At 67.4% G+C, this 56,211-nt stretch carries 52 protein-coding genes (1 of these 52 only partly in view); 24 read left to right on the top strand and 28 right to left on the bottom strand.

All coding sequences use genetic code 11. The features are described from left to right. Positions 1-784 carry the 3' portion of an iron exporter MbfA gene (gene mbfA, locus V5F78_RS21905; RefSeq protein WP_394072261.1) on the top strand. It extends 194 nt beyond the left edge of the window, so only the last 784 of its 978 coding nucleotides appear in the window; its start codon lies beyond the left edge, outside the window; its stop codon occupies positions 782-784. A 36-nt stretch (positions 785-820) separates the two neighbouring features. On the opposite strand, the gene V5F78_RS21910 is transcribed toward mbfA, so the two are convergent. Together V5F78_RS21910 and V5F78_RS21915 are read right to left on the bottom strand one after the other, a co-directional pair. Beyond that, positions 821-2,014 carry an acetyl-CoA C-acyltransferase gene (locus V5F78_RS21910; RefSeq protein WP_394072263.1) on the bottom strand — a complete coding sequence of 398 codons (1,194 nt, stop codon included), beginning with the start codon at positions 2,012-2,014 and terminating at the stop codon, positions 821-823. Positions 2,015-2,042: 28 nt separating this feature from the next. Then, positions 2,043-3,338 carry an MFS transporter gene (locus V5F78_RS21915; RefSeq protein WP_394072265.1) on the bottom strand — a complete coding sequence of 432 codons (1,296 nt, stop codon included), beginning with the start codon at positions 3,336-3,338 and terminating at the stop codon, positions 2,043-2,045. Positions 3,339-3,500: 162 nt separating this feature from the next. On the opposite strand from V5F78_RS21915, the gene V5F78_RS21920 reads away from it, so the two are divergent. Beyond that, positions 3,501-4,103, top strand: a complete 603-nt coding sequence (locus V5F78_RS21920) for a TetR/AcrR family transcriptional regulator (protein ID WP_394072267.1) — start codon at positions 3,501-3,503, stop codon at positions 4,101-4,103. Between the two features lie 34 nt (positions 4,104-4,137). Here V5F78_RS21920 and V5F78_RS21925 read toward each other — a convergent pair whose 3' ends face one another. Further along, the gene (locus V5F78_RS21925; RefSeq protein ID WP_394072269.1) at positions 4,138-5,406 is read right to left on the bottom strand and encodes a dicarboxylate/amino acid:cation symporter; all 1,269 of its coding nucleotides are present in this window, start codon (positions 5,404-5,406) and stop codon (positions 4,138-4,140) included. A 481-nt stretch (positions 5,407-5,887) separates the two neighbouring features. On the opposite strand from V5F78_RS21925, the gene V5F78_RS21930 reads away from it, so the two are divergent. After that, the gene (locus tag V5F78_RS21930; RefSeq protein ID WP_394072271.1) at positions 5,888-7,723 is read left to right on the top strand and encodes an autotransporter assembly complex protein TamA; all 1,836 of its coding nucleotides are present in this window, start codon (positions 5,888-5,890) and stop codon (positions 7,721-7,723) included. Continuing rightward, entirely contained in the window at positions 7,723-12,027 is a 4,305-nt protein-coding gene (locus V5F78_RS21935; protein WP_394072273.1) for a translocation/assembly module TamB domain-containing protein, read from the top strand. The genes V5F78_RS21930 and V5F78_RS21935 overlap by 1 nt, the downstream gene beginning before the upstream one ends. Before the next feature lie 216 nt (positions 12,028-12,243). Here the strand turns inward: V5F78_RS21935 and V5F78_RS21940 are convergent, their stop codons facing one another. Then, on the bottom strand, positions 12,244-14,193 hold the full coding sequence (locus tag V5F78_RS21940) for a sigma 54-interacting transcriptional regulator (RefSeq protein WP_394072275.1): 1,950 nt from the start codon (positions 14,191-14,193) through the stop codon (positions 12,244-12,246). Positions 14,194-14,371: 178 nt separating this feature from the next. Here V5F78_RS21940 and V5F78_RS21945 point away from each other — a divergent pair, with 178 nt between their 5' ends. The 6 genes from V5F78_RS21945 (at position 14,372) to V5F78_RS21970 (ending at position 19,454) form a co-directional block, all read left to right on the top strand. Then, a complete protein-coding gene (locus tag V5F78_RS21945) occupies positions 14,372-15,727 on the top strand; it encodes a CmpA/NrtA family ABC transporter substrate-binding protein (RefSeq protein WP_394072277.1) in 1,356 nt (451 codons plus the stop codon). Positions 15,728-15,731: 4 nt separating this feature from the next. Further along, on the top strand, positions 15,732-16,586 hold the full coding sequence (ntrB, locus tag V5F78_RS21950; RefSeq protein WP_394072279.1) for a nitrate ABC transporter permease: 855 nt from the start codon (positions 15,732-15,734) through the stop codon (positions 16,584-16,586). Positions 16,587-16,591: 5 nt separating this feature from the next. Next, a complete protein-coding gene (locus V5F78_RS21955; RefSeq protein WP_394072281.1) occupies positions 16,592-17,482 on the top strand; it encodes an ABC transporter ATP-binding protein in 891 nt (296 codons plus the stop codon). A 99-nt stretch (positions 17,483-17,581) separates the two neighbouring features. Further along, complete coding sequence (cynS, locus tag V5F78_RS21960) at positions 17,582-18,064, top strand: cyanase (RefSeq protein WP_394046361.1); 483 nt, start codon at positions 17,582-17,584, stop codon at positions 18,062-18,064. Between the two features lie 121 nt (positions 18,065-18,185). Then, positions 18,186-19,070 (top strand): alpha/beta fold hydrolase, encoded by an 885-nt coding sequence (locus V5F78_RS21965; RefSeq protein WP_394072283.1) that lies wholly within the window; start codon positions 18,186-18,188, stop codon positions 19,068-19,070. A gap of 123 nt (positions 19,071-19,193) precedes the next feature. Further along, positions 19,194-19,454, top strand: a complete 261-nt coding sequence (locus V5F78_RS21970; RefSeq protein ID WP_394072285.1) for a hypothetical protein — start codon at positions 19,194-19,196, stop codon at positions 19,452-19,454. 217 nt (positions 19,455-19,671) lie between these two features. Here V5F78_RS21970 and V5F78_RS21975 read toward each other — a convergent pair whose 3' ends face one another. From V5F78_RS21975 to V5F78_RS21990, 4 genes are read right to left on the bottom strand one after another with little or no spacing between them, the layout of a single operon-like run. Next, on the bottom strand, positions 19,672-21,069 hold the full coding sequence (locus tag V5F78_RS21975; RefSeq protein WP_394072287.1) for an NAD(P)(+) transhydrogenase (Re/Si-specific) subunit beta: 1,398 nt from the start codon (positions 21,067-21,069) through the stop codon (positions 19,672-19,674). Between the two features lie 10 nt (positions 21,070-21,079). Then, positions 21,080-21,535, bottom strand: a complete 456-nt coding sequence (locus V5F78_RS21980; protein ID WP_348845524.1) for a proton-translocating transhydrogenase family protein — start codon at positions 21,533-21,535, stop codon at positions 21,080-21,082. Next, a complete protein-coding gene (locus V5F78_RS21985; protein ID WP_394072289.1) occupies positions 21,532-22,683 on the bottom strand; it encodes a Re/Si-specific NAD(P)(+) transhydrogenase subunit alpha in 1,152 nt (383 codons plus the stop codon). Before V5F78_RS21985 ends, V5F78_RS21980 begins: the two co-directional genes overlap by 4 nt. Before the next feature lie 30 nt (positions 22,684-22,713). Continuing rightward, a complete protein-coding gene (locus V5F78_RS21990) occupies positions 22,714-22,866 on the bottom strand; it encodes an aa3-type cytochrome c oxidase subunit IV (protein WP_394072291.1) in 153 nt (50 codons plus the stop codon). A gap of 460 nt (positions 22,867-23,326) precedes the next feature. Here V5F78_RS21990 and V5F78_RS21995 point away from each other — a divergent pair, with 460 nt between their 5' ends. The 4 genes from V5F78_RS21995 (at position 23,327) to V5F78_RS22010 (ending at position 26,012) form a co-directional block, all read left to right on the top strand. Further along, positions 23,327-24,430 (top strand): PA0069 family radical SAM protein, encoded by a 1,104-nt coding sequence (locus tag V5F78_RS21995; protein ID WP_394072339.1) that lies wholly within the window; start codon positions 23,327-23,329, stop codon positions 24,428-24,430. 10 nt (positions 24,431-24,440) lie between these two features. Further along, positions 24,441-24,920, top strand: coding sequence for a VOC family protein (locus V5F78_RS22000; protein ID WP_394072293.1), 480 nt, complete (start codon positions 24,441-24,443; stop codon positions 24,918-24,920). Between the two features lie 224 nt (positions 24,921-25,144). Next, positions 25,145-25,609 (top strand): GNAT family N-acetyltransferase, encoded by a 465-nt coding sequence (locus tag V5F78_RS22005; RefSeq protein ID WP_394072295.1) that lies wholly within the window; start codon positions 25,145-25,147, stop codon positions 25,607-25,609. Between the two features lie 124 nt (positions 25,610-25,733). Continuing rightward, entirely contained in the window at positions 25,734-26,012 is a 279-nt protein-coding gene (locus tag V5F78_RS22010; RefSeq protein WP_394072297.1) for a GNAT family N-acetyltransferase, read from the top strand. 7 nt (positions 26,013-26,019) lie between these two features. On the opposite strand, the gene V5F78_RS22015 is transcribed toward V5F78_RS22010, so the two are convergent. Beyond that, on the bottom strand, positions 26,020-27,852 hold the full coding sequence (locus V5F78_RS22015) for an ABC transporter transmembrane domain-containing protein (RefSeq protein ID WP_394072299.1): 1,833 nt from the start codon (positions 27,850-27,852) through the stop codon (positions 26,020-26,022). 67 nt (positions 27,853-27,919) lie between these two features. On the opposite strand from V5F78_RS22015, the gene rpmE reads away from it, so the two are divergent. Continuing rightward, positions 27,920-28,144 (top strand): 50S ribosomal protein L31, encoded by a 225-nt coding sequence (rpmE, locus tag V5F78_RS22020; RefSeq protein WP_348845517.1) that lies wholly within the window; start codon positions 27,920-27,922, stop codon positions 28,142-28,144. A 161-nt stretch (positions 28,145-28,305) separates the two neighbouring features. Here rpmE and V5F78_RS22025 read toward each other — a convergent pair whose 3' ends face one another. Then, entirely contained in the window at positions 28,306-28,494 is a 189-nt protein-coding gene (locus V5F78_RS22025; RefSeq protein WP_394072301.1) for a DUF1192 domain-containing protein, read from the bottom strand. A gap of 253 nt (positions 28,495-28,747) precedes the next feature. Here V5F78_RS22025 and V5F78_RS22030 point away from each other — a divergent pair, with 253 nt between their 5' ends. Together V5F78_RS22030 and V5F78_RS22035 are read left to right on the top strand one after the other, a co-directional pair. Further along, on the top strand, positions 28,748-29,758 hold the full coding sequence (locus tag V5F78_RS22030; RefSeq protein WP_394072303.1) for an NAD(P)H-quinone oxidoreductase: 1,011 nt from the start codon (positions 28,748-28,750) through the stop codon (positions 29,756-29,758). Positions 29,759-29,778: 20 nt separating this feature from the next. After that, on the top strand, positions 29,779-32,790 hold the full coding sequence (locus V5F78_RS22035) for an EAL domain-containing protein (protein ID WP_394072341.1): 3,012 nt from the start codon (positions 29,779-29,781) through the stop codon (positions 32,788-32,790). Between the two features lie 95 nt (positions 32,791-32,885). Here V5F78_RS22035 and V5F78_RS22040 read toward each other — a convergent pair whose 3' ends face one another. Next, positions 32,886-33,503: a YqgE/AlgH family protein gene (locus tag V5F78_RS22040; RefSeq protein WP_394072305.1), complete on the bottom strand. Its 618-nt coding sequence runs from the start codon at positions 33,501-33,503 to the stop codon at positions 32,886-32,888. A 155-nt stretch (positions 33,504-33,658) separates the two neighbouring features. On the opposite strand from V5F78_RS22040, the gene V5F78_RS22045 reads away from it, so the two are divergent. Together V5F78_RS22045 and V5F78_RS22050 are read left to right on the top strand one after the other, a co-directional pair. Continuing rightward, positions 33,659-34,546 carry a protein-disulfide reductase DsbD domain-containing protein gene (locus V5F78_RS22045; RefSeq protein ID WP_394072307.1) on the top strand — a complete coding sequence of 296 codons (888 nt, stop codon included), beginning with the start codon at positions 33,659-33,661 and terminating at the stop codon, positions 34,544-34,546. Positions 34,547-34,645: 99 nt separating this feature from the next. Further along, entirely contained in the window at positions 34,646-35,131 is a 486-nt protein-coding gene (locus V5F78_RS22050; RefSeq protein WP_394072309.1) for a peroxiredoxin, read from the top strand. 96 nt (positions 35,132-35,227) lie between these two features. Here the strand turns inward: V5F78_RS22050 and V5F78_RS22055 are convergent, their stop codons facing one another. Further along, on the bottom strand, positions 35,228-35,434 hold the full coding sequence (locus tag V5F78_RS22055) for a YdcH family protein (RefSeq protein ID WP_394046331.1): 207 nt from the start codon (positions 35,432-35,434) through the stop codon (positions 35,228-35,230). Between the two features lie 166 nt (positions 35,435-35,600). On the opposite strand from V5F78_RS22055, the gene V5F78_RS22060 reads away from it, so the two are divergent. Together V5F78_RS22060 and V5F78_RS22065 are read left to right on the top strand one after the other, a co-directional pair. Next, positions 35,601-35,780: a YdcH family protein gene (locus tag V5F78_RS22060; protein WP_394072311.1), complete on the top strand. Its 180-nt coding sequence runs from the start codon at positions 35,601-35,603 to the stop codon at positions 35,778-35,780. A gap of 136 nt (positions 35,781-35,916) precedes the next feature. Then, positions 35,917-37,737, top strand: a complete 1,821-nt coding sequence (locus V5F78_RS22065) for an ABC-F family ATP-binding cassette domain-containing protein (protein WP_394072313.1) — start codon at positions 35,917-35,919, stop codon at positions 37,735-37,737. 22 nt (positions 37,738-37,759) lie between these two features. Here the strand turns inward: V5F78_RS22065 and V5F78_RS22070 are convergent, their stop codons facing one another. Further along, entirely contained in the window at positions 37,760-38,167 is a 408-nt protein-coding gene (locus V5F78_RS22070; RefSeq protein ID WP_394072315.1) for a tautomerase family protein, read from the bottom strand. A gap of 98 nt (positions 38,168-38,265) precedes the next feature. Here V5F78_RS22070 and V5F78_RS22075 point away from each other — a divergent pair, with 98 nt between their 5' ends. Beyond that, entirely contained in the window at positions 38,266-39,141 is an 876-nt protein-coding gene (locus V5F78_RS22075; RefSeq protein ID WP_394072317.1) for a LysR substrate-binding domain-containing protein, read from the top strand. 19 nt (positions 39,142-39,160) lie between these two features. Here the strand turns inward: V5F78_RS22075 and V5F78_RS22080 are convergent, their stop codons facing one another. Next, entirely contained in the window at positions 39,161-40,156 is a 996-nt protein-coding gene (locus V5F78_RS22080; protein ID WP_394072319.1) for a DUF1775 domain-containing protein, read from the bottom strand. Between the two features lie 40 nt (positions 40,157-40,196). Then, positions 40,197-40,544 carry a DUF2946 family protein gene (locus tag V5F78_RS22085; RefSeq protein ID WP_394072321.1) on the bottom strand — a complete coding sequence of 116 codons (348 nt, stop codon included), beginning with the start codon at positions 40,542-40,544 and terminating at the stop codon, positions 40,197-40,199. A gap of 155 nt (positions 40,545-40,699) precedes the next feature. Between V5F78_RS22085 and V5F78_RS22090 the strand changes: the two genes are divergently transcribed. Next, positions 40,700-41,188, top strand: coding sequence for a DUF6790 family protein (locus tag V5F78_RS22090; RefSeq protein ID WP_394072323.1), 489 nt, complete (start codon positions 40,700-40,702; stop codon positions 41,186-41,188). A gap of 30 nt (positions 41,189-41,218) precedes the next feature. Continuing rightward, positions 41,219-42,577 carry an ABC1 kinase family protein gene (locus V5F78_RS22095; protein WP_394072325.1) on the top strand — a complete coding sequence of 453 codons (1,359 nt, stop codon included), beginning with the start codon at positions 41,219-41,221 and terminating at the stop codon, positions 42,575-42,577. Between the two features lie 22 nt (positions 42,578-42,599). On the opposite strand, the gene V5F78_RS22100 is transcribed toward V5F78_RS22095, so the two are convergent. The 13 genes from V5F78_RS22100 to V5F78_RS22160 all read right to left on the bottom strand — a co-directional run bounded on the left by V5F78_RS22100 (position 42,600) and on the right by V5F78_RS22160 (position 55,927). After that, positions 42,600-43,517, bottom strand: coding sequence for a hypothetical protein (locus V5F78_RS22100; RefSeq protein WP_394072327.1), 918 nt, complete (start codon positions 43,515-43,517; stop codon positions 42,600-42,602). Positions 43,518-43,667: 150 nt separating this feature from the next. Then, a complete protein-coding gene (radC, locus tag V5F78_RS22105; protein ID WP_394072329.1) occupies positions 43,668-44,375 on the bottom strand; it encodes a RadC family protein in 708 nt (235 codons plus the stop codon). Positions 44,376-44,377: 2 nt separating this feature from the next. After that, positions 44,378-45,205, bottom strand: a complete 828-nt coding sequence (map, locus tag V5F78_RS22110; RefSeq protein WP_394072331.1) for a type I methionyl aminopeptidase — start codon at positions 45,203-45,205, stop codon at positions 44,378-44,380. Between the two features lie 125 nt (positions 45,206-45,330). After that, positions 45,331-46,044, bottom strand: a complete 714-nt coding sequence (gene sfsA / locus V5F78_RS22115; protein WP_394072333.1) for a DNA/RNA nuclease SfsA — start codon at positions 46,042-46,044, stop codon at positions 45,331-45,333. Next, positions 46,044-46,514, bottom strand: coding sequence for a PaaI family thioesterase (locus V5F78_RS22120; RefSeq protein WP_394072335.1), 471 nt, complete (start codon positions 46,512-46,514; stop codon positions 46,044-46,046). The genes sfsA and V5F78_RS22120 overlap by 1 nt, the downstream gene beginning before the upstream one ends. 74 nt (positions 46,515-46,588) lie before the next feature. Then, positions 46,589-47,362, bottom strand: a complete 774-nt coding sequence (locus V5F78_RS22125; protein WP_394072337.1) for a fumarylacetoacetate hydrolase family protein — start codon at positions 47,360-47,362, stop codon at positions 46,589-46,591. Between the two features lie 110 nt (positions 47,363-47,472). Then, positions 47,473-48,357, bottom strand: coding sequence for a succinate--CoA ligase subunit alpha (gene sucD, locus V5F78_RS22130; protein WP_509276402.1), 885 nt, complete (start codon positions 48,355-48,357; stop codon positions 47,473-47,475). Beyond that, positions 48,357-49,574: an ADP-forming succinate--CoA ligase subunit beta gene (gene sucC, locus V5F78_RS22135; protein WP_509276403.1), complete on the bottom strand. Its 1,218-nt coding sequence runs from the start codon at positions 49,572-49,574 to the stop codon at positions 48,357-48,359. Before sucC ends, sucD begins: the two co-directional genes overlap by 1 nt. Before the next feature lie 519 nt (positions 49,575-50,093). Beyond that, on the bottom strand, positions 50,094-51,344 hold the full coding sequence (gene frc / locus V5F78_RS22140) for a formyl-CoA transferase (RefSeq protein WP_394069977.1): 1,251 nt from the start codon (positions 51,342-51,344) through the stop codon (positions 50,094-50,096). 558 nt (positions 51,345-51,902) lie between these two features. Continuing rightward, complete coding sequence (gene frc, locus V5F78_RS22145) at positions 51,903-53,180, bottom strand: formyl-CoA transferase (protein WP_394069975.1); 1,278 nt, start codon at positions 53,178-53,180, stop codon at positions 51,903-51,905. A 124-nt stretch (positions 53,181-53,304) separates the two neighbouring features. Then, positions 53,305-55,047, bottom strand: coding sequence for an oxalyl-CoA decarboxylase (oxc, locus tag V5F78_RS22150; RefSeq protein WP_394069973.1), 1,743 nt, complete (start codon positions 55,045-55,047; stop codon positions 53,305-53,307). A gap of 50 nt (positions 55,048-55,097) precedes the next feature. Beyond that, on the bottom strand, positions 55,098-55,244 hold the full coding sequence (locus tag V5F78_RS22155; RefSeq protein ID WP_394069971.1) for a hypothetical protein: 147 nt from the start codon (positions 55,242-55,244) through the stop codon (positions 55,098-55,100). Positions 55,245-55,291: 47 nt separating this feature from the next. After that, positions 55,292-55,927, bottom strand: a complete 636-nt coding sequence (locus tag V5F78_RS22160) for a GntR family transcriptional regulator (RefSeq protein ID WP_394069984.1) — start codon at positions 55,925-55,927, stop codon at positions 55,292-55,294. Positions 55,928-56,211: the final 284 nt, after the last annotated feature.

Raw genomic sequence — 56,211 nt, forward strand, 5'->3', positions numbered from 1 at the left:
TCTGATTGAAGAATTCGAGCGCCGCTTCGGCGTCCACATTCCGCTCATCCGGCGCGAGCACGTGGCCGGGTTTTATGCCCGTAGGCCGGTCTGGCTGATCAAGAATCTCGGAATCGAGCGCATCCGCGCCGAGATCGGCAAGATGGAGGAGGATTCCGCCCGCTTCTATCTCGAAGCCGCAAAACGCGCGAGCGATACCGGCACGCGCCGCCTGCTCGGAGACCTCGCTACCCAGGAACAAAATCATCAGGCCATTGCGGAAGAACTCGAGGCCGCCAACCGGCCCGACGACGTGAAGGCCGAGGAAGAGGGCCGCGCCCGGCGTCAGTTCGTGCTGACCTGGGTGCAGCCGGGCCTGGCCGGATTGATGGACGGCTCGGTCTCCACCCTTGCTCCAATCTTTGCCACCGCCTTCGCCACGCAGAATTCGCAGACCACCTTGCTGGTGGGTCTTGCAGCCGCGGTCGGGGCGGGCATTTCCATGGGCTTTACCGAAGCCGCCCACGACGATGGCGTGATTTCAGGCCGCGGCTCGCCCATCAAGCGGGGCATCGCATCCGGGGTGATGACGGCGGTCGGTGGGCTTGGGCACGCCTTGCCCTATCTGATCCCGGAGTTCTGGACCGCCACTTCCCTCGCGGTCATCGTGGTGTTCATCGAATTGTGGGCCATCGCCTGGATTCAGAACCGATATATGGAGACGCCGTTCGTGCGGGCGGTGTTCCAGGTCGTGCTCGGCGGCGCACTGGTGCTCGCCGCCGGCATCCTCATTGGCAGTGGCTGAGGCGGTCCACCCGGTTGGATCCGCTGCGCGCGGTCGTCATTGCACCCGTTCGACCGCAATTGCCGTCGCCTCGCCGCCGCCGATGCACAAAGCGGCGACGCCTTTCGTCATGCTACGCCGCTCCAGCGCATGCAGCAGGGTGACGATCAACCGCGCACCGGTGGCCCCGATAGGGTGGCCGAGCGCGCAGGCGCCGCCGTTGACATTGAGCTTCTCGCGCGGGATCGAGAGATCGTGCTGCGCCGCCATGGCGACGGCGGCGAACGCTTCGTTGATCTCGAACAGGTCCACATCTTCCACGCTCCAGCCGGTCTTGGCGAGCAGCTTTCGGATCGCCGGTATCGGGGCGGTCGTGAACCAGGCCGGATCCTGGGAATGGGTGGCGTGGGCCTTGATTTCCGCCAGGATCGGCAGGCCCTCGCGCGCGGCGATCGAGCGGCGCGTGAGGATCAAGGCGGCAGCCCCGTCCGCATTTGCCGAGGAACTTGCGGCGGTGATGGTGCCGTCCGGGCGGAAGGCTGGCTTGAGCCCAGGGATCTTCTCGGGCGAGACCTTAAGGGGATTTTCGTCGTCCTCGATCAGCAGGTCGCCGCCCTTGGCTTTCAACGCATACGGGGCGATCTCCGCCTTGAAATCGCCGTCGGCAATGGCGCGACGGGCGCGGGTCAAGGTCTCGATCGCGTAGGCGTCCTGGTCGGCGCGGGTGAATTGATAGGCCTGCGCCGTTGCCTCGCCGAAATCGCCCATGGGCCGCCCGCCTTCATAGGCATCCTCGAGCCCGTCCAGCATCATATGGTCGAGCACCTGGGCATGGCCGGCACGATATCCGGCGCGCGCCTTCGGCAGCAGGTAGGGCGCGTTCGACATGGATTCCATGCCGCCCGAAACGACGATCTCGGCCGATCCGGCGGCAATCAGGTCATGCGCAAGCATGGTCGCCTTCATGCCCGAGCCGCACACCTTGTTGATGGTGGTTGCGCCGGTTGCATCGGGCAGGCCGCTGCCGCGCGCCGCCTGGCGCGCCGGCGCTTGCCCCTGCCCAGCGGGCAGCACACAGCCCATGAGCACTTCGTCGATGCGGTCGGCTGAAAGGCCAGATCGCTCAAGCGCGGCACTTATGACATGCGCGCCGAGCTGGGGCGCCTGGGCGTGGGCGAGCGCGCCGAGAAAGCGGCCGAGCGGCGTGCGAACCGCGGAAACAATCACGATGGGATCGGAATGGGCGGGCATGATGCGGCCTCCGTTGCAAGCCGAAGTCCTATTCGGCGGGAACCGGGGCGGGGATCACGTCCGCGCCCCTGCGTTTGAGGGTCACCAGCAGCGCCGCCGCGATCAGGCACAGCGCGCCAGCGATGAAGAAGGCTGGCAGATAGCTTGAAAGCACGGTGCGCGAGACGCCGGCGCCGAATGCGGCAGTCGCCGCGCCGATCTGGTGGCCGGCGAAGATCCAGCCGAACACGAGGTTCGCCTTTTCCCGTCCAAAGCGCTCGGCGGTCAGCTTCACCGTTGGTGGCACGGTGGCCACCCAGTCGAGCCCGTAGAACACGGCGAAAATGGAGAGGCCGTAGAAGGTGAAATCGGAAAACGGCAGATACAGCAGGGAGAGGCCCCGCAGGCCGTAATACCAGGCGAGCAGCCAGCGGTTGTCATAGCGATCCGATAGCCAGCCCGACCCCACCGTGCCGATGAAATCGAACACGCCTATCACCGCCAGCATGCTGGCCGCGCTGACTTCCGGAACGCCGAAATCCGCGCACAGGGGAATGAGATGGGTCTGGATCAGGCCGTTGGTGCTGGCGCCGCAGATGAAGAATGTCGCGAACAACACCCAGAATACGCGGGATTTCGCGGCAAGACGCAGCGCCTCCAGCGCCGCCATGGCCACTGAGCGGGGCGGGCCGAGGGGCGCGGGCGCCGGGCCGGTGTCCCCATAGGCGAAGAGCCCAAGGTCGGAGGGGCGATCGCGCATCAAAGCAAGCACAGCAAGCCCGGCGAGGGCCAGCATGAAGCACAGCAGCGCCAGCGCGACGCGCCAGCCATAATGCTCGGAGAGCATGGCGAGCGCGGGCATGAACACCAATTGCCCGGTGGCCGAGCTTGCCGTCAGCAGGCCAATCACCAGTCCGCGCCGGTGGGAGAACCAGCGGGTGGCGACGGTCGCGCCCAGCACCAGGGCGGTCATGCCGGTGCCGAAGCCGACCACGACGCCCCACAGGAGAATCAATTGCCACACCTGCGTCATCGCCAGCGAAAGCAGCAATCCGGCTCCGACGAGGCCGAGCGAGCACAGAACGATGCGGCGCAGGCCGAAGCGGTTGAGCAGCGCGGCGGCGAACGGACCCATGAGCCCGAACAGAAGCAGCCGCACCGCCATCGCGGCGGATATCTCGGAGGTGGACCAGCCGAATTCGCGCTGCAGCGGCAGCAGCAGAACCCCCGGAGCCCCAACCGCGCCGGCGGCGCTCAGCATGGTGAGGAAGGTGACGCCGGCGACCACCCAGCCATAATGAATGTTACGGGCCGCAAGATAGGCGGCGAGGCGGTTTGACAGCATCAGGACGGCTCCGCGACGGCGAGACGGCTCGCACGGGAATAATGATGACAAGCATCATGTTTGAGTATAAATTATGAATATAATGATTAAAGTCAAGCCGAGCGTTCCCCGCAGAACGCGGCCCTGGCTGCGGAGGCAGGTGGCGCAGGGGAGGGTGTCCCTATGAAGGTTTCAAAGGAGAGGGCGGCCGAACATCGCGCCGCAATCATCGCCGCGGCCGCGCGCCTGTTCCGCGAACGCGGATTCGACGGCGTGGGCGTGGCGGAAATCACCCGCGCCGCCGGCCTTACCCATGGCGGCTTCTACGGTCATTTCGCGTCCAAGGATGCGCTCGCAGTCGAGGCGTTCGATGCCGCCTTCGCGCGCAGTGTGAAGCGAGTTACCGCGCGCGCCGCTCCCGGAGGCGGGGGCTTGCCGCGCTACCTGGAGTCCTATCTCTCCCTGGCCCATCGCGACGCCCCGCAGGAGGGGTGCCCCATGGCCGCGGTCGCAACCCAGGTGGACCAGCAGGACGCCAAGGTGCAGCAGGGCTTCACCACGGGCATTGAGGCTTATATCGCCGCGTTCGAAAGCCTTTTGCCGCAGAACGGCGCGAAAAATCACACCAGCCGCCGGGCGCGCGCGATGCTCATGGTTTCCGCCCTCGTGGGCGGCATGGCGCTCGCCCGCGCGGTCGCCAGGAGCGATGCGTCCTTATCCCAGGAGATATTGGAGGGCGTGCACGCGCAATTGCTCGCTCTTGCGGAGGCGGAGACGTCCGCCTGACCGCTGCCATGGCGGGCGCCGAAGGCCCACGCCCTCAGGCCGCCGCGGCCAGTTCCTCGTCCTCGTCGGTGGTGCCGGCGTCCACATTCTCGCCTTCCCATTTGGCGACCACGGTGGTGGCGATGCCATTGCCGAGCACGTTGGTCGCCGAGCGCCCCATGTCGAGAAACTGATCCACGCCGAGCACCAGCAGCAGGCCCGCCGCCGGCAGGTGGAACATCTCCAGCGTCGCCGCCACCACCACCAGCGAGCCGCGCGGAACCGCGGCCATGCCCTTGGAGGTGATCATCAGCGTCAGCAGCATGACGATCTGCTGGGTGGTGGAAATCTCCATGCCATAGGCCTGGGCGATGAACATCACCGCGAAGGTCGAATACATCATCGACCCGTCGAGATTGAACGAATAGCCGAGCGGCAGCACGAAGCTGACGATCTTTTCGCTCACCGGCACCTTCTCCAGCTGGCGCATCATGCTGGGATAGGCGGCTTCGCTCGACGCGGTGGTGAAGGCCACCACGAACGGCGCGCGCACCAGGCTCACCACCCGCAGCGCGGTCTTGCCGAGAATCGCATAGCCCACGGCCACCATCACCAGCCACAGGATGAACAGGCTGAAATAGAACGAGGCCATGTATCGGCCGTAGCTCAACAAAATGCCCGGTCCATGCTCGGTGACGGTCGCCGCCATGGCCGCGAACACCGCGATCGGCGCGAGCGCCATCACATAGCCGGTGATCTTCAGCACTACGTGGGAGGCTTCCTCGATCAAGCCCACAAGCACCTTCGCCTTGTGCCCGGCGGATGCGGCGGCAAGGCCGAACAGGATCGCGAACACGACGATCTGCAGCACCTCGTTATTGGCGAGCGCGCCCACCGCGCTATCGGGCACCGCGTGCTTGATGAAATCGCGCAGCGAGAAGTTTGCCTCCTGCACGCCGGTCGCGGTGTTCACGGCCGGCAGCGGAATATTCAGCGCATGGCCCGGCTGCAGCAGGTTGACCATGATGAGGCCGATGAACAGCGACACCAGCGAGGCGGTGATGAACCAGACCATCGCCTTGCCGCCCACGCGGCCGATGGTCTTCATGTCGCCCATATGGGCGACGCCGGCCACCAGCGAGGTGAACACCAGCGGGCCGATGATCATCTTGATCAGCCGCAGGAAGATTTCGGTCAGCAGGGAGATGTGATCGGCGATCTGGCGGGCCGTGTCAGGGTCGGGCCAGAGCATGTGATTGGTGTAGCCGACGACGATGCCGAGCACCATCGCGATGCCGATATAGACCGTGAGTTTGTGCTTCACGCCGTCCCCCAATCCCCGGCCGGCGTCCAAGCGCCGGCTGCCCCCCACAGGCCCTGCGAAATTTGCATTCCCGTTGAATTGTGTCGAGCCGTTTGCGCGGCCAATTGGGCGGTGCGCGACACTGTCCGCGCCAGGGTGGCCAAAATGGCACGCCAGCATTTCCAGAGCTTTAGCTTCATGAAACGTTAAGCGCGATTGCCCCCGTGGATGGACGCGCGGCGCCCGCGCCGGTACAATGCCCGCGAAAAGGGAGGCTGACGGGCAGCACATTTTGCGGAATGCTCCATGGCGGCCAATGTCGCGAAACATTGCCCCTTGCGCGGCGGCGCTCCGCGGGTCCTGCCTTTCCGGCCTCCTGTTGCTGGGATGCTTCTTTACGTCCGCCGCCCTGGCCCAGGCCCCCTCCGCGCCATCCGCCCCGCCGTCTCAAGCCGCCCCGCCCGCGCCGGCCGATAACGCCGCCACCTTCTTCGACCGCGCCATGGCCTGGTTTGATCCCGACCGCGCCAAGGACGAGGCACCGGCGGCGGATGCGGTGCCCTATACCGTGACCTTCGACGTCACCGGCGATGCCGACCTGAAATCCAACGTGTCGGCCGCATCCAATCTCGAATCCCTCAAGCGCAACGCACCCTCCGGCGCCGCTGGCCTGGTACGGCGGGCGCTGGCGGATCGCGACCGCATCATCGCTGCATTGTACGCGCAGGGCTATTATGCCGGCACGATAACCATTCTCGTGGCCGGCCGCCCACCTGACGCGCTGGACGTGTTTCCCGCCGTCGATGCGGCGCGGGCGGCAGGCCCGGTGCCGGTGGTGGTGCGGGTGGCAACCGGCCCGCGCTTCACCTTCGGCACCATCCAGGTTCTGGATGCGGCGACCAAGCGCCCGCTCGCCGAGGCGCCGCCGCCGCGCCGCCTGCGCCTGATCGCGGGGGAGCCCGCGCGCTCCACGGCCGTGCTGGGCGCCGAGGGCGCCATCGTCTCCGCCCTGCGCGATGCCGCCCATCCGTTCGCAAAGGTGGTGGGCAAGGACGTGGTGGCCGACCATGCCGGGCACACGCTGAACGTGATCTTTCTGGTCGCCCCCGGCCCGGTGGCGACCTTCGGGCCCTTCACCGTCTCCGGCACCAAGACGCTGAAGCCGGAATTCGTTTCCGAGCGCATTGAGATCCGTCCCGGCGAGCCGTTCTCGCCCGCGCGCCTCGCGGCGCTGCGCAAGCGGCTGTTGACCTTCGAGATCATTGCCGGCGTGCGCTTCAAGGAGGCGGACCGGCTGAACGCGCAGGGCCAATTGCCCATCGAGGTGGAGATCAGCGAGCGCGACCCGCGCTATGTGGGCTTCAGCGCCAAATATTCGAACACCGACGGCTCTGCGGCCAATGTCTTCTGGGGCCACCGCAATCTGTTCGGCGGCGGCGAGACGCTGCGACTCGACGGGCAGGTGTCCTGGTTCGGCAAGGAGCCGGATTCGGTGCCGAACGCCGACCCGTTCGGCTATCGCTTCGCCGCGACCTTCATGAAGCCCGGCATCATCACGCCGAATGACGATCTCGTTGCCCAGGCGGCCATCCTGCGGGAAGTGACCAACGCCTATGTGCGCCAGGGCGAGACCTTCGTCGGCGGCATTCGCCATCGCTTCGACGATACGCTGAACATGCAGGTGGGCGTGGACCTGGAGCAGTCGCAGGTGGAGAACGCGGTCAGCCTGCGCGATTACACCATCGTCGGCGTGCCCGTCGAAGCCAATTACGACACCACGGATTCGCCGCTCGACGCCTCCCGCGGCATCCGCGCCAGCGCCACCATCGAGCCGTTCGCCATGTTCGGCCAATCCGGCGCCGGCCCGGTTCTGATGAAGGGCTCGATCGCCGCCTACCACGCCTTCGACGAGGACAAGCGCTATATTCTCGCCGGCCGGGTGCAGGCCGGCTCGATCGTCGGCGCGGACTTCTATGACGCGCCCCCGCAGCGCCTGTTCTATGTCGGCGGCGGCGGCACGCTGCGCGGCTATGATTACCAGTCTGCGAGCCCGCGCGATGCCTTCGGCGATATCGTCGGCGGCCTGAGCTTCTTCGCCGCCTCGGTGGAGGCGCGTATCCGCGTCACCGATACGATCGGCATCGTGCCGTTCCTCGACATGGGTGCGGCCTTCGCCTCGGAGACGCCGGACTTCGGGGAGCTGCAATATGGCTATGGCATCGGCCTTCGTTATTATACCGCCATCGGCCCGATCCGCCTCGATCTGGCCTTCCCCGTGAATCCGCAGGTGGCCGGCACCCATTACGGCCTCTACGTCAGCTTGGGGCAGTCCTTCTGATGGCGCTCTTCTCCCGCATCCTGAAAGGCATCGCGCAGGTGGTGGCGGTCGCGCTGATCGCGGTGGTGGCGTTCGCCCTGCTCGCCTTCGGCATCGTGCAGACCCCGCCGGGCAAGGCGTTTCTCGCCCGCTTCGCCTCCGAGCTCGCCTCCACGAACGGGCTGCGCGTGACGCTCACGGGCCTCACCGGCTTCGTGCCCGGTGACATCGCGCTCGCACGGGTCGAACTGGCCGATCCGAAGGGCAATTTCCTGGAATTGGAAGACCTGCGGCTGCGCTGGTCGCCGCTCGCGCTGCTGTCGGGAACGGTGGATGTCGCCCTGGTCCAGGCGGCGCGGGTGAATGTGCTGCGCGCGCCCGATCTTCCGGCGCCCGCTTCGCCTTCGGGCAAGGGGGGCGGCGTGGCCTTGCGCGTGATCGTGGACCGCCTCGCGCTCGACCGCATCGACCTGGCCGAGCCGGTTCTGGGCCGCAAGGCGCAATTGCAGTTCGAAGGCGGCCTGCGCCTGATGGAGCCCGCCAAGGGCATTTCGCTCAAGTTCGACCTGGAGCGGCGCGACGAGCCGGGCTCGGTCGGCGGTTCCATTCGCTATGTGCCCGAGGCGCGCACGCTCGACCTCGACCTCACCGCCCGCGAGCCGGCCGGCGGCCTCGTCGCCCGCATGGCGGCGCTGGAAGGGCTGCCGCCGCTCGATGCCCAGGTGAAAGGCTCCGGCCCGCTGGAAAAATGGAGCGGCACGCTGAACGCCACCGCCGGCTCGGTGCTGCGGTTGGAGGGGACCGCCGATATCGTGGCGCAGGGCACTTCCCATCTCGCCACGCTCGCGCTCACCGGCGATCTGCAAAAAGCGCTCCCCGCCAATGTCGCGTCCCTGTTTGCGGGCCGCACGGAGCTTGCCGCCGCGGTCCTGGTCGATCCCGCGCTGACCGTTTCGATCCGCCGGTTCACGCTGGCTTCCGCTGGGCTTTCGGCCACCCTGGGCGGCACTTTCCAGACCGCCGAGGGGACGGCGGATGTGAAATTTTCCGCGACCGCCGGCGATTCTGCGGCCTTTTCCGTCTTGCTTCCCGGCATCGGCTGGCGCGCGCTGACGGCCGACGGGATGGTGAGCGGACCGCTCGCGGCGCCCCGCGCCAGGGTCACCGCCTCCGCCCAGGGCATCACGGGCGCGGGCTATGGCGCGCAAATCCTGACCCTGACGGCCCGCACCACCGATGACGGTGCGGGCGGCCTGACCTTCCGCGCCGATGCCGCCGCCGACGGCTTGTCCGCCGCCGATCCCGCCGTGGCCAAGGCGCTCGGGCCGCGTGGCACGCTGGCGCTGTCCGGCGTGCTGCCGCAGGTCGGCGCGCCCGAAGTGCGCGATCTCGCGGTGGCGCTGAACGGGCTCGACCTGAAATTCACCGGCCGCGCGGGCGCCGACATGATCGATGGCACGGTGCGCATGCCGCGCCTCGATCTCGCCGCGCTGGCTCCGCTCGCCCATCAGCCGCTGCGCGGCGTGATCGCCCTCGATGCCGAGGTGAAGCGCGTCGGGTCGGACGGCGCCATCGCCCTGAAGCTGAACGGCTCCTCCCGCGATGTGGAAACCGGCATCGCGGCTGCCGACGGCCTCGTGGGCGGTGCGGCGCAGGTGGCAGGCGGCCTCTCCTATGCGGGCGACGGGGCGCTCACGGTTCAAGACCTCAAGCTCGATGCCGCCGGCGTCACGTTGGCGGTGAACGGCAAGGTCGATCGCCGCGCCGCCGATCTCATCGGCGAAGTGGCGCTGCGCAATCTTTCCCGGCTGGATTCCCGGCTCGAAGGCGCAGCCAACGGGCGCGCGGCCTTCTCCGGCACGCTCGATGCGCTCAATGTGACGGCGCGCCTGTCGGTGGACCAGGGCAAGGCCATGGGACAGCCGATCTCCGGCCTCACATTGGATGCGGACCTGAAGGATCTCACCGGCCGGATCGGCGGCAATGCCCGGCTCGCCGGCCAGGTGGGCGGCAAGCCGGCGCGCGGTTCGGCGACCCTCGCCACCGGCGCCGATGGCAGCCGCGCCTTGAGTGGCCTTGATTTCGCGGTCGGCTCCGTGAGCGCCCAAGGCGCGCTGATCGCCGCCGCGAGCGGCCTTCTGACCGGGCAGGTTTCGTTCTCCGCCGGCAATCTCGCGGATGTGTCCGCCTTCGCCCTCACCGAACTTGCCGGCCGCGCGGAGGGCAATATCGTGCTCGACGAGATGGCCGGCACCCAGCGCATCGCCTTGCGGGCGGACCTCGACAATGTGCTGGTGGCCGGCCAGCGGGTGCAGGGCGCCCGCATCGACCTGTCCATCGCCGACCCGCGCGCCGGCACCGGGGCGCTGCGTGGAACGGTGGATGCCACCGGCATTTCCTCAGGTTCGCTCCAGGTGTCGCGGGCGCGCATCGTCGCCAGCGAGGCCGGCGGCGGCACCGCATTGACGCTGAATGCCGATGCCCAGGGCGCCACCATCGCGGCCGCCGGGCGGCTCACCGCCTCCGGGCAGGAACAGGCCTTCCGCCTCGATACGCTGCGGATCGCCCGCACCGGCACCAATGTCACGCTCTCCGCACCCGCCACGGTGACGGTGCGCGATGGCACGGTGGCGGTGGACCGCTTCGCGCTCGCCACCGGCGGCGGAACCGTGACGGTGCAAGGCAGCGCGGGCGATGCGCTCGATCTCACGGTGGATATTCGCGCCCTGCCGCTGGCGCTCGCGGCGCTGGCCGATCCGGCGCTGAACCTCTCCGGCACGGTGAACGCCAGCGCGCGCATCACCGGCCCCGCGACAGCCCCCACGGGCCGCTATGATCTCACCGTGCTCCGCGCCACCAGCCCCGATATCGCGCGCGCGGGCGCCGGACCGTTCGATTTGCGCGCCAACGGCACGCTCGACGGCGGCAGCGTGCGCATCGCATCCACCATTTCCGGGCCCGCGCTGTCCGGCGTCGCCATCAACGGTACCGTGCCGTTCCAGGGCAATGGGCTGGATCTCTCGATGCGCGGGAACATCTCGCTCGCCATCGCCAATGCGCTGCTCGCGACCTCGGGCGCGCGGGCAACCGGCACGGCAGCGGTGGACGCGACCGTGCGCGGCTCCCTCGCCGATCCGCGCGCCGGCGGCACCGTGCGCATTAGCGGTGGGCGTTATGAGGACGCGGTGAACGGGGTGACGCTGGATCGCATCCAGGCCGTGGTCACCGGCACCGACCGTTCGGTCACGCTCTCCTCCTTCCAGGCCGCGACGCTCAACGGCGGGTCGATCCAGGGCAACGGGTCGGTCACGCTTGATCCCGCCGCCGGCTTCCCCGGCCGGCTCGACCTGACGCTGAACAATGCGGGCCTCGTGAACAGCGAGATCGTGCGCTTCGTGGCCGACGGGCAGATCGCCATCGGCGGCGCCTTCGCCACCCGGCCCACCATCGGCGGGCAGATCAATGTGCGGGCGCTGGACATCAATATTCCCGACCGTCTGCCGGGCGGGGCGCGGGCGCTGAATGTGCGCCATGTGAACGTGCCGCCGGGCAAGACCTTCACGGTGCCGCCCGTGCCCGCGCGGCGGCCGGGCGGGCGGGGGCAGGACACCCGCGCCGCTGCGTTCCTGGCGAGCCTGGATCTGAGCGTGAACGCGCCCAACCGCGTGTTCGTGCGCGGCATGGGGGTGGATGCGGAGCTTTCCGGCACGCTCAATGTGCGCGGCACCAGCGCGGCGCCGGTGACGGTGGGCGGGTTCGAGCTGCTGCGCGGGCGCTTCGACATCATCGGCCGGCGGCTGGATTTCACCCGCGGCCGCGTGACCTTCAACGGCACCACGGACCCGGATCTCGACTTCATCGCCGAGAGCACCGCCAATGACGTGACCGCCCGCGTCACCATTTCCGGCCGGGCCTCGCAGCCGGAAATCACTTTTTCCTCCACCCCGACCCTGCCGCAGGATGAGGTGGTGGCGCGCCTGCTGTTCGGCCGCTCGGCCGGCCAGCTCAGCGCCGGGCAGGCCTTGCAGGTGGCGCAGACGGTGGCGACCCTTTCGGGAAGCGGCAATGCCGCGCTCTCCTCGCTGCGCCGCTCGCTCGGCGTGGATAGCCTGGACGTGGGCACCAACGCGGATGGCACCGGGGGCCAATTGGGCATCGGCAAGCGCTTGAACGACCGCATCTATCTGGGCGTGCGGCAGGGCACCACCTCGGGTTCCAGCGCCGCCACGGTCGATATCGACATCACCCGCAACATCCGCCTGCAAGGGGCGACGGGGGCCGATGGTGGCACCGAAGTGGGCATCGGCGCCCAATGGGATTATTAAGGTTTTCCCCGCGCCGACCCGCCGGTCCCGCCAAAATGTTTCACGTGAAACAATGGCTTAGCGTAGACGAACGTCGGTTTTGTGGGAGATCTCAGCGCTCGTCCGCGCGTGTTCGGGCGATGAATCCGGCATTTCGGGCGCACCTTCGCCGTCCATGAATCCGGGACGCGCGCCAGGGCGTCGCCCTCTCCCTCCGGCCGGCCCCGCGCCCCTCGTCTAACGCGCCCGGTCGCGTGCCCCCGGCTCGCGTGCCCCCGCTTTGAGCGGCCCGGCTTTGGGTGCGGCGATGCCGAGGCTCTTCATGCGCGAGGCGAGGGTGGTGGACTTGAGGCCGAGCCGCTCGGCCGCGCCCCCCGGCCCCGACACCTTGCCACCGGCCGCCTCCAGCGCGGCGAGGATGCTGGCGCGATGGCGGGCGCGGCGCTCGCCCTCGGTCTCCAGCCCCTCCAGGGCGCCCGGCGCGGGGGGCGGGGCGGCATCTTCGTGCGGCTCCGGCAGGTCGATGATGAGGCGGCCGTTGCGCGCGAGGATGATGCCGCGCTCGATCACATTCTGCAGCTCGCGCACATTGCCCGGCCAGTCGTAGGCGACGAGCTTGCGCATGTCGCCCTCGCTCAATTGCAGCGCGCCGGAAAGCGGCTTGCGCGAGGCGCCGCCGAGGAAATGCAAGGCGAGGGCGGGAATATCCTCCCGCCGCTCGCGCAAGGGCGCGGATTCGATGGGCATGACATTGAGGCGGTAGAACAGGTCCTCGCGGAACCGGCCGGCGCGCACCTCGGCCCGCAGGTCCCGATTGGTGGCGGCGATGATGCGCACGTCCACGGAGCGGGTGCGCTCCTCGCCGATCCGCTCGAACTGGCCTTCCTGAAGCACCCGCAGCAGCTTGCTTTGCAGCTCGATGGGGATTTCGCCCACCTCGTCGAGGAACAGCGTGCCATGATCGGCGAGTTCGAACCGGCCGATGCGGTCGCGCAGCGCGCCGGTGAAGGCGCCGCGCGCATGGCCGAAGAATTCGCTCTCGAACAATTCGCGCGGGATGGCCGCGCAATTCACCCGGATCAGCGGGCGCTCGCGCCGGTCGCTGGCCTCATGGATGGCGCGGGCGATCAATTCCTTGCCGGTGCCGGATTCCCCGGTGATGAGCACGCTCGCTTCCGTGGGCGCCACCAATTCCACCTGGCGCAGCACTTTCTTGATGGCTTCGCTGCGGCCGATGACGCCGCGATGGCTGCCCTCGGCGCGGATTTCCTCCTGGAGATAGGCATTCTCCAGCTCCAGCCGCTCGCGCAGGCTGTCCACCTCGGCGAGCGCGGCGCGCAGCTTCTCGTCCGCCTCGCGGCGCTGGGTGACATCGCGGAACGCCACCACGGCGCCGATCAGCACGCCCCGGTCGCGGATCGGGGTGGAGGTATATTCCACCCAGACCGGCGTGCCGGAACGATGCCAGAACACCTCATTCTCCACCCGGTGCACCGCGCCGTCGCGGAACGCGGCATAGATGGGGCAGGTCTTGTGGGGGTAGGGGCTGCCGTCATGATGGTGGTGATGCACCATGGTGTGCATGTCGCGGCCGATCAGCTCCTCCGCCGTCCAGCCCAGCATCTGCTCGGCGGCGGGATTAACGAAGGTGGTCTTGCCCTCTGAATTCACCCCATAGATGCCTTCGCCGACCGCATGGAGGATCAGGCGGTTCTCGCGCTCGATGTCGCGGAAGAAGCGGTCCACCCGCTGCCATTCGGCGATGCCTTCGCGCATGAAGGAATCCGCATCCGCATCAATGTCGCGGCGATGGCGTGCCTCAAGATCGTGCAGGGTGATCAGCAGCGTGCGCCCGCGCGGGCTGGTGACCTGGATGCCGGCATATTCCAGCCGCAGGGGCCGCCCGTCGGCATGCTGGGGGGAGAGCGAGCGCGTCCAATGGGCGCCGCGATCCATGACGGCTTGGGTGAACACCACCAGAGCGGACGCCTGACCGGGATGCAGATCGAAGATCTGCATGGCTTTCAATGCCTCGCGGGTATGGCCCAGCAGCCGGCAGGCGGCGGGGTTTGCATCGAGGATGCGGGCGGTTTCGGTGTCGACCGCCAATTCCGCCTCGATCCCCGCGTCGAAGGCGGGACCGAACGGGCCGAAGCGCGGCAGCTGGGGCAGGTCGAGGGCGTCCATTTACGATTTTTCGCAAGTTGAATTACGAAAAATCATAAATCACGAAAACTCGTGAATCCAGCGATTTTCGCAGGCCATTGATAAGTCAGGAAAAATTCCGGTGTCCGGTGGTGGCATGCGCTTTGCTTAACGTCAGGGGGAGAGCTTCCCCTCCCGGTCTTCCAGCATGAGGCGGTCCATGACGAGCAAAGACACCTTCCGGCGCTTTTCCCGTTTGTTTTCCGGCTGCGCGTGCGGCCGGCACCGCTCGGCCGCGGAGCACGAGGCCGCGGCCCGCGCCTCTGAGGAAGCGCGCTATGGCAGCCTGGTGGAAAAGACGGTGCTGCACGCCCTGTTTCCGCAGGATGCCCATCGCCGCGCCTTCCTCAAAGCCATCGGCGGCACCACGGTGGCGGCAGCGCTTGCCCAATTCCTGCCCATGGGCATGGTCACGGAAGCCTTCGCGCAGGGCACCGGGCCGATCGAGAAGAAGGACCTGAAGGTCGGCTTCATCCCGATCACCTGCGCGACCCCCATCATCATGGCGCACCCGCTCGGCTTCTACACCAAGCATGGCCTGAACGTGGACGTGGTGAAGACCGCCGGCTGGGCGGTGGTGCGCGACAAGACCATCAACAAGGAATACGACGCCGCCCACATGCTCTCGCCCATGCCCATCGCCATCTCGATGGGCCTTGGCTCCAATCCCATCCCCTTCTCCGTGCCGGCGATCGAGAACATCAACGGCCAGTGCATCACCCTCGCGATGAAGCACAAGGACAAGCGCGATCCGAAGGATTGGAAGGGCTTCAAGCTCGCGATCCCGTTCGACTATTCCATGCACAATTACCTGCTGCGTTATTATCTGGCGGAGCACGGCATCGACCCCGACGCGGACGTGCAGCTGCGCTCGGTGCCGCCGCCGGAAATGGTCGCCAACCTGCGCGCCGACAATATCGACGGCTTCCTGGCGCCGGATAATGTCTGCCAGCGCGCGGTCTATGACGGGGTGGGCTTCATCCACATCCTCTCCAAGGAGATCTGGGACGGGCATCCCTGCTGCTCGTTCTCCGCCAGCAAGGAATTCGTCACCACCAATCCCAACACCTACGCCGCTTTGCTGCGCGCCATCATCGACGCCAGCGCCTATGCCCAGAAGCCGGAAAACCGCAAGCAGATCGCCGAGGCCATCGCCCCCGCGAACTATCTCAACGCGCCCCCGGTGGTGCTGGAACAGGTGCTCACCGGCACCTATGCGGACGGCCTCGGCAACATCAAGAAGGACCCGAACCGGGTTACCTTCGAGCCCTTCCCGTACGATTCCTTCGCCATCTGGATCCTCACCCAGATGAAGCGCTGGGGCCAGGTGAAGGGCGACGTGGATTATGCCGGCATCGCCAAGCAGGTGTTCCTCGCCACCGAATGCGCCGCCGTGATGAAGGACATGGGCCTGACCCCGCCGGCGCCCACCAAGACCATCGTCGTCATGGGCAAGCCGTTCGATCCCGCCAAGCCCGACGCCTATGTCGAGAGCTTCGCCATCAAGCGGACCTGAGCGGATGTCGTCGACTTTGACTTTGCGCGCCGCGCTCGTTTCGGTGCTGCTCCTGGTCGCTCTCCTGCTGGTTTGGCAGGGGAGCACCGCAGGCTTCGGCGGGGCCGGGGCGGGTGCCGCCTCCGGCATGGATCCGGAATATGCCAAGCTGATGGGCCTCACCGCCTCCACCGGCAAATCGGCGGTGCCGAGCCCGGTGGACGTGGGCAAGGGCCTCTGGAACGTCCTCACAGACCCGTTCTACGACCGGGGGCCGAACGACAAGGGCGTCGGCATCCAGCTCGCCTATTCCCTCGGCCGGGTGCTGCTGGGCTATGGCATCGCGGTGCTGGTGGCGATTCCGCTCGGCTTCGTCATCGGCATGTCGCCGCTGATGAGCAAGGCGCTCGATCCCTTCATCCAGGTGCTCAAGCCCATATCGCCCTTGGCCTGGATGCCGCTGGCGCTCTACACCATCAAGGATTCCGACACCTCGGCGGTGTTCGTCATCTTCATCTGCTCGGTCTGGCCGATGCTGCTGAACACCGCCTTCGGTGTCGCCAGCGTGCGCAAGGAATGGCTGAACGTGGCGCGCACGCTGGAGGTGGGGCCGCTCAAGCGCGCCTTCACCGTGATCCTGCCCGCCGCCGCGCCGACCATCCTCACCGGCATGCGGATTTCCATCGGCATCGCCTGGCTCGTGATCGTCGCGGCCGAGATGCTCGTGGGCGGCACCGGCATCGGCTATTTCGTCTGGAACGAGTGGAACAACCTTTCCCTGACCAATGTGATCATCGCCATCCTGGTGATCGGGGTCATGGGGATGCTGCTCGACCAGATCCTGGCCTTCGTCGCCCGCCTCGTCACGTTTCCGGAGTGAGGCGCATGAACGAGCCCCGCTATGTTTCCATCGAAGGCATCTCCCGCCGCTTCCAGGCGGCCGGCGGCCGCACCACCACCGTGTTCGAGGACCTGTGGTTCTCCATGAGCAAGGGCGAGTTCGCCTGCATCATCGGCCATTCCGGCTGCGGCAAGACCACGGTGCTGAACATCCTCTCCGGCCTCGACCGCCCGGACGACGGCGCGGTGGTGGTGGATGGCACCGCCATCGAGGGGCCGGCGCTCGACCGCGCCGTGATCTTCCAGAGCCACGCCTTGATGCCCTGGCTGACCGTGCTCGGCAATGTCGCCTATGCGGTCTCCTCCCGCCACAAGGGCTGGAGCCGCGCGCAGGTGCGCGCGCACGCCATGCGCTTCATCGAGGTGGTCGGGCTCAAGGGCTCGGAGAGCAAGCGCCCGTCGGAACTCTCCGGCGGCATGAAGCAGCGCGTCGGCATCGCCCGCGCGCTCTCCATCGAGCCCAAGATGCTGCTGATGGACGAGCCCTTCTCCGCCCTCGACGCACTCACCCGCGGCACGTTGCAGGACGAGGTGCGCCGCATCTGCCTGGAGACCGGGCAGACCGTTTTCATGATCACCCATGACGTGGACGAGGCGATCTATCTCGCCGACCGCATCGTGCTGATGACCAACGGCCCGAACGCCACCATCGCCGAGATCGTGCAGAACCCCCTGCCGCGCGAGCGCCGCCGCCTCGACATCCACAAGCAGGCGGATTTCTACGCGGTGCGCAACCATCTCATCGACTTCCTGGTGGAGCGCTCGAAGACCTTCAAGGACCAGCGCCCCGCCGGATACGACCACCGCCATCCCCCGGTGGTGCGCCCCACCGCCGCGCCCCAGCCCTCGCCCGACGGCGACAAGCGCGCGGCGTGACGCCTCGTTTTCAAACGCCCGGGACACAAGCGCCCGGGACACAAGCGCCCGAGACACACACGCTCAAGACACACACGCTCAAGACTCAAGGAGAAGAACATGAAGCGCGAACAACTCACCGAGAAGATCCTCGACATCAAGCGCGAGAAGGGCTGGACCTGGAAGTACATCACCGATGAGATCGGCGGCATGTCGCCGATGCTGGTGGTGGGCGCGCTGCTCGGCCAGATGAAGCTGGTGAAGCCGCTGGCCAAGGCCGCCGCCGAGCTGTTCGGCCTCTCCGAGGTCGAGGAGCGCATGCTGAACGAGGTGCCCTATCGCGGCACGCCCATGCCCCCCACCGACCCGCTGATCTATCGCTTCTACGAAATGGTGATGGTGAACGGCCCGGCGTTCAAGGCGCTGATCGAGGAGGAATTCGGCGACGGCATCATGTCCGCCATCGATTTCGACATCGACATGGAGCGCCTCGCCAATCCCAAGGGCGACCGGGTGAAGCTGACCATGACCGGCAAGTTCCTGCCGTACAAATATTACGGCGCCGAGCAGGGCACGCCGGAATACGGCTTCAAGGAAGGCTGAGCGGCGCGACGCCCGCGCGAAGAAAGCGCGGGAGGGCGCGCGCGGGACGTGCATCGCCCGGTTCGGGGCGCATGTTTCCTGCTATCATTTCTCCTCCTGCACGCGGGGGGAGGACGCCGAGATGACTGCGGACCAAGGGACATCGGGAACGCCGGGAGAAGACGACCTGGGCTTGGACATCGCGAGCCGCTTCGTCGAGCTTGGCCCGCTGCGCCTGCACTATCTGGAGGCAGGTGAGGGCGATCCCGTGCTGCTGCTGCACGGCTATGCGCAGACCAGCCATATGTGGCGGCCGCTGATCGCCGAACTCGCCAGGACCCACCGCGTGATCGCGCCCGACCTGCGCGGCTTCGGCGAGTCTTCGAAGCCGGAGACGGGATACCACAAGGCCACGATGGCGCAGGATGTGCGCGCTCTCGCAACGGGGCTCGGCATCGACCGCGCGGGCGTGGTCGGGCACGATATCGGGCTCATGGTCGCCTATGCCTATGCCGCCCAATATCCCGAGGCGGTGACGCGCATCGCGCTGATGGATGCTTTCCTCCCCGGTGTCGGCGACTGGACGCACGTCTGGCTGATGCGCGACCTGTGGCATTTCCATTTCTACGGCAAGACGCCGCTGGCGCTCGTCGAGGGCCGCGAGCGCATCTATTTCGAGCATTTCTGGAACGATTTCGCCGCCGATCCCGCCCATTCGGTGTCGGAGGCGGATCGCCAGTTTTATGCGGCGGCCTATGCGCAGCCCGGCGGCATGGCGGCGGGGTTCGAGGTGTTCCGCGCGTTCGAGCGCGACGCGGCGGATTTCGCCCGCTTCGCCGAAGCCAAGCTCACCATGCCCATGCTGGTGCTCACGGGAGAGAAGGCCTCCGGCGAATTCCTGATCGCCCAGGGCCGGCTGGTGGCTGAAAACGTGGAGGGCGTCGTGGTCGAGGGCTCGGGCCATTGGCTGATGGACGAGGCGCCGGAGAAGGTCATTCCCCGTCTCGTCGCCTTCTTCGCGGACTGAGCGGCGGTCCGCCCGCCGTCGCTGACCCGGCGCGGTGTCGCGGACGAGCAATTCCTTCTATCTTTTCTTCTCCCGCACGCGGGGGAGGACACCCACATGGATGGGGACCAGGAGATGCCGAGAATGCCGACGCCCGAGCCGCAATCGCAGCCGCAACGGTCCAACAGCTGGGCGGTGACCGGAGGCGTGAGCGTCATCCTGCTGACCGGCATGGCCGCCATCGCCAAGCTTCATGAGGACGGCGGGGACATAGGCTTCCTGGCGCTGATCCTGGCGGTGACGGTGGTGGGCGCCTTCGCCCTCGCGCGCTTCATTTCCCGCCACGGACATGAGATCGGCGAAGCCCGGTTCGACACCACGCCGAAGGAGCCCCCGGCCGCCTGAGCGCTACGGTCAAGACCGCTACGGGCAAGACCGCGCCGCGATGGCCGCCTGCCCGGGGATCGCGCCATTGGCGCGCGCACTGTCGCCGCACATGAAGTCACCGTACGTAAAGTCACCGCACATGAAAAGGCCGCCGGGCTTGCGTCCGGCGGCCTTTCTTTTGATCCCGTCTCGCAGCAGCGGGAGGGTGAGACGCTTCAAGAGATCAGAGGTTAGATCAGAGGTTCTTGACGATTTCCTCGGTCACCTTCTTGGCGTCGCCGAACAACATCATCGTGTTGTCGCGGAAGAACAGCTCGTTCTCCACGCCCGCATAGCCGGAGCCCATGCCGCGCTTGATGAACAGCACCGTCTTGGCCTTTTCGACGTCCAGGATCGGCATGCCGTAGATGGCGGAAGAGGGGTCGGTCTTCGCGGCCGGGTTGGTCACGTCGTTGGCGCCGATGACGAAGGCCACGTCGGCCTGGGCGAACTCGGAGTTGATGTCTTCCAGCTCGAAGACCTCGTCGTAAGGCACCTGGGCTTCCGCCAGCAGCACGTTCATATGCCCGGGCATGCGGCCCGCCACCGGATGGATGGCGTACTTCACCTCGACGCCCTCTTCCTTCAGCTTGTCGGCCATTTCACGCAGCGCGTGCTGGGCCTGGGCCACCGCCATGCCGTAGCCCGGCACGATGATAACCTTCTGGGCGTTCTTCATGATGTAAGCGGCATCATCAGCCGAGCCCTGCTTCACCGGGCGGCTTTCCACCGCGCCACCGGCACCCGCCGCCACTTCGCCACCGAAGCCGCCGAGGATGACCGAGATGAAGGACCGGTTCATGCCCTTACACATGATGTAGGACAGGATCGCGCCCGAGGAGCCCACCAGCGCGCCCGTGATGATGAGCGCGGTGTTGCCCAGCGTGAAGCCGATGCCGGCCGCCGCCCAACCCGAATAGGAATTGAGCATGGACACGACCACCGGCATGTCGGCGCCGCCGATCGGGATGATCAGCAGGCCGCCCAGCACCAGCGAGAGCAGGGTGATGATCCAGAACAGCGGGATCGAGCCGGTCATCACGAAGGCGATGATCAGCACCACCAGCAGCAGCGCCAGGCCGCCGTTGATGAAGTGGCGCATGGGCAGCATGATCGGCTTGCCGGACATGTTGCCGTTGAGCTTCGCGAAGGCGATGATCGAGCCCGTAAAGGTGATCGCGCCGATGGCGACGCCCAGCGTCATCTCGATCAGGCTGGCGCCGTGGATGTTGCCCGGTTCGCCGATGCCGAACGCCGCCGGGGCATAGAGCGCCGCCGCCGCCACCAGCACCGCCGCAAGGCCCACCAGCGAGTGGAAGGCCGCGACCAGCTGGGGCATGGCGGTCATGGCGATGCGGCGGGCGACAACCGCGCCGATGCCGCCGCCGATGCCGATGCCTGCGATCACCAGCACCCAGCCGAGAATGTCGGCGGGCGGCGAGAGCGCGAGCGTGGTGAGCACGGCAATCGCCATGCCGACCATGCCGAACATATTGCCCTGACGCGACGTGGTGGGATGCGAGAGCCCCCGCAGCGCGAGCACGAAGAGGATGCCCGCAACCAGGTAAAGAAGCGCGGCCAGATTGGCGTTCATGGGTCCGCCCTCACTTCTTCTTTTGGTACATGGCGAGCATGCGGCTGGTCACGAGGAACCCGCCGAAAATGTTCACCGACGCAAAGATGAGAGCGATGAAGCCGAAGCCGCGCGCCCACAGAGAATGGCCGGCATCGCCGACCGTGGAAACACCAACCGCCAGCAGCGCGCCCACCACGATCACCGAGGAGATCGCGTTGGTGACGGACATCAGCGGGGTGTGGAGCGCCGGCGTCACCGACCACACGACGTAATAGCCAACGAACACGGCCAGCACGAAGATGGAGAGGCGGAACACGAACGGGTCGATGGCGCCGCCGGTGGCGGCATGGGCGACCGCGCCGAGGGCGGTGGCCGCCTGATCGGCATAGATCTGGGCGGCTTCGGCGGCCTGGCGGGCCACCTCGGCGGCAGCGCGCGCCTGGGCGGCGGCGTCAGCGGCGGTCTGGGCAGTGATGGGGTTCATTGGGCGGCTCCCTCAACCTTGGGGGCGAAGTTCGGGTGAACCACGGCGCCGTCGCGGGTGAGGAGCGTCGCCTTCACGAGCTCGTCGTCCCACTTCACGGCGAGGGCCTTGGCCGACTTGTCCACCAGGGTCTCGACGAAGGCATAGAGGTTCTTGGCGTACAGCAGCGAAGCCGAGGCGGCGATGCGGCCGGCGACGTTGAGATAGCCGACGATCTTCACGCCGTTCACGTCCACCACCTGGCCGGGCTCGGCGCCTTCCACATTGCCGCCGCGCTCGACCGCGAGGTCGATGAGCACGGAGCCGGGCTTCATGGAGGCCACCATGGCCGCCGTCACCAGGCGCGGCGCGGCGCGGCCGGGGATCAGGGCGGTCGTGATGACGATGTCCTGCTTCTTGATGTGCTCGGCGACGAGAGCCGCCTGCTTGGCCTGGTATTCGGCCGACATGGGCTTGGCGTAGCCGGCGGCGGTCTCGGCCTGCTTGAACTCGTCGTCTTCCACGGCGACGAACTTCGCGCCGAGGGATTCGACCTGTTCCTTGGAGGCAGGGCGCACGTCGGTCGCGGTCACCACGGCGCCGAGGCGGCGGGCGGTGGCGATGGCCTGGAGGCCGGCGACGCCGGCGCCCATGACGAACACGCGGGCAGCGGGAACGGTGCCGGCGGCGGTCATCATCATCGGCAGCGCGCGGCCGAATTGTTCGGCGGCGTCGATGACGGCGCGATAGCCGGCGAGATTGGCCTGGGAGGACAGCACGTCCATCACCTGCGCGCGGGTGATGCGGGGCATCAGCTCCATGGCGAAGGCGGCAACCCCGGCATCGGCCATGGCCTTCAGCGCGGCCTCGTTGCCGTAGGGATCCATGATGGCGAACACCAGGGCGCCGCGCTTATAGGACGAAAGTTCAGCTTCCGTCGGACGGCGCACCTTGAGTACCACATCGGCACCGCTCACCGCGTCGCTGGCGGTCTGGGCAATGGTGGCACCGGCGGCTTCATAATCGGCGTCGAGGATACCGGATTTCACGCCGGCGCCGCTTTCGACCACGACGTTGGCGCCAAGCGCGGTCAGGCGCTTCACCGTATCGGGGCTCGCAGCGACCCGCGGCTCGCCGAGATCAATCTCGACGGGGACAGCGATTTTCATTGAAACGTCTCCGAAGTCCGAGTGCGTGACTCAGAGCAGGAAAATCCACATGAGGACGAGAATGACGGCGACCGTGATCGCGCCGTATTTCGTGAGCTGCGTAAAGAGCGCAAACGTCCGGGCATGCTCGGCGTAATCGTTGCCCTCGGCTGTCACATATTCAATCGAGCCGTGCTCGGCCATTGGCGTTCCCCCTCAGCTGACGGTGGCCTTGGCCCTTTAGCGGAGAAGGGCTTCTGTGGCAACTCGCGCTGGTGGACAATATACCAGATACGCCAAGGTTCAAGGCCAAAAACGCAACGGCCGAACCCGCATTTGTTCTTGTTTTGTTCGTAGGCTGATGTAGCATGAAATCATGGATTTTCAGCGCGATTCTGCCCTACCGGTAGCTTCTGCCGGCGCCACGACCGCCGAGTCCGCATCGCGGCCGGCGCGGGCCCAGGCGAAGCGTTCCGTCGCTTCCGCGACAAAAAAAAGCAACAAAAGCGACCAGATTGTTGGCCGCTTGACCAGCGATCGCGGCCAGCGCGCCGCCGCCCGGGCGCGGGCCGTGGCCGAGGCGCATGCCGAAGCGGAAGTCGCGCCGGCGCCGGATGCTCCTCTCGCGGCCTCTGCCGCAGCGGCATCGGCGCGGCCCGACCACATGCTGACGGCGGTGGATGTGGACCCGCTGGCGCAGGTGGACGAAGCCCGCCGCCGGGGGCGCGGCGCGGTCTCGAACGCCGCCGGGCGCTTCGAGCCCGCCGCCCGCATCCTGTTCGACGACGGCTGGGCGAGCCTGGAGGACCTGCCGGCATTCCGCACCGAGGTGGTGGAGGAGCGCGCGCGCACCGTCATCACCCGCAACACCTCACCCGATATTGCCTTCGACCGCTCCATCAATGCCTATCGCGGCTGCGAGCACGGCTGCATCTATTGTTTCGCCCGGCCCACCCATGCCTATCACGGGCTCTCGGCGGGGCTCGATTTCGAGAGCAAGCTGTTCGTCAAGCCGGACGCGCCGGAACTGCTGGCGCGCGAGCTGATGCACCGCACCTACACGCCGCGCACCATCGCCATGGGCACCAATACCGATCCCTACCAGCCCATCGAGCGGCAATATGAGGTCACGCGCCGGCTTTTGGAGGTGCTGCGGGATTTCGGCCATCCCGTGGGCATCGTCACCAAGTCCGGCCTCGTGGCGCGGGATATCGACATTCTCGCCCCCATGGCCGCGCGCGGGCTGGTGAAGGTGGCGATCTCGATTACCACCCTCGATCCCAAGCTCGCCCGCCTGATGGAGCCGCGCGCGGCGAGCCCGGCGCGGCGGCTTGAGACCATCCGGCGGCTCAGCGAGGCGGGCATTCCCACCGCCGTGCTCGCCGCCCCGCTCATTCCCGCGCTCAACGACATGGAGATCGAGCGCATTCTCGACAGCGCCAAGGCGGCCGGCGCCATCGAGGCCGGCTATGTGACGCTGCGCCTGCCGCTGGAGATCGCCGACATGTTCCGCGAATGGCTGGCCGCCCATTTCCCCGAGAAGGCGCGCCACATCATGTCGCTGGTGCGCGAGATGCACGGCGGGAAGGATTATGATTCCGGCTTCGGCAAGCGCGGCCGGGGGGAGGGGCCCTATGCCTGGACCATCGGCCGGCGGTTCGAGATCGCCGCCCGCCGGCTCGGCCTCGTGGGGCGCGGGCTGAAGCTGACCACCGAGCATTTCAAGCGCGCCACCCAGGTGGGTGAGCAATTGTCCCTGTTCGCTTGAGGCCGCCCCCATGACGTTCCCCACGCCCCTTTCCGCCCCCGACGCAGGCGGCTCCGGCGCGCCGCTGCTTCGCCTGCATCTGGTGACGCTGGGGGTGGCCGATCTTCCCCGCGCCATCGCCTTCTATGAAACCCTCGGCCTGGCGCGGCGGGATCGGAGCACGGAAGGCGTTGCCTTCTTCGATGCCGGCGGGGCCGTGCTGTCCCTGTTCCCGCGCCCGGCGCTCGCGGCCGATGCGACACTTGCGGACACCAGCGCGGGCGGATTTTCCGGCATCGCGCTCGCCTTCAACGTCGCCAGCCCGGGCGAGGTGGATGCCACCCTTGCGGCCGCACAGGCAGCGGGCGGGGCGGTGGTGAAGGGCGGGCAATGCGTGTTCTGGGGTGGCTATAGCGGCTATTTCACCGATCCCGACGGGCATCTGTGGGAAGTGGCGCACAATTCCTTCTTCCCGTTCGACGCCGCCGGCCGCCTCGTGCTGCCGGACTGAGCGCGACAAAAATTCCCCTGCGCGCAGACGATGCGCGCCCGGGGAGGGGCCGGCTGCCTCCGCCGGACAGGTCTCGTCCGCCTGGACCTTACCCCTCCCCGCCCTTTTCCCAAAGCGGGCGCCGGGCCCGCCATAAGATCGCGGCAGGTGGTCCCGCAACGCGCCATGACGCGCCGGCCCGAGACGGGCTAGAGTGGCCTAACCCTCCCTCAGCAAGGCGCATCATGGCCTCGTCCTTCATTGTCGTGCCCTTCGCGCCCGCCCATCTGCCCGCGCTTGCCGATCTCTGGGTCGCGACCTGGGCCAGGACCATGCCCGAGATCGACTTCGAAGCGCGGCGGCCCTGGCTCCTGGAGCACATCGCCAAGCTGCACGGGCAGGGCGCGGAAACCCATGTGGCGCTGGATGCGCCCGCTGGGGCGCCCGCCGGGTTCGTGATCATTGATCCGAACACCGGCTATCTCGACCAATTGGCGGTGGCGCCGGCCCATTGGGGGCAAGGGGCGGCAGAGGCGCTGATGGCCGCCGCCCAGCATCGCGCGCCCGCCGGCATCGCGTTGGATGTGAACCAGGATAACCCCCGCGCCGTCGCCTTCTATCAGAAGCTCGGGTTCACGATCGCCTCCGCCGGGCAAAATCCCATGTCCGGCCGGGCGATCTGGCGCATGGAATGGCGGCCCGCCGCCTGAGCCTTACCTATGCCCGCCCGAACGCCGCCGTGCACAACGGGAAAGTGATGGCGCCCCGCCGCTGCGATCCGCCGTTCTTCGGGCTTATGCTTCATCAACGCATCGCACATAGAACGGAGTCCCCATGCCGACAGACGTCATCCACAATCCCGCCCAGAACCGCTTCGAGCTGAAGGTGGGCGAGGAACTGGCGCTTGCCTATTACAAGCTGGACGGCGACCGGGTGATCCTCACCCATACCGAAGTGCCGCAGGCGCTGTCGGGACAAGGCATCGGCTCGCGCCTCGCCGCCGGCGTGTTCGCGCATATCCGCGAGGACGGGCACAAAGCCGTGACCCAATGCTCCTTCATGGCCGCATGGGCCGCCCGCCACCCGGAGGTGGCCGACCTGGTCGTGGGCTGAAGCGCCCTCAGGCTGCCGTGTTGAACTGGAGCGCGGCGAGGCGGGCATAAAGGCCGCCCTTGCCCACCAGTTCGGAATGGGTGCCTTCGTCCACGATCCGCCCATCCTCCATCACCAGGATGCGGTCGGCGGAGAGCACGGTCGCGAGGCGATGGGCGATGACGAGCGTGGTGCGCCCCTCCATGGAGCGCTCCAGCGCGGTCTGCACCAGCGTCTCGCTCTCGGCGTCCAGCGCGCTGGTGGCCTCGTCCAGCAACAGGATGGGCGCCGCGCGCAGGATCGCGCGGGCGATCACGATGCGCTGGCGCTGGCCGCCGGAAAGCGTCACCCCGCGCTCGCCCACCATGGTGTCCCAGCCGCCGGGCATGCGGGTGACGAACTCGTCCACCAATGCCGCGCGGCCGGCGGCCTCCACCTCGGCATCGCTCGCCTCAGGGCGGGCCAGACGGATGTTCTCGCGCACCGTGTCGGCGAAAATCGCCACATCCTGCGGCACCAAGGCGAGATTGAGCCGCACCGCGACAGGATCGCAACGCGTCACGTCGATCTCGTCCAGCAGGATGGCGCCGGCCTGCGGGTCGTAAAAGCGCTCCAGCAATTGGAACACGGTGCTCTTGCCGGCGCCGGACGGCCCCACCAGCGCGACCCGCTCGCCGGGGCGGACGGTGAAGGAAACATCGCGCAGCGCGGGCGCATGGGGGCGGGTGGGATAGGTGAAGCCCACATGGTCGAATCTAATGGCGCCGGACACGCGGCCGAGCGCCACCGGCGCGGCGGGGGCCTTCACCTTCGGCTCTTCCTTCAGCAATTCGCCGATGCGCTCGGCGGCGCCGGAGGCGGCGGACACCTCGCCCCACACTTGCGACAATTCCCCGAGCCCGCTCGCCGCCAGCACCGCGAACAGCAGGAACTGGCTGAGCTGGCCCGATGACATGGACCCGTTGAGCACCGACTGGGCGCCCACCCAGAGCACGCCGACAACGCTGGAGAACACCAGGAAGATGATCACGCCGGTGAGCCAGGACCGTGCCGCCGTGGCGCCGCGCGCCGCCTCGAACGACTTTTCCACCGCGCGATCGAACTGGGCGCGCGCCGAGCCCTCGGCGGTGGAAGCCTGGACCGCGCGCATGGCGCCGATCACTTCCGAGGCATAGGCGGAGGCCTCCGCCAGGGTGTCCTGTGCCGCCCGCGAACGGGCGCGCACCTTGCGGCCGGAGGCGACCAGGGGCAGCACGATCAAGGGAATGACGATGAGCACCAGGCCCGACAGCCGCGGGCTCGTGACCACCATCATGATCACGGCGCCGATGCACATGACGAGGTTGCGCAGCGCCACCGAGGCGGAGGAACCGACGGCGGCCTTGATCTGCGTGGTGTCGCCCACCAGCCGCGAGGTGAGTTCACCGGCGCGCGCGGTATCGAAAAATGGGCCATCGAGCGTGGTGAGGCGCGCGAACACGGCGGCCCGCAGATCCGCGACCACCCGTTCGCCCAGCGTCGTCACAAGGTAATAGCGGGACGCCGAGGCGAGGGCGAGCACGCCCACGACCACGATCAGCACCGCGAAATAGCGGTCGATCAAGCCGGCATGGTCGGCGGCGAAGCCGTAATCAATCATCCGCCGCACGGCGACCGGCATCGCGAGGGTGGCGAGCGCGGCCACCGTCAATGCGATCAGCGCGCCGCACACCCGCGCCCGATAGCGCAGAATATAGGGCCCGAGCGCCAGCAGCGGACCGATGCTGCGGCGGCTTCTGGCCGATTTGGAGGGATCGACGGCGGGTTCGCGTGCTGTGTCGGCTTGTGTCAACGGATGCTCTCGGTTATAGACCCGCCTCATTCCCTCAGGAAACGAATTCATACCGCTGCGGGCTTGAATGCTCGGCGCGGCGAGAAGGACGCAACCCATGAAGAGCGACGTTCACCCCGATTACCATTTCATCAAGGTGGTGATGACTGACGGCACCGAGTACACGACGCGATCGACCTTCGGCAAGGAGGGCGACAGCCTTCAGCTCGATATCGACCCGCGCACGCACCCGGCGTGGACCGGCGGCACCCAGCAGCTGCTCGACCGCGGCGGCCGTGTTTCCCGCTTCAAGAACAAGTTCGGCGGCCTGCTCAAGGGCTGATCGCGAAGGGGTGCGGCCCCGCGTCCTGCGGGGCTCGGTCGCACCGCTTCCCCGACTTGTGATCTGTGCGCGCGGCATCTTCCGCCGCGCCCTCGCGCCGGCTCATCCGAGCCGGCTTTGCCGTGTCTGGTGTTCCTCGCCCCGAAGGCGTTGCGCCCGGTTCAGAACTTGAACACCGAATGGGCGGCATCGCGCGAGGCGATCTTGGCCGCCTTCGCCCGTTCCAGCCGCGCGATCTCTTCCCTCAGCAGCCCGATGCGGGCTTCGATCTCATCCACCGACAGCCGGTCGAGATCGGCCGGCGCGAGCACCGGGGAGGGTTTCGGGGCGATGGGGCGGTCGTCGTCCATGGCGCGCTCTCCTGGCCGGCGTAAGGCGAGCCGGTGCAAGGCCGGCCGCGAACCCAAAGCATCCCGAAGGCGGGCGTTCCGCTCCGGGTCGTCGGTGCGGATAAAAGCCGCTCGCGCCCGGCGCGTCCATCTTTCCGTTTTTTCCGCGCCCCGCATGGGGTAGTAGGGCCAATCCCGGCGTGCCCGCCGGACGTCCTTTCCCGTCCCGCACCGTCACGGTCGGGCGCCTGTCGCCCCCTCCCGGAGCCGCGCCATGACACACCCCGTCTCGCTTCCCGCCACCATGACCGCCATCAACATCACCGGGCCCGGCGGCCCCGAGGTGCTCGTGCCGGGCGAGCGGCCGATGCCGGTGCCGGGCCCGCGGGAGATTCTGGTGAAGGTGGAAGCCGCCGGCGTGAACCGGCCCGACGTGGTGCAGCGGCGCGGGCTCTACCCCGCCCCTCCCGGCGCCTCGGACATTCCCGGCCTGGAGATTGCCGGCACGGTCGTGGCGGCGGGTGCCGAGGTGACGCGCTTCAAGCTGGGCGATGCGGTCTGTGCGCTCGTCACCGGCGGCGGCTATGCGCACTATTGCCTGAGCCACGAGGCCACCGCTTTGCCGGTGCCCGCCGGCCTGTCCATGGTGGAAGCGGCGGCGATCCCGGAAACCTTCTTCACCGTGTGGAGCAATGTGTTCGACCGCGCCGGCCTCAAGCGCGGCGAGACTCTGCTGGTGCATGGCGGCACGGGCGGCATCGGCACCACGGCGATTCAGCTCGGCAAGGCGTTCGGCGCCACCGTCATCACCACTGCTGGCTCGGCGGAAAAATGCGCGGCCTGCCTCAAGCTCGGCGCCGACCTTGCCATCGACTACAAGACGCGGGATTTCGTCGCCGAGGTGAAGAGCGCCACCGGCGGCAAGGGCGCGAACGTGATTCTCGACGTGGTGGGCGGCGCCTATATCCAGCGCAATTACGAGGCGGCGGCGGTGGAAGGGCGGATCGTGCAGATCGCCTTCCAGGACGGCTCGAAGGTGAATATCGACTTCATGCGCCTGATGCTGAAGCGCTTGACGCATACCGGCTCCACCTTGCGGGCGCGCCCTGTGGCGGACAAGGAGGCGATCGCCAACGCCTTGACCCAGCATGTCATTCCGCTGATCGCCGCCGGCACGGTGCGGCCGCTGATTGATTGCAGCTTCCCCTTGGAGAAGGCAAACGAGGCGCACGCGCGCATGGACACCAGCGCGCATATCGGCAAAATCATGCTTATCGTCGCGTGAACGGCCAGCGCCCACGCATGATGCGCCGCAACAGGCATAGCGTCGGCTACGCCTTGCTCGCGCCGCATCCGAGCGCTAGTCATGCGCGTTCGTCCCGGCGAATAGCCGGGTGCGGAGGTTTGCCGTTGCGTTCTACCATTGTCTTTTGCATCGCACTGTTGGCGGTCCTCGGGCTCGGTGCGCCGGCGGCGCGCGCCGTCGAGACCATCGCCGTCCGTCTCGATGCCAAGGTCACGGACCTGCTGCCCGCGGTCGAACGCCAGCACACCGACAATGACCGCATCCAATTGTCCACAGCCCCGGGCGCCGACGGCATCGTGCGCCGCATTGAGGTGCGCACCAGCGATGGGCGGCCGCAGGGCAATTGGGTCACCTTCGCGCTCGCCAACAATACCGACGAGCAGGTCGACCGGCTGATCGTCGCGCCTTTCTACCGCATGGTGGGCTCCGGGCTGTTCTGGCCCGATCTCGGCAACCGGCGCATCCTCTCGCTGACGCCCAGCCAGGGCTTCAAGCCCGAGCGCCAGGATGCTCCCGACGCCGACGTGTTCGCCGTCACGCTCGATCCTGGCTCGACCGTCACCTTCGTCGCCGAACTGACCGGGCCGAACCTGCCCCAGCTCTATCTGTGGGAACCCAACGCCTATAAGGACAAGGTCAACAGCTTCACCTTGTACCATGGCATCGTGATCGGCATCGCGGGCCTGCTGGCGCTGTTCCTCACCATCCTGTTCGTGGTCAAGGGCTCGGTGATGTTCCCCGCCGCCGCCGCGCTGGCGTGGGCGGTGCTGGGCTATATCGGGCTTGATTTCTCCTTCTGGTCCAAGGTGTTCGGTCTCTCGCCCATTGCCGAGCAATTCTGGCGCGCGGCCGGCGAGGCGATCTTGACCGCCACCTTGCTGGTGTTCCTGTTCGCCTATCTCAATCTCAACCGCTGGCATGTGCGTTACATGCATGTGGCCGCCGGCTGGCTGGTGTTCCTCGCCGCGCTGGTGGCGGTGGCGCTGGCCGACGCGCCCATGGCCGCCGGCATCGCCCGTCTCTCGCTGCTCGCGGTCGCGGTGGCCGGGCTCGGCGTGGTCATCTGGCTGTCCCAGCACGGCTATGACCGCGCGGTGCTGATCATCCCCACCTGGCTGCTGCTGGTGGTGTGGGTGGTGATGGCGGGCCTCACCGTCGCCGGCCTCGTGACCAACGACCTCGTCGCGCCGGCGCTCTCCGGCGGCCTGGTGCTGATCGTCATGCTGATCGGCTTCACGGTGATGCAGCACGCCTTCGCCGGCCTCGGCGCGGTGCAGGGCTCGACCTCGGATCTTGAGCGGCGCGCGCTGGCGCTGGCGGGCTCCGGCTATATCGTCTGGGACTGGGATGTGGACAGCGACCGCATCTACACCTCGCCCGAGGCGGAGGAGGCGCTGGGCCTCAAGCGCCGCTCGCTGGAAACCGAGGCCGCCGGCTGGCTGGAGGTGCTGCACCCCGCCGATCGCGACCGCTTCCGCGCCACCCTCGACGGCATCATCGAGCAGCGGCGCGGCCGCATCGACCAGGATTTCCGCCTGCGCGCCATCGACGGCCATTACATGACCTTCAACCTGCGCGCCCGCCCGGTGGTGGGTGCGGACGGCGAGGTGGTGCGCTGCATCGGCACGCTCATCGACGTCACGGGCGAGCGCATCGCCGCCGAACGCCTGCTGCACGATGCGGTGCGCGACAATCTCACCGGCCTGCCCAATCGCGAATTGTTCCTCGACCGGCTGGACCAGGCGCTCACCTTCGCCAAGATGGACGAGAGCCTGAAGCCGACCGTGATGGTCATCGACCTCGACCGCTTCAAGCAGGTGAACGTCTCGGTGGGCATGGGGGTGGGCGATTCGATCCTGCTCACCGTCGCCCGCCGCCTCATGCGCCTGTTGAAGCCGCAGGATACGCTGGCGCGCATTTCCGGCGACCAGTTCGGCATGATCCTCATGTCCGAACGCGACCCCGAGCGCATCACCACCTTCGCCGATACCATGCGCCGCTCGCTGCGCGCGCCCATCACCTTCGCTGAGAAGGAAGTGTTCATCACCGCCTCCATCGGCCTTGTCCTGCCCGGCCAGGAGCAGAGCAAGCGCAGCGAGGTGCTGAAGGACGCGGAACTCGCCATGTATTACGCCAAGCGCATCGGCGGCGACCGCATCGAGGTGTTCCGCCCCGCCATGCGCCAGCAGAAGATCGACCACGTCTCGCTGGAAAACGAATTGCGCCACGCGCTGGAGCGCAATCAGATCTTCATGCGCTACCAGCCCATCGTGCGCATGCACGACCGCGCCATTGGCGGGTTTGAGGCCTTCATGCGCTGGCGCCATCCCACGCTCGGGGAAATGGCGGCCTCCGATTTCCTGCCGGTGGCGGAGGAAAGCGGGCTGATTCTCGATCTCGGCCTGTTCGCGCTCGAACATGCGGCGCGCCAACTCGGCCAATGGCAGCGCTTGGTGCGGGTGGACCCGCCTTTGTTCATGCACGTGAACGTCTCGTCCCGCCAATTGCTGCGGCACGATCTGATCCAGGATCTGAAGGCGGTTCTCGCACGCAATGCGGTTGCGCCCGGCTCGCTCAAGCTGGAGGTCACCGAGAGCCTGGTGATGGAAAACCCGGAATATGCGGCGGTGATGCTGGCCCGCATCCGGGAACTGGGCGCCGGCCTGTGCCTGGACGATTTCGGCACCGGCCAGTCGGCGCTCGCCTATCTCCAGCGCTTCCCGTTCGACACCATCAAGATCGACCAGCGCTTCGTGCGCGACAGCGCCAAGGGCGCGGCCCGCGCGGCGCGGCCGATCATCGTCGGCTCAATCGTTTCGCTCGCCCATCAATTGGGCATGGAAGTGGTGGCCGAGAGCCTGGAGCGCGAAGCCGAGGCCACCGAAATGGGCCGCTTCGGCTGCGAATATGCGCAGGGCGTTCTGTTCGGCGAGCCGCTCACCACGGAGGAATGCCGCGCCCTGTTCGAGCCCACCACCCCCAAGGACCGCCGCCGCGCGGCCGCGGGCTGAGGCGCGCAGACGGGCGCGCGTTTCAGGGCTGCAGGGTGTTCGGCGTGCTGTGATCCCCATCCGTCCGGTGCGAACCTCGCGCCGTGGACGGGCCCTCAGGCGTGCCCGGCCTCGCTGGAGAGCATGCCGGGGTCGATGCCGAGTTTGCGCAGGGCGAGATCGTATTTGGTCTCGACGCTCTCGCCGAAGATCAGGTCCGGATCGGCCGGGCAATGCAGCCAGCCATTGGCCTGGATCTCGGTTTCCAGCTGGCCCGGCGCCCATCCGGCATAGCCGAGCGCCAGCACCGCGCTGTGCGGCCCGGTGCCGCCGGCGATGGCTTTCAGGATATCCAGCGTCGCCGTCAGGCAGATGCCGCCGTCGATGGGCAAGGTGGAATTCTCGATGAAATAATCGGAGGAATGCAGCACGAAGCCGCGCCCCGTTTCCACCGGCCCGCCGCGCAGCACCTTCACCGCCCCCGCGCGCTGCGGCAGCAGGATGCGGGCGTCCTCCGGCACCACATCCAATTGCACCAGCAGATCGGCGAAATTGATGTTGGATGCCGCCTGATTGACGATGATGCCCATCGCCCCTTCATTGGAATGGGCACAGACATAGATGAGGGCGCGGGAGAAACGCTCGTCCTGCATGGACGGCATGGCAATAAGCATCTGCCCGTCGAGGAAATCCGGCGGGGTGCCGAGGGAAAAGGCCTTGCGATCGACCATCATTCCCACAGCCTAACCCGACCGCCCGGATTTGAAAACGGTGAACCGGGCGGGGATGCAGCCACATTGGCGGGATCGGCGGTCACGTCCTTGTGCCGTCACATGAAAGTGCGCGTCGCCCATTTGCGCTCGCGGGGCCGAGGCTGTAGGCGCACACTATGAACTTTCCCCGTCCCCGATCGCCGGTGCTGGCCCCGGCCCTCCTGCTTGCCCTGCTGGCCCCGGCGGCGCCGCTGGCGGCGGCCGAAACCCCGTGGAGCCGCGCCCAGAACGCCGACGTGCGCCTGATTTCCGGCGCAGTGGCCGATGGCGTGCTGGAAGCCGGGATCGAGATCCGCCTGACGCCGGGCTGGAAGACCTATTGGCGCTATCCCGGCGACAGCGGCGTGCCGCCCCGCTTCGATTGGAGCGGCTCGCGCAATGTCGCGGGGGTGGATGTGGCATTTCCCGCCCCCAAGCGCTTCTCGGATGGGGCGAGCGGCTTTTCCATCGGCTACAAGGGCGGCAGCGTGCTGCTGCCGCTCAAGGTGCGGCTCGCCGAGCCCGGACGCGCGGCACGGCTCGACCTCTCGCTGGATTTCGCGGTGTGCGAAGCGCTGTGCGTGCCGGTCCATGCCCAGGCCAGCCTTGATATTCCGACCGGCGGGGAGGCGCCCAATTCTGCGCTCGCGGCGGCGCGGGCGCAGGTGCCGGCACCTGCCGTGCTCGGCGCCGGTCCCGCTCCGGCGCTGCTTTCGGCGGAAGTGATCGAACAGGAAGCCTTGCCCGCGGACGTCAAGCCGGGCGAAGCCCGTTCCCCGGCGCCGCTTCTGGTGGTGACGGCGACGGTCTCATCGGACAAGGCGGACCTGTTCGTGGAAGGCCCGGACGACAGCTGGGCGCTGCCACTGCCGAGCCGCGCCTTTGGCCCCAATGGGGAAGCCCGCTTTACCCTGGAACTCGATGGGCTGCCCTCCGGGGAATCCTGGGAGGGCAAGAAGGTGCGCCTGACCCTGGTGGATTCCGGCAAATCGGTCGAGGCGCTGGTCCCGCTCAAGAGGAAATGACGGGGGGAAAGGCTGTGGCGCCTTTCCTCGCGCGCAAATCTGCCTATTCTGCGCCGCATTCGGCCCAAGAGCGCCGATCAGTCTGCGGAGAAACCACCCATGGCAATCCAAGTCGGCGATACCCTGCCCGCGGCGACCTTCCGCGTTTCCACGGAAGACGGCCCGGTTCCCAAGACCACCGATGATGTCTTCAAGGGCAAGCGCGTCGTTCTTTTCGCCGTTCCCGGCGCTTTCACGCCCACCTGCCACAAGAATCATCTTCCGGGCTACGTGTCGCGCGCCGATGAGATCAAGGCGAAGGGCATCGATACCATCGCTGTCGTCTCGGTCAATGATCCGTTCGTCATGGGCGCGTGGGAAAAAGCTTCCGGCGCCGACGGCAAGATCATGTTCCTGTCCGACGGCAATGGCGAGTTCTCGCAGGCGCTCGACCTGACCTTCGACGGCTCCATGGCCGGCCTCGGCGTGCGCTCCAAGCGCTATTCCATGCTCGTGGAAGACGGTGTCGTGAAGTCCCTGAACGTCGAGGACGTGCCCTCCAAGGCGGATGTCTCCTCGGCGCAGGCGATGCTGGGCCAGATCTGAGCGTTTGCCTCGGATCCACGCAATCCTGACCCGCTGAAATCAGCCCTCCGGTGCGTCCGGGGGGCTTTTTTGCGCGGCTTTTTTGCGCCTCGGCCGTCAGGCGATGATGTCGGGAAAAAGCTCGTCTTCCAGATGGGAGATTCGGTCTTTCAGCTGGAGCTTGCGCTTCTTGAGCCGTTGAATCTGCAGGATATCCGAGCCGGTCACCGCGGTGAGCGCGTCGATGGCGGCATCCAGGTCCCGATGCTCCTGCCGCAAGCGCTCCAGCAGCAATCTCAGCTCCCGTTCCTCGTCACTGGTCATGCCATATCCGTCGCGGTCCGAGCTGCCTTCTCTCGAATACCGCACCGCCTCCCTACGCCGCAAGCCGCACGGCGCCGCAGGCTGGAATGGGTGCAAAAATAGCCCTTGGACTCTTTGCCGCCTCCATGACAGACTGTCCTTCGTTGCAGACAGGGAGACGAAACGCATGTCCGTCCAGTCGCACCTCGAAGAGCTGAAGCGTCGTCACGCAGCCCTTCAGATGGCCATCGAACGTGAACTCAATCACGCCTCCAGCGACCCGTTGCGGGTTGTCGAGCTCAAGCGTCGCAAACTCCTGCTGAAGGACCAGATCGCCCGGCTCCGCGGCGAAGCGACCGTACACTAAGCCAAATCAAACGGACGTCCCGGTTTCGGCGCAACTGCCGTCCGGACGCGCACTCCGCCGTGTTCCAGGCGTGTCTTGGTGGGTTTGCCGGAGCGGATGGGTTCCATCCTTCGGCAAAACCCACTAAGCCGACGCCATGGCTCCACCGCTGATTTCGCTTCAAGACGTCCATCTGCGCTTCGGCGCCACCCCCTTGCTCGACGGCGCGGAAATTTCCGTGTCGCCGGGTGAAAGGCTATGCCTTGTCGGGCGCAACGGGTCGGGAAAATCGACCCTGCTGAAGGTGGCCGCCGGCCTGATCGAGGCCGACGCCGCCGTTCGCTTCTTCCAGCCGGGCGCGACCGTGCGCTACCTGCCGCAGGAGCCGGATTTTTCCGGCTTCGCGACCACGCTCGCCTATGTGGAAGCCGGCCTCGGGCCGGGCGACGAGGAATATCGCGCGCAATATCTGCTGGACCAGCTCGGCCTCACGGGCCACGAGGATCCGGCCCATCTCTCCGGCGGCGAGGCGCGCCGGGCCGCTCTGGCGCGCGTGATCGCGCCGGAGCCGGATGTGCTGCTGCTGGACGAGCCCACCAACCATCTCGATCTGCCCGCCATCGAATGGCTGGAAAGCGAGCTGAAGTCGCTGCGCTCCGCGCTCGTGGTCATCAGCCATGACCGGCGGTTCCTGCAGAATCTCTCGCGCGCCACCATCTGGCTGGACCGAGGCACCACCCGCCGGCTGGACCAGGGCTTTTCCAGCTTCGAGGCCTGGCGCGACCAGGTGCTGGAGCAGGAGGAGACCGACCGCCACAAGCTCGACCGCAAGATCGTCGCCGAGCAGGATTGGCTGCGCTATGGCGTCACCGCCCGCCGCAAGCGCAATGTGCGCCGCCTCGGCCTGCTGCAATCCATGCGCACCGACCGGCGCGACGAGCGGCGCGCACAAGGCAATGTGAAGATCACCGTCACCGAGGCGGAAACCTCCGGCAAGCTGGTGATCGAGGCCAAGGGCATTTCCAAATCCTACGACGGCACGCCCATCGTCACGGATTTCTCCACCCGCATCGTGCGCGGCGATCGGATCGGCATCGTCGGCCCGAACGGCGCCGGCAAGACCACCTTGTTGAAGATGCTGACGGGAGAACTCGCCCCCGACAGCGGCACGGTGCGCCTTGGCGCCAATCTGGAAATCGCCTCGCTCGACCAGAAGCGCGCGGCCCTCGACCCCAACACCACCTTGCGCGACGCCCTCACCGGCGGCGGCAGCGACCAGGTGCTGGTGGGCGGCGTGCCCAAGCATGTCATGGGCTATCTCAAGGACTTCCTGTTCACGCCCGACCAGGCGAACTCGCCCCTCTCGGTGCTGTCGGGCGGCGAGCGGGGGCGGCTCATGCTGGCGCGGGCGCTGGCCCTGCCGTCCAACATGCTGATCCTCGACGAGCCCACCAACGATCTCGATCTCGAAACCCTCGACCTGTTGCAGGAAATGGTGGCGGATTATCCCGGCACCGTCATCCTCGTCAGCCATGATCGTGACTTCCTGGACCGCACCGTCACCAGCGTGATCGCGGCGGAAGGGGCGGGCAGTTTCACCGAATATGCCGGCGGCTATGCCGACATGGTGAACCAGCGCGGCCACGGCGTTCAGGCGAAGGAAAAGCGCGGCGAGAGCGCGCCCGCGAAGGGGTCGGGAAAAGCCGTGCCCAAGGCCGCCGTCGCCGATGAGGGCAAGAAGCGGCGCCTCACCTTCCACGAGAAGCATGCGCTCCAGACCTTGCCCAAGACCTTGGACAAGCTGCGCAACGAGGCCGACAAGCTGGGCGCCGTCCTGTCCGATCCGGTGCTGTACGAGCGCGATCCCGGCTCGTTCGAGCGCACTTCGGCCGCGCTCGCCAAGGTGCAGAAGGAATTGGACGCGGCGGAAGAAGAATGGCTGCGTCTGGAAATTCTGCGCGAGGAACTCGGAGGCTGAGCCTCCGCCCCCGCGCAGGGGCTCAGGCCACCTTCAGGGCTTTTTCCACGTAGCGGCTTTCCTGGGTGCGGCCGCCATAGCCGTAGGCATCCGCCTTCACCTCGCGCACCAGGATGTAGCTCTCCGGGTGCAGGGGGCCGAGCAAATCGCCCATGGCGGCGAACACGGCGGCGATATAGGCCGCTTTCTCGTCCTTGGTGTTGGTGCCATCCACCACCGCTATGTCCAGCCAGAAGCTGGCAAGGCCGGCGTCGGCCAAGCTCCGCCCGCCGACGAACCACAAGCCGGCATCGAGGAAATCCACCGCCACCGAAGTGAGGGCCGGATCCTTGCGCAGGATTTTGGCGGTGAGGGCCGAAAGGGTTCCGGCGGCGGTGGCGGCCTTTGCGGCATCGCTGGCGCCGGAGAGCTTCACTTGAAGAATGGGCATGGGGTTGCGTCTCCGTGAGGGATGAAGCGACCCTAGCGCCGCCTTTCATTTGAGAAAAATTGATTTATCATGAGTGATAATTTCGATATTCTCATAGAATGACGCGCACGCTCGATCTCGATCTTCTCCGCAGCTTCGTTGCCGTCGCCACCCTCGGCTCGGTCTCGGCCGCCAGCGCACGGGTGGGGCGGTCTCAATCGGCCGTGAGCCTCCAGATGGACCGGCTCTCGGACATGCTGGGCTTTGCCGTGCTGGAACGGCGCGGCCGGGGCGTCGCGCTCACGCCGCGCGGGGCGGCATTCCTCGACGATGCCCGCGCGCTTTTGGATCTCAACGACCGGGTGCTCGGCCATCATGCCGCCGGCGCGGCATCCGAGCCGGTGCGTCTCGGCTTTGTCCAGGATGTGGGGGAGGGGGCGTTGCAGCGCATTCTGGCGCGCGTCTCCGCCTTGCTGCCGGGCGCGCCGCTGACCGTGCAGGTGGCCTCCACCGGGCGCCTGATGGCGGGGCTGAAGGCGGGCAGCCTCGACCTTGCGGCGGGGTTTCGTGGCGAAAGCGATCTTCCGGCGCTGGACCTGTCGCGCGAGCCCATGGAATGGCTCGGCGCGCGCGACCTGCGCCTCGCCGCCGACGCACCTGTGCCGCTGCTGGTATTCGAGGCGCCGTGCGTGTTCCGGGACGCGGCGATTTCCGCCCTGAACGCGGCGGGGCGGGCATTCCGCATCGCCTTCACCAGCCCGAGCTTGCCGGGGCTGCTCGCGGCGGTCGGTGCGGGGGTCGGGGTAACTGTGCGAACGGCCCGCGCGCGGCGGGCCGATATGGTGAGCGTGACGGGGCTCGGCACGGCGCCGCTGCCGTGCGTGGATTTTGCGCTTTATGCCCGTGCCGAGAGCCTGTCTCCCGCGCTGGAGCTGGCGCGGGAGGTGATGCGCGAGGAATTGCAGCGCGAGCGGCCGCTGTTCGCCGCCGCCTGAGCCGCGCCGCTTCAGGCGATCAGTGCTGATGCTCCATGCCGCCCATGCCGCCCATCTCGCCGCCGGCGGGGGCGCTCGCGGGTGCACCGGCGCCGATTCCGCGCACCTCGAACACCACGTTCACGGTGCCCGCCTTCTCGAAGGTCAGGGTGCCCTTCACGCTCTCGCCTTGCTTCAGCGGCTGCGTGAGATCCTGCAACATCAGGTGATAGCCACCCGGCGCAAGGGCGAGGGTGGCGCCGGGGGCGATCTCCAGCCCGCCGGCGACCGGGCGCATGGTCATGACGCCGTTGTTCATGCTCATTTCATGCATTTCGAAGCGTCCGGCGCGCTCGAAGGAACCGCCGATCAGCTTGTCGGGGAGGGTGCCGGTGTTGGTGATCTTCAGGTAACCGCCAGCCACCTTGGCGCCGCCGGGGGTGGCGCGGGCCCAGGGCTGCTCGATGGTCAGGGCCCCGGCCTTGAAGGTTGAGGGGGCGGCCGGCATGGCGGCGGCGGCGAGTCTGAGAACCGGGGCGGGATATTCGGGGCGCGGGCCGCCCTCCTGGGGAATCTGCGCCCAGTCGGCCGAGGTGCCCTCGCAGCTCTGCAGCACCGGGAAATAAAGCTTCGTCGCCTGCGCCTGGGGGGCGAGATAGGCGATGAAGACGAACTCGTCATAATAGGCATTGGGCAGATTGCCGCCGGACCAGGTGATGGTCTTCACCCCTTCCTTCACCGGTCCGCCGTGCATCACCTCATAGGATTTCTCGTAGGGGCCCTTCTCCAGGGCGAGGGTCCAGCCGGCCTTGGGCTGCGGCTTTACCGATACCACGCCCTCGGGAATGGTGACCTTGATGGCGGTGGTGGCAGCCTCGCCGCAGCCGTGCGGCACCTTCAGCACGCCACGGTAGGAGGTGCCGGAGGTGGCCTGGCCCTCGGCCAAAGTCACATGGGCGAAGGCGGGGCCGGCGAGGCTCGCGAACAGAGCGGCGGCAAGGCAGAGAGGCGCGGTGCGCGCGCACGAAATGGACATGGAATGTCTCCGAACGGGGTTTGAGATTCTGCGGGCAGGCTCAAACGGCGGGCGGAGGACCTCGCGCATGGAACGGGCGGGAGGCATGGCGCGCGGGGCCGATGGCCGGGCGCTCCACGAACACGATGGCGGTGATGCGCGGCGCCGGCTCCAGCCGCGCGGCCTCCCCGCCCGGCGCCAGCGGCGGCACGGGCGTGGCGAGGCAGCCGAGCACGCAGCACAGATCCCTGTGCGGCACAGCCGGTGACGGAGAATCGGTATCGGCCGCGGCGCGTCCGGCGCAGGTGGCGTTCCAGGGATCGGCCGCGCCAGCGGTGGCGTGCTGCGCCATCGCCGCCGCCGACAGAACCATCTGGAGCAGGAGCACATAGGCGAGCGCGAGCCGCACGGCCCACCTCGCCTTTGTCGATCCTGTCCCGCCGGAGCCCTTCATGCGTCTGCCATAGGCCGGCCCGCGCGCGCCGGCAAGCGCGGCGGCGCGGCGGGCTGGCCGCGCGGAAAAAAGAATGGCACCGTGCCGCCTCCGAACGGAGGGACATGCGCATGGTGTTCTGGGTTCCCCTGATATCCTGGGGCCTTGCCCTGGCGCTCGCGGCCCTGGCCGTGGCACGGGCCGCGCGCCCCTTGCCGCCCGGCTTCGTCGCGGATCGGCTGTTGCGCTACCTCTTCCTGGTGCCGCTCGGGCTTATGGGATTGTGGGCGTTCCTGGGCCATGTGTTCTTCGCGGCCGAAGCGGCGCGCGCCATCGGCTGGGCGCCCAGCCCGTTCCAGTTCGAGGTGGGCATGGCCAATCTCGGCATGGGCCTCGCCGGCGTGATCGCGGCCTTTTACGGCAACTGGGGCTTTCGCCTTGGGGTCGCCGTGGTGGCTTCGGGGTTTCTGGGCGGGGCGGCCGTGGGGCATGTGGTGCAGATTGCCGAGACCGGGAACCTTGCGGCGGGAAATGCCGGCCCCATTCTCTATACGGACATTCTCACGCCCCTCACCCTCCTGGTGCTGCTGGCGCTCACCCGCCGTACCGCGCGGGGCTGAGCCTGGCCTCCGGGCACAGCGAGCCACCCCATGACCGAAGATGCCGAGCGCAACCGCTTTTCCGCCCGCGCCGCCCGCTACGCACGGGTTGGCGCCAATGTGGGGGGCGTCGCGGCGCGCATGGCCGGCACGCGGCTGTTCGGGCTCGACAAGGGGGGCGAGGGCAATGCGGCGGCGCTCGCGGCGGCGCTGGGCGGGCTCAAGGGGCCGCTGATGAAGGTGGCGCAGCTCATGTCCACCATTCCCGACGTTCTGCCGCCCGAATATGCCGCCGAGCTTCAGAAATTGCAGAATGACGCGCCGCCCATGGGCTGGGCGTTCGTGCGGCGCCGCATGATGGCGGAGCTGGGGCGCGACTGGGAGGCCCGCTTCGCCTCGTTCGAGCACAAGCCGGCCGCCGCCGCCTCCCTCGGCCAGGTGCATCGCGCGGTGGCGCTCGATGGCGAGGAACTGGCCTGCAAGCTGCAATATCCCGACATGCAGGCGGCGGTGGAGGCGGACCTCAGCCAGCTCGACCTTCTGTTCTCGCTCCATCGCCGCATGGACCCTGCCATCGACACACGTGAGATTGCGGGCGAAATCGGCGCGCGGGTGCGCGAGGAGCTGGATTATCGCCGCGAGGCCAAGCACGCCGCGCTTTATGCGCTGATGCTGGAGGGGCGGGACCATGTGCGCGTGCCAAGCGTGCGCACCGATCTTTCCACCGGCCGGCTTCTGACCTTGCACTGGCTGGAGGGGCAAAAGATCCTCGGTTTCACCGAGCACCCGCTGGAGGAGCGCAACCGATTGGCGCGGGCCATGTTCACCGCCTGGTGGCTGCCGTTCAGCCGGTTCGGGGTGATCCACGGCGATCCGCATCTCGGCAATTACACCGTCTTTACCGATGAAGCCGGCACGCCGGGGGGCATCAACCTGCTGGATTACGGCTGCGTCCGCATCTTTCCGCCGGCCTTCGTGGCGGGGGTGATGGATCTTTATCGCGGCCTGCTCGCGAACGACGAGGCGCGGGTGGTGCACGCGTATGAGACCTGGGGCTTCAAGGGTCTCAAGCGCGAATTGATCGATGTGCTGAACATCTGGGCGCGCTTCATCTATGGGCCGCTCATGGATGATCGCGTGCGCACCATCGCCGACGGCGTGGCGCCCGGCGAATATGGACGGCGCGAGGCGTTTCGGGTGCATACGGCGCTGAAGCAGCTTGGGCCGGTGACGGTGCCGCGCGAATTCGTGTTCATGGATCGCGCGGCCATCGGCCTCGGCGCGGTGTTCCTGCACCTGAAGGCCGAGCTGAACTTCCATCGCCTGTTCGAAGAGGCGATGGCGGATTTCAGCCTGGAGGGCGTCGCAGCGCGGCAGGCGGCGGCGCTGGCGCAAACCGGCTTGGCTTGACCCAGCCGGCCTTAAGCGGAGCTCAATTGGCCGGCGGCGCGGTGCGCGAGAGCACGGAGGCGGTGCCGGCCGAAACGCCGTCGCCCGGCGTCGCCGTTCCCGCGCCCGTCGGACCCTGGGCCGGCACGGGCGGCAGGGCGGGAATGGGGGCGTTCGCGGCGGTCTGCGGCTTGCTCGCGGCCGGCGCTGGCGCCGACTGACCGGCAACCGGCGCCGACATGCTCGGCGTCGGCGAGGCGAGGCCGGGCGTTGCGGCCTTCGGCGCATGAATGCCCTCAGGCGGCGCCACCGCGATGGCGCCGGGATTTTTCGCCGTGTCGGGTGCATCGTCGTCGGCCGCACCGTCGTCCGGCGGCGGCACGGCGGGCGCCGCGATATCCGGCCCCGAGGTGCTGGCGATCTCGCTGTCGGCGGGACGGGGCTTTGGCAGCGGGGCGCGGGCCACCGGCTGGCTGCGCTGCTGGGGGGCAGCGCCATAACCGCCTTGAGCGGGAGGGGCGCCATAGGCGCCCGGGGGAGGGGCGGCGCCATAGGCGGGCGCGGGGCCATAGGGGCCGCCGGGCGGCCCGAACATGGAGGGATCGGCCGGCTGCACCAGCCCCGAATAGGCATCCACCGCGAGGATCAGCGGACCGCGATCATCCACGGCGTCGACCATATAAGTGCGCCCGCGCAGCACCGGCCGCCCGACCCGGCCATAGCCAAGATTGAGCACGATGGAGCGGATCTCCTGCGGCGGCAGCATCACCGTTCCGGTCACATAGCCTGGCGGCGCGCGATAGACGCGCGGCATCTCGGCAGGCGCACCGTAGATTGTTGGCGGATAAGGATAATATTGCGCTCGCGCCGGTTCGCCCGCGAGCGTTGCCGCGCCGCCGACAAGGGCAAGCAGGCCGAACGTGGAGCGCCGCCGGGCGGCTGAGGTTAAGCAAAAGGGCATGGATGTTCTGCCGAAAAGCTGCATCTGCGCACCAAGCCCGCTCATTGAGGCACCGTTACGACCATATGCGGGCGCAAGCGTGCGCGAGGCTTGCCGAATGTTTCCGGTATTGGGCGACGGGAGCCGGGCGGGGCGGGCGCTGGCCCAGCCTCACATCAGCCGCAGCCCCTTCAGGCTGGCATGGCCGTCGCGCCCCACGATGATGTGGTCATGGACGTCGATGCCCAGCGGCTTGGCGATGTCGATGATCTTGCGCGTCATGTCGATATCGGCGCGCGAGGGGGTGGGATCGCCCGAGGGGTGGTTGTGGCACAGGATGATGGCGGTGGCGGAGAGTTCGAGCGCCCGCTTGACCACCTCGCGCGGATAGACCGGGGCGTGATCCACCGTCCCCTGCTGCACCACCTCGTCGGCGATCAGCTGGTTGCGCTTGTCGAGGAACAGCACCCGCACCTGCTCGCGCTCGGCGAACGCCATGGAGGCGCGGCAATAATCGAGCACCGAGCTCCAGGAGGAGAGCACCGGGCGCCGCTTCATCTGCCCCTTGGCGAGGCGATGGGCGGCGGCTTCCACGATCTTCAGCTCGGTGACGATGGCATCCTTCACGCCGGGGATTTCGGCCAGCAGGGCGGCGGGCGCGGCCACCACCTCGGCGAAGGAGCCGAAGCGCTCCACCAGGGCTTTCGCGAGCGGCTTCACGTCGCGGCGCGGCACAGCACGGAACAGCACCAGTTCCAGCAATTCATAATCCGCGAGGGCGGCCGAGCCGGCCTCGCGGAAGCGCGCGCGCAGGCGGTCGCGATGCCCCAGGAAATGGGGGCCGGCCTCGGCGATGCCGTCCTCGGGCTCCCCCGCCATGGTCAGGCCGGCAGATAAGGCGGCTTGTGGTAGCCCTTCGGGCTCAGGGTGAAGATCTCCACCCCGGTCTGGGTCACGCCGACCGTGTGCTCGAACTGGGCGGAGAGCGAGCGGTCGCGCGTCACAGCCGTCCAGCCGTCGGACAGCACCTTCACGTGCGGACGGCCGAGATTGATCATCGGCTCCACCGTGAAGATCATCCCCGGCTTCAGCTCCGGCCCCTCGCCGCGCCGGCCCACATGGACGATGTTCGGCTCGTCGTGGAACACCTGCCCGACGCCATGGCCGCAGAAATCGCGCACCACGCTCATGTGCTGGGGCTCGACGAAATCCTGGATCGCCGCGCCGATGTCGCCCACATGGCCGCCCGGCTTGATGGCCTCGATGCCGAGCATCATGGAATCGTAAGTGACTTCGATCAGCCGTTCGGCCCGGCGGGGAATCTCGCCGATGGCGAACATGCGGCTGGAATCGCCGTACCAGCCGTCCACGATCAAGGTCACGTCCACATTGACGATGTCGCCTTCGCGCAGCGGGCGCGCGTTGGGCATGCCGTGGCAGACCACGTGATTGATGGAGGTGCACACCGAATAGCGATAGCCGCGATACATCAAGGTCGCCGGCAGGGCGCCATTGTCCATGGCGAACTGGAAGATCAGATCGTCGATGGCGGCGGTGGAAACGCCGGGGCCGACCATTTCGGCCACCGCGTCGAGCGCGCGGGCGGTCAATTGGCCGGCCTTGCGCATGCCTTCGAAGGCGGCGGGGCCATAGAGCTTGATATGGCCGGTCTTCCTGAGCGGCGCCTGGGCCGCCTCCACATAGGTCATCGCATTGGTCCTGGACCGGCGCGCGTCGCCAGCATTGATTGCGTTTGCATCAGATTTAGGCCATGCGGCGCGCAAAGCAAGTGTCCGCGCGCTTTTGCCTGCCGCAGGCGCGCTGCGCGCCAGCTTCAGCCAAGCATGGGAATGGGGCGATCCAGCGCGATCCCGCCGGGATCCAGGCGGCAGGCGAAGGCGAGCGCCTCCACCCCGGCCGCGCGGGCAAGATCGAATGCGGCGCCATAGGCGGGGTCGATATCGCGCGCGATGGAAACACTGTTCGCCGAGCCGATCTGGCACAGATAGACCATCACCGCCCGCGCCCCGGCCCGGGCCTGGGCCGCCAGCTCGATGAGGTGCTTGGTGCCGCGCGCGGTCACGCAATCGGGAAATTCGGACAGGTACGGCTGGCGCATGAGGTGTACATTCTTCACCTCGACGAAACAGGGCGGCCGTCCCGCGCCTTCGAGCAGCAGGTCGATGCGGCTGTTCACGCCGTATTTCACCTCGCGTCGAAGGCTGGGATAGCCGGCAAGTTCGGGAATGGCGCCGGCCGCGATCGCCTCGGCCACCAGGGCATTGGGATGCATGGTATTGACCCCCACCAGCTCCAGCCCGGCGCCGAAATCCGCCTCCACCATTTCCCAGCTCAGCGGCAGCTTGCGCGTGAGCACGGGTGAGCGCGACAGCCAGATCCGGGCGCCAGGCGTCGCGAGCCCGCTCATGGCGCCGGAATTCGCCACATGGACAGTCGTCTCGCTGCCGTCCGCCAGCACCACATCGGCGAGGAAGCGCTTGTAGCGGCGGATCAGGGTCGCAGGCTGGAGGGCGGTTTGAAAGCGCATCAGGCGCGGGTGTCGCTGCGGCCGGCGAGGCAGAACAGGGTCTGCGTGCCGCTGGCGCAATGGGTGCGCACCCCATCGGCTTCCGCGAACACGTCCACCCGCGTGATGCTGAGCGTGCGGCCCGGCTTCAGCACCTCGCCAACCGCGACGAGGCGCTCGCCCCGGCCCGGCGACATGATGTTGACCTTGTATTCCACCGTCAGCACGCTCGAATTGCCGGGGAACAAGGTGAAGGCCGCATAGCCGCCGGCGGTATCGGCGATCGCGCCGATGGAGCCGCCGTGAAAATAGCCATGCTGCTGGGTGAGGGCCTCGGCGTAGGGCAGGATCACTTCCACCCGTCCCGCGTCCACGCGCCCGAGCTGCGCGCCGAGCGTGGCCATGAAAGGCTGGCGGGAAAAGCTGTCGCGCACGCGCTGTTCGAAATCCGGATCGAGCGGGACGAAAGCGGGTGCGGCGGGGGTGATCATGCAAAGGGTCCCGGAAGTCTGTTCCAGGACCCTCTTACATCATTCGCCACCGGGCGCACGCCTGGGCGCGCGGGTCACTGCACGAAGATATTCTTCAACGTGCCGATGCCGTCGATGACGATGTCGATCTCGTTCGACGGGTCCTTCATGGAGCCGACGCCCACCGAGGTGCCGCAGGCGATGAGATCGCCGGGGTTCAGCGTCATGTCCTGCGAGAGCAGGGCCACGAGCTGGTGCGGCGGGAAGATCATGTCGGCGAGCGGGTAGTTCTGCCGCTCGGCGCCGTTGAGGATGGTGCGCACGCTCGCGGTGGCGGGGTCGAACTGCGTTTCGATCCAGGGACCGAACGGGCCGTACTGGTCGAAGCCCTTGGCGCGGGCCCATTGCGGGAAGGTGGGATCCTTGTTCAGGATGTCGGCGGCCGTGATGTCGTTGACGATGGTATAGCCGAAGATGTGGGCGGCCGCTTCGTCCTGCGAGATGTTGCTCGCGGTCTTGCCGATGACGATGCCGAGTTCGCCTTCATAGACCGTCTTGCCGGAATAGGCCGGCGGGCGGTGCACGAAGCTGCCGGGTGCGGCGACCGAGGTGGTGGCCTTGAGCAGATAGAGCGGCTCCGCCGGCTCGGCGACATTGAGCTTGGCGGCGAGGCCGTGGAAATTGTTCCACAAGGCGATGATCTTGCTCGGCACGCTCGGGGCTTCGAGCGTCACGGCCGAGAGCGCAACGCTCTCTCCGGTCGGCGTTGCGCCGGCGAACATGTCGCCCTGGTGCACGGCGATGGCCTCGCCCTCCAGCGTGCCGAACCCGGTGCTTCCGTTCTGTGTGAAACGGACCCATTTCGCCATCTGGTGGCTCCTGACTTGAGATGAGGGGGCCGGCTGCGCGGCGTCGCTGTGCGCGACCCTGGCCGGCCGTTCAATGAAGGTCCGCGCGGCCGGGCCGCGCGGAAATCCGATCAGCCCTTGAGGACTTCGACCAGGGTCTTTCCGAGGCGCGCGGGCGAGGGGGAGACGCGGATGCCGGCCGCTTCCATGGCCGCGATCTTGTCTTCCGCACCGCCCTTGCCGCCCGAGATGATCGCGCCCGCATGGCCCATGCGGCGGCCCGGAGGCGCCGTGCGGCCGGCGATGAAGCCCACCATCGGCTTCTTGCGCCCGCGCTTGGCCTCGTCCGCGATGAACTGCGCCGCATCCTCTTCCGCCGAGCCGCCGATCTCGCCGATCATCACGATCGACTGCGTCTTCGGGTCCGCCAGGAACAGCTCCAGCACGTCGATGAACTCGGTGCCCTTCACCGGGTCGCCGCCGATGCCCACCGCGCTGGTCTGGCCGAGGCCCTCCTGCGAGGTCTGGAACACCGCCTCATAGGTCAGCGTGCCCGAGCGCGAGACCACGCCCACCGAGCCCTTCTTGAAGATGTTGCCCGGCATGATGCCGATCTTGCATTCGCCGGCCGTCATCACGCCCGGGCAGTTCGGCCCGATCAGCCGCGACTTGGAGCCGGAGAGCGCGCGCTTCACCTTCACCATGTCCAGCACCGGGATGCCCTCGGTGATGCAGACGATGAGCGGGATTTCCGCGTCGATGGCTTCCAGGATCGCGTCCGCGGCGCCCGGAGGCGGCACATAGATCACGCTGGCGTCGGCGCCGGTGGCCTCGCGGGCCTCGATCACGGTGTCGAACACCGGCAGGCCGAGGTGGGTGGTGCCGCCCTTGCCGGGCGAGGTGCCGCCGACCATCTTCGTTCCGTAGGCGATCGCCTGCTCGGAATGGAAGGTGCCGTTCTTGCCGGTGAAGCCCTGGGTGATGACCTTGGTATTGGCGTCGATAAGCACGGACATCACGCAGCTTCCTTCTTCACCGCGCCCACGATCTTCTGCGCGGCGTCGTCGAGGTCATCGGCGGGGATCACATTCAAACCGCTCTCGCGGATGATCTTTTTCCCGAGGTCCACGTTCGTGCCTTCGAGGCGCACAACCAGCGGCACCGAGAGCCCCACCTCCTTCACCGCCGCCAGCACGCCTTCCGCGATCACGTCGCAGCGCATGATGCCGCCGAAGATGTTCACCAGGATGCCCTTCACGGCCGGATCGGCGGTGATGATCTTGAACGCCGCCGTCACCTTTTCCTTCGTGGCGCCGCCGCCGACGTCCAGGAAGTTCGCGGGCGCAAGGCCGTAGAGCTTGATGATGTCCATGGTGGCCATGGCGAGGCCCGCGCCGTTCACCATGCAGCCGATGGTGCCGTCGAGCGTGATATAGTTGAGGTCGTATTTGGAGGCCTCGATCTCCTTCTCGTCCTCCTCGCTCTCGTCGCGCAGGGCGGCGACGTCGGGATGGCGATAGAGCGCGTTGCCGTCGAAGCCCACCTTGGCGTCGAGCACCTTCAGCTTGCCGTCCTTGGTGACCACCAGCGGATTGATCTCCAGCATCTCCATGTCCTTTTCCACGAACGCCTTATAGAGCGTCGCGGTGAGGGCCTGGGCCTGCTTGGCGAGATCACCGGTGAGCGCCAGCGCGTCGGCGACGCGGCGGCCGTGGTGGGCCTGGATACCGGTGGCGGTATCGACAGAGAAGGTCACGATCTTCTCAGGCGTATTGTGAGCCACGTCCTCGATGTCCATGCCGCCCTCGGTGGAGACGACGAACGACACCCGGGAGGATTCCCGGTCCACCAGCAGGGAGATGTAGAACTCCTTCTCGATCGCCGCGCCCTCTTCGATATAGAGCCGGTTCACCTGCTTGCCGGCCGGGCCGGTCTGGATGGTGACGAGCGTGTTGCCCAGCATCTCGCGCGCAGCGGCCTTCACCTCGTCGGGGGTGCGCACCACGCGCACGCCGCCCTTGGCGCCGGCGGGCAATTCCTTGAACGTGCCCTTGCCGCGTCCGCCGGCATGGATCTGCGACTTCACCACCACGACGGCGCCGCCGATGTCCTTCGCGCCGAGATCGCGCGCGGCCGTCTCGGCCTCTTCCGGGGTGAAGGCCGGGATGCCGCGCGAGACCGGCGCGCCATAGTCGCGAAGGATCGCCTTCGCCTGATATTCATGGATGTTCATGAGGGTGTTCCCCCTTGCGTGGATGGGCCGCGTTGTTCGCGGCTCCGGCTTTCGGCGCGGTGCGCGGCGGGCCGGGATGGGTGCCGGCGGCGTGACGCGCCCGGCGGACGAGGGTCATACTGGGCGTACGCGCGGCCTCGCCAAACCGAGCCTCCCGCAAGGAGAGGGCCGGGCCGCAGGCTCAGCCCGCAGGTCCGGCGACACGCCGATCTCGTCCCGTTCCTCCGCGCCTGGGAGGGGAAGTGCCGCACATCGCGCCGTCCCACGAGGGAACGCCTGACATTGTCCCCGCTGGTGCTCGTGCCGACGGCAGGTGCCGCGAGCGGCTGGGCGGCGTGCGGGGAGGAAGACGATCCGGCAGCGCGGCAAGGCAGTGCGCGGATCAGGAATGCATCATGTCGCGGACGGCGCGTACGGGCGGCGCATCGCGGCCTGTCCGGGGTACGTGGGTGGCCGAGGGACGGCGCACGCGGGGCGCGCCGTCCGGGAAGGCGGAAGGCCTTCGGTTCGAAACAGGCCTCAGACCGCGCGGGCGGCGTGGAGCGCCTTGATCTGCTCTTCGCTATAGCCGAGGTCCGCGAGGACTTCGTCGGTGTGCTCGCCGAGCAGCGGGGAGCCGGTGATCTCAACCGAGGTGTCCGAGAACTTGATCGGGCTGCCGACGGTGAGGTACTTGCCGCGCTCCTTGTGATCGACTTCCACGATCGTGCCGCTCTCGCGCAGGGACGGATCCTCGGCGATTTCCTTCATGGTGAGCACGGGCGCGCAGGGGATGTCGAACTTGCGCAGGATATCCACCGCTTCGAACTTGGTCTTGTCCGACAGCCAGTTCTCGATGAAGGCGAAGATGTCGAAGATCTTGTCCTGGCGAGCTTCGGCGGTGTTGTAGGCGGGATCGGAGATCCACTCTTCCTTGCCCAGCGCCTTGCAGATCGGCGCCCAGGCGTGGCCCTGGATGGTGAAGTAGATATAGGCGTTGGGATCGGTCTCCCAGCCCTTGCACTTCAGAACCCAGCCGGGCTGGCCGCCGCCGCCGGCATTGCCGCCGCGGGGAACCACGTCCGAGAAGGTGCCGTGCGGATACTGGGGGTATTCCTCCAGATAGCCGACGCGGTCGAGGCGCTGCTGGTCGCGCAGCTTGACGCGGCACAGGTTGATGACCGCGTCCTGCATGGAGACGGCGACCTTCTGGCCCTTGCCGGTCTTGTTGCGGCCGTGCAGGGCGGTGAGGATGCCGATGGCGAGGTGCATGCCGGTGTTGCTGTCGCCCAGGGCGGCGGCGGACACGGTGGGGGGGCCGTCCCAGAAGCCGGTGGTGGAAGCGGCACCGCCGGCGCACTGCGCGACGTTCTCATAGACCTTGAGGTCTTCATAGTGATGGCCGTCGCTGAAGCCCTTGACGGACGCGACGATCATGCCGGGGTTCAGCTCGTTGATGTGCTCCCAGGTGAAGCCCATGCGGTCGAGCGCGCCGGGGCCGAAGTTTTCAACCAGCACATCGGATTCCTTGATGAGCTTGGTGAGGACTTCCTTGCCTTCGGCGGTCTTGGTGTCCAGCGTCAGCGAGCGCTTGTTGCTGTTCAGCATGGTGAAGTACAGCGCGTCCGCATTGCTGATGTCGCGCAGCTGGGAGCGGGTGACATCGCCCGAGCCGGGACGCTCGACCTTGATCACGTCCGCGCCGAACCAGGCGAGCAGCTGCGTGCAGGCCGGGCCGGCCTGCACGTGCGTGAAGTCGATAATCTTAATGCCTTCGAGTGGCTTGCTCATGATCGTCGAATTCCCTTTCGAGCGTTTGACTTTATTCCTGGCCTTCTGCGCCCAACCGGCTCCAGTCAGGAAGTGAAAACCTTCCCCGCTTTGGCCGTTCGACCTGAAGCGCGGAAGGGGCGCTAGTTTTGTACTAGCTTATTTTATCCCGTTGCTGCGCCCCGGCCGCACCCAGCGGCAAGGTGGAGCTGGAATTCTTCAAATTGCAGCGCGCGCAGGCTCGGCTTCGATGCGCAGCATTCAGCGCGCGGGCGGGCCGGCCGGAACGCAAGAGGCGAGGGGATGACGCATGCGCCGCACGGTGCACCCGGGCCGGGCGAAGCCCGGCGGGGACCATGCGCGGGGCCGGTGCGATGATCGCGCCGGCGCAGGATGCCGCGAGCGCGGCCGGACTCACATGCGGATGCATCGTCTCATTCTCTCGGCGATAATCGCCACCTGTTCCTGGCCGCCACTGTCGCGCCGGCCGTTCATCTGCCAGATGCCTGCCCCGGCAAGCCGGAGCGGGCGAAGGCCGAGGGCGGCGCGGTCCTGCGGACCCCGTCGCCCCGTTGAAATCTATTCCGCAGCCTGGCGGAACGGCTCGCCGACCGCGCCGGACTGCTTCACCGCCGCGATCCGGTCGGCGTCGAAGCCCAGCACATTGGCCAGCACATCGTCGGTATGCTCGCCGAGCAGCGGCGAGCGCTCCACCGGCACCTCATTGTCCGACAGCTTGATCGGGTTGCCGACGGTCAAATAGGCGCCGCGTACCGGGTGCTCCACCTCCACCAGCGTCCCGGTGGCATAGAGCGACTTGTCCTCGGCGATCTCCTTCATGGAAAGGATCGGCCCGCAGGGGATGTCGTATTTGTTGAGCACGTCCATGGCCTCGAACTTGGTGTGGGCCATGGTCCAGGCTTCGATGCGCGTGAAGATCTCGTTGAGATGCGGCAGGCGCGCGGCGGCGGTCGCATAGTCCGGATGGGTCTTCCAGGTGGGCTCGCCGATCACGTCGCAGATCTTCTCCCAGACCGGGGCCTGGGTGATGAAATAGAGATAGGCGTTGTCGTCATGCTCCCAGCCCTTGCAGCGCAGGATGCGCCCGGGCTGGCCGCCGCCGGAATCATTGCCGGCGCGGGGGACGGTGTCGCCGAAGGGGATGTCCTCGCCGAACTGGCTGTATTCGCGCAGCGGGCCACGCGCGAGGCGCTGCTGGTCGCGCATCTTCACGCGGCACAGGTTCAGCACGCTGTCCTGCATGGCGCAGAGCACCTTCTGTCCCCGGCCCGTGTGCTCGCGCTGGAACAGCGCGGTGACGATGCCGAGCGCGAGGTGCAGGCCGGTGCCGCTGTCGCCGATCTGCGCGCCGGTCACCAGCGGCAGGCCGTCGCGGAAGCCGGTGGTGGAGGCGGAGCCGCCGGTGCACTGGGCGACGTTCTCATAGACCTTGCAATCCTCGAACGGGCCGGGGCCGAAGCCCTTCACGGACGCCACGATGAGGCGCGGATTGAGTTCCTGGAGACGCTCCCAGGTGAAGCCCATGCGGTCCAGCGCGCCGGGAGCGAAATTCTCCACCAGCACGTCGCACACCTTCACCAATTCCTCGAGGACGCGCTTGCCCTCCTTGTTCTTGGTGTCGAGCGTGATGGACCGCTTGTTGGAATTCAGCATCGTGAAATAGAGGCTGTCGGCATTGGGCACGTCGCGCAGCTGGGTGCGCGTCACGTCGCCCTCGCCGGGGCGCTCAACCTTGATCACATCCGCGCCGAACCAGGCGAGCAGCTGGGTGCAAGTCGGTCCCGACTGGACATGGGTGAAATCGAGAATGCGGACACCGTCCAGAGCCTTGGCCATCTATTTCCTCTTTTCCTCTCCGCGCGCGCCTTAAGCAACGCTTGGTCTTGTTCGTTGGTTATCGACGCGGGTGAAGGGGATGGGCGGGACCTTCGGCCCCGCCCGCTCTCGCGGAAAGACCGGACTACTTCTTCTTGACCACGCTTTGCGGGTTCAGATTGCCGATGCGTCCGCTTTCGGTGCCGGCGGCGGGGTCGATCACCGCATTGATGAGGGTGGGCTTGCCGCTGTCCATGGCTTCGTCCACGGCGCGCTTCAGCTCGTCCGGGGTCGTCACATTGACGCCGACGCCGCCGAAGGCCTCCATCATCTTGTCGTAGCGGCTGTCCTTCACGAACACCGTGGTGCCGGGATCGCGGCCGGTCGGGTCGGTATCGAGGCCGCGATAGATGCCGTTATTGTTGAAGATGACGATGCAGACCGGCAGGTTGTAGCGGCAGATGGTCTCCACCTCCATGCCGGAGAAGCCGAACGCGCTGTCGCCTTCCACCGCGAGCACCGGCTTGCCGGTCTCGATGGCGGCGGCAACGGCGAAGCCCATGCCGATGCCCATCACGCCCCAGGTGCCAACGTCCAGGCGCTTGCGCGGCTGGTACATGTCGATGATGCCGCGCGCGAGGTCGAGGGTGTTGGCGCCCTCATTGACCAGGATCGCGTCGGGCCGCTCCTTGATGACGGTGCGCAGCGCGCCCAGCGCCCCGTGGAAGTCCATGGGGGAAGAATTCTTCATCAGGCGCGGCGCCATCTTGGCGATATTGTCGTCGCGCTTGGTGACGATGGTGTTGATCCAGTCGGCCGGGGGCGCCGGCCACTTGTCGTCGATGCCGGCCAGCAAGGCGGAGACCACGGAGCCGATGTCGCCCACCAGCGGCGCGACGATCTCGACGTTGGAATCCATCTCCTTCGGCTCGATGTCGATCTGGATGAACTTCTTGGGCGCATCGCCCCAGGTCTTGCCCTTGCCGTGCGACAGCAGCCAGTTGAGGCGGGCGCCGATGAGCACCACCACGTCGCTGTCCTTCAGCACGGTCGAGCGCGCGGCGCCGGCCGACTGGGGATGGGTGTCGGGCAGCAGGCCCTTGGCCATGCTCATGGGCAGGAAGGGGATGCCGCTCTTCTCGATGAGGGCGCGTATCGCGTCATCGGCCTGGGCATAGGCGGCGCCCTTGCCGAGGATGATGAGCGGACGCTTGGCGCCCTTCAGCACGTCCAGCGCGCGCTGCACCGCTTCGGCGCCGGGGAGCTGGGCGGGCGCGGGGTCGATCACCTTCACCAGCGACTTCGCGCCGGCTTCCGCATCCATGATCTGCGAGAACAGCTTGGCGGGCAGGTCAAGATAGACGCCGCCCGGACGGCCGGACACGGCGGCGCGGATCGCGCGGGCAACGCCGATGCCGATATCGGCGGCGTGCAGAACGCGGAACGCGGCCTTGCAGAGCGGCTTGGCGATGGCCAGCTGGTCCATCTCCTCATAATCGCCCTGCTGGAGGTCGACGATCTCGCGCTCGGACGAACCCGAGATCAGGATCATCGGGAAGCAATTGGTGGTGGCGTTCGCCAGCGCGGTCAGGCCGTTCAGGAAGCCGGGCGCGGAAACCGTGAGGCAGACGCCGGGTTTCTTGGTGAGGAAGCCGGCGATCGCGGCGGCATTGCCGGCGTTCTGCTCATGACGGAACGAGACCACGCGGATGCCTTCGGCCTGCGCCATGCGGCCGAGGTCCGTAATCGGAATGCCCGGCACGCCATAGATGGTTTCGATGCCGTTGAGCTTCAGCGCGTCGATGACGAGATGGAACCCATCCGTCAGTTCCCGTTCCGTGCCGGCGTCGGCGGTATTCGCGTCGATGACCTGTGCTATTGCGGACATTCCGCTTCCTCCCGGAAAATCTTTGGCTGTACCGATTCGGTGATGGAGTCCTAGAGCGCGCTGTCCGCGCCCCGCTCAGGACGGGCGTTCATGATGCGACGGCCTTCGTCCCGTGTGACGAAACGGCCGGCGCCGAGCGAACCCCGGGGCGGTTCGCGCCCGATGGCCTCGCTCTTCGTGATGCCCGTCGTTGACATATCGCGTCTCCTTGCGATGTCCAATTTCCCGCCCGGCCGCGCGCGGCCTATTCGGGAAAAACTCCGTGTTTCTCGACATGAGCCGCAAGGCCCAGCGTGTGCTCGCGCACCAGGCGCTCGGCGCGCTCCGGGTCGCGGCTTTCGAGCGCGTCGATGATCGCCGTGTGCTCGCGGATCGAGGTTTCCAGCCGGTTTTCCTGGCGGATCGAGACCGCGCGTATGGCCCGCATGTGCAGCAGCAGGTTCTGCGTCATGTCCACGATCAGGTTGCAGCCGCCCATGCGGATGATGGCCTGGTGGAACGCGATATTGGCCTGGGAATATTCGTTGGTGTGGGCGTGCGGCGGCTCCTGTTCGAAATCGTTGAACAGGCGGCGCAGGCTCTTGAGGTCGGCGGCGCTCGCGCGGGTCGCGGCGAGGTGCGCGGCCATGCCTTCCAGGGCGGCCCACACGGTGATCATTTCGAGAATTTCGCGCTTGGTCTTGCGCACCACGAAGATGCCGCGCCGCGGCACGGAGCGCACGAAGCCTTCCTGCTCCAGCACCGTCATGGCTTCGCGAATGGGGGTGCGGCTTACGCCAAGGTCTTCCGAGAGCTGGCGCTCGTCGAGCCGGAATTCCGCGGTTGAACCATAGATGTCCATCTCGGTAATGGCCCGCTTCAGTGCGTCATAGGCCAGCATGCGCAAGCTCGAGGAGGCGCCGAGCGGCTCCACGTTGAGCTTTGGTGTGTCGGCGACCTGATGCACGACCTTTGTTCCCTTCCCTGTGGCCTGCGCCTTCTGGCGGGCGCGCGCCGTCGGTGAAATACTGTGTACTGTATGCTAGCCTGGGGTGCAATACCCCCGAGGCGGCGAAACATGCTGCGGTGCAACGACTTCAGGGGCACGGGGGCGGCGGATGGGCCTGCGCGAAGCCGCCGCAATGCCGGGTCGGTGAAGGCCCGCCAGGGCCGGTACGCCATGCC

This window comes from Roseixanthobacter glucoisosaccharinicivorans (assembly GCF_043195095.2).
Classification (GTDB): Bacteria; Pseudomonadota; Alphaproteobacteria; order Rhizobiales; family Xanthobacteraceae; genus NCEH01.

Bases quoted from the DNA above. Each gene is read 5' to 3' on its own strand.
- frc (WP_394069977.1), bottom strand. From the start codon at position 51,344: ATGAGCAAGCCACTCGAAGGCATTAAGATTATCGACTTCACGCACGTG.
- V5F78_RS22080 (WP_394072319.1), bottom strand. From the start codon at position 40,156: ATGTCCATTTCGTGCGCGCGCACCGCGCCTCTCTGCCTTGCCGCCGCT.
- V5F78_RS22065 (WP_394072313.1), top strand. From the start codon at position 35,917: ATGGCTCCACCGCTGATTTCGCTTCAAGACGTCCATCTGCGCTTCGGC.
- V5F78_RS21955 (WP_394072281.1), top strand. From the start codon at position 16,592: ATGAACGAGCCCCGCTATGTTTCCATCGAAGGCATCTCCCGCCGCTTC.
- V5F78_RS22155 (WP_394069971.1), bottom strand. From the start codon at position 55,244: ATGTCAACGACGGGCATCACGAAGAGCGAGGCCATCGGGCGCGAACCG.
- V5F78_RS22025 (WP_394072301.1), bottom strand. From the start codon at position 28,494: ATGGACGACGACCGCCCCATCGCCCCGAAACCCTCCCCGGTGCTCGCG.
- V5F78_RS21940 (WP_394072275.1), bottom strand. From the start codon at position 14,193: ATGGACGCCCTCGACCTGCCCCAGCTGCCGCGCTTCGGCCCGTTCGGT.
- rpmE (WP_348845517.1), top strand. From the start codon at position 27,920: ATGAAGAGCGACGTTCACCCCGATTACCATTTCATCAAGGTGGTGATG.
- V5F78_RS21915 (WP_394072265.1), bottom strand. From the start codon at position 3,338: ATGCTGTCAAACCGCCTCGCCGCCTATCTTGCGGCCCGTAACATTCAT.
- sucC (WP_509276403.1), bottom strand. From the start codon at position 49,574: ATGAACATCCATGAATATCAGGCGAAGGCGATCCTTCGCGACTATGGC.
- V5F78_RS21965 (WP_394072283.1), top strand. From the start codon at position 18,186: ATGACTGCGGACCAAGGGACATCGGGAACGCCGGGAGAAGACGACCTG.
- V5F78_RS22160 (WP_394069984.1), bottom strand. From the start codon at position 55,927: ATGCTGGCCTATGACGCACTGAAGCGGGCCATTACCGAGATGGACATC.
- V5F78_RS21985 (WP_394072289.1), bottom strand. From the start codon at position 22,683: ATGAAAATCGCTGTCCCCGTCGAGATTGATCTCGGCGAGCCGCGGGTC.
- V5F78_RS22100 (WP_394072327.1), bottom strand. From the start codon at position 43,517: ATGCCCTTTTGCTTAACCTCAGCCGCCCGGCGGCGCTCCACGTTCGGC.
- V5F78_RS21945 (WP_394072277.1), top strand. From the start codon at position 14,372: ATGACGAGCAAAGACACCTTCCGGCGCTTTTCCCGTTTGTTTTCCGGC.
- V5F78_RS22040 (WP_394072305.1), bottom strand. From the start codon at position 33,503: ATGATGGTCGATCGCAAGGCCTTTTCCCTCGGCACCCCGCCGGATTTC.
- V5F78_RS22005 (WP_394072295.1), top strand. From the start codon at position 25,145: ATGGCCTCGTCCTTCATTGTCGTGCCCTTCGCGCCCGCCCATCTGCCC.
- V5F78_RS21920 (WP_394072267.1), top strand. From the start codon at position 3,501: ATGAAGGTTTCAAAGGAGAGGGCGGCCGAACATCGCGCCGCAATCATC.
- cynS (WP_394046361.1), top strand. From the start codon at position 17,582: ATGAAGCGCGAACAACTCACCGAGAAGATCCTCGACATCAAGCGCGAG.
- sfsA (WP_394072333.1), bottom strand. From the start codon at position 46,044: ATGCGCTTTCAAACCGCCCTCCAGCCTGCGACCCTGATCCGCCGCTAC.
- V5F78_RS22050 (WP_394072309.1), top strand. From the start codon at position 34,646: ATGGCAATCCAAGTCGGCGATACCCTGCCCGCGGCGACCTTCCGCGTT.
- V5F78_RS21935 (WP_394072273.1), top strand. From the start codon at position 7,723: ATGGCGCTCTTCTCCCGCATCCTGAAAGGCATCGCGCAGGTGGTGGCG.
- radC (WP_394072329.1), bottom strand. From the start codon at position 44,375: ATGGCGGGGGAGCCCGAGGACGGCATCGCCGAGGCCGGCCCCCATTTC.
- V5F78_RS22070 (WP_394072315.1), bottom strand. From the start codon at position 38,167: ATGCCCATTCTTCAAGTGAAGCTCTCCGGCGCCAGCGATGCCGCAAAG.
- V5F78_RS21980 (WP_348845524.1), bottom strand. From the start codon at position 21,535: ATGAACCCCATCACTGCCCAGACCGCCGCTGACGCCGCCGCCCAGGCG.
- oxc (WP_394069973.1), bottom strand. From the start codon at position 55,047: ATGTCCGCAATAGCACAGGTCATCGACGCGAATACCGCCGACGCCGGC.
- V5F78_RS22120 (WP_394072335.1), bottom strand. From the start codon at position 46,514: ATGATCACCCCCGCCGCACCCGCTTTCGTCCCGCTCGATCCGGATTTC.
- ntrB (WP_394072279.1), top strand. From the start codon at position 15,732: ATGTCGTCGACTTTGACTTTGCGCGCCGCGCTCGTTTCGGTGCTGCTC.
- sucD (WP_509276402.1), bottom strand. From the start codon at position 48,357: ATGTCCGTGCTTATCGACGCCAATACCAAGGTCATCACCCAGGGCTTC.
- V5F78_RS22055 (WP_394046331.1), bottom strand. From the start codon at position 35,434: ATGACCAGTGACGAGGAACGGGAGCTGAGATTGCTGCTGGAGCGCTTG.
- V5F78_RS21995 (WP_394072339.1), top strand. From the start codon at position 23,327: ATGCTGACGGCGGTGGATGTGGACCCGCTGGCGCAGGTGGACGAAGCC.
- V5F78_RS22090 (WP_394072323.1), top strand. From the start codon at position 40,700: ATGGTGTTCTGGGTTCCCCTGATATCCTGGGGCCTTGCCCTGGCGCTC.
- V5F78_RS22125 (WP_394072337.1), bottom strand. From the start codon at position 47,362: ATGGCGAAATGGGTCCGTTTCACACAGAACGGAAGCACCGGGTTCGGC.
- V5F78_RS21990 (WP_394072291.1), bottom strand. From the start codon at position 22,866: ATGGCCGAGCACGGCTCGATTGAATATGTGACAGCCGAGGGCAACGAT.
- V5F78_RS22010 (WP_394072297.1), top strand. From the start codon at position 25,734: ATGCCGACAGACGTCATCCACAATCCCGCCCAGAACCGCTTCGAGCTG.
- V5F78_RS21930 (WP_394072271.1), top strand. From the start codon at position 5,888: ATGGCCTGGTTTGATCCCGACCGCGCCAAGGACGAGGCACCGGCGGCG.
- V5F78_RS22000 (WP_394072293.1), top strand. From the start codon at position 24,441: ATGACGTTCCCCACGCCCCTTTCCGCCCCCGACGCAGGCGGCTCCGGC.
- V5F78_RS22015 (WP_394072299.1), bottom strand. From the start codon at position 27,852: ATGAGGCGGGTCTATAACCGAGAGCATCCGTTGACACAAGCCGACACA.
- V5F78_RS22095 (WP_394072325.1), top strand. From the start codon at position 41,219: ATGACCGAAGATGCCGAGCGCAACCGCTTTTCCGCCCGCGCCGCCCGC.
- frc (WP_394069975.1), bottom strand. From the start codon at position 53,180: ATGGCCAAGGCTCTGGACGGTGTCCGCATTCTCGATTTCACCCATGTC.
- V5F78_RS22030 (WP_394072303.1), top strand. From the start codon at position 28,748: ATGACACACCCCGTCTCGCTTCCCGCCACCATGACCGCCATCAACATC.
- V5F78_RS21975 (WP_394072287.1), bottom strand. From the start codon at position 21,069: ATGAACGCCAATCTGGCCGCGCTTCTTTACCTGGTTGCGGGCATCCTC.
- V5F78_RS22060 (WP_394072311.1), top strand. From the start codon at position 35,601: ATGTCCGTCCAGTCGCACCTCGAAGAGCTGAAGCGTCGTCACGCAGCC.
- V5F78_RS21910 (WP_394072263.1), bottom strand. From the start codon at position 2,014: ATGCCCGCCCATTCCGATCCCATCGTGATTGTTTCCGCGGTTCGCACG.
- V5F78_RS22045 (WP_394072307.1), top strand. From the start codon at position 33,659: ATGAACTTTCCCCGTCCCCGATCGCCGGTGCTGGCCCCGGCCCTCCTG.
- V5F78_RS22035 (WP_394072341.1), top strand. From the start codon at position 29,779: ATGCGCCGCAACAGGCATAGCGTCGGCTACGCCTTGCTCGCGCCGCAT.
- V5F78_RS21970 (WP_394072285.1), top strand. From the start codon at position 19,194: ATGCCGACGCCCGAGCCGCAATCGCAGCCGCAACGGTCCAACAGCTGG.
- map (WP_394072331.1), bottom strand. From the start codon at position 45,205: ATGACCTATGTGGAGGCGGCCCAGGCGCCGCTCAGGAAGACCGGCCAT.
- V5F78_RS22075 (WP_394072317.1), top strand. From the start codon at position 38,266: ATGACGCGCACGCTCGATCTCGATCTTCTCCGCAGCTTCGTTGCCGTC.